We start from the raw sequence: 57310 nt of genomic DNA, 5'->3' as shown, positions 1-57310 counted from the left end.
CGAAGAGCATGAACGGCCCCCGGTCCATCGCCTCCTCGCAGGAGACGTTCGACTCGTAGGCCAAGCCCCGCCGCTCGCGCAGCTCCCAAAACAGCCCGCCGCTCTGGCTCCCGAGCGCCGCCGCCACCGCCGAGAGCGCGAAGCGCCGGCGGGACCCCAGGCTCGCGCCCAGGAAGGCCATCTGGATGTGGGCTTGGGAGGCCCCGTCCACCCGGATGCGCCGCAGGCGTGGCCGCGGAGGCGGCTGGGGCGGCGCGGGAGGCAGGAAGGGCCGCCAGGCCGGCATCCGTCTCCAGCCCTTTTTCAGGCGGCGGGCCAGCGACCGGGCGAGGCCGCCGGGGTCCACATCCCCCGCCGCAGCCAGCACGATGTTCTCCGGCAGCGCCCAGTGGCTCCATTCCCTTCGGAGGCGCGGCCCCAAGGCCCGGGCGAGGGAGAGCCGGCTCCCCAGCGGGTGGCGGCCGAAAGGGTGGGCCCCGTACAGGAGCCCCAAGGCGTGCTGGCGGGACCGCTGGGAGAGGTCGTCAAGGTCGCCGCGCCGGGCCGCGTCGGCCTCGCGCCGCGCGAGGGCCGCGTCCTTCTCCTCGAAGGCGGGCTCGCAGAGGATCTGGCAGAAGAGGTCGGAGATCTCTTCAACGAGGCTCGATAACCCCGAGGCGAAGAGTCCGAAGCTGTTCCGGCCCCCGTTCCCGCCGATGGAGGCCCCCAGGTTATCCGCCCGCCGCGCCATCTCCTCCGACGACAGGCTCCGGGTGGCCATGGGCGCGACGTCGGCCATGAGGGAATGCCACCCCGCCCGCTCCGCCCCTTCGAGCCGCTGCCCCCCCAGGAAGGCCGCGCGCAGCGCGAAGACGCGCGCCTCCCCCCCCGGCAGGACGAGGAGCCGCGCCCCCCGGTGGAGGGTGAACTCGAGCGGGGCGCGGCTTCCGCCCGGGCGGAGGGCGCGGCGCGGAACGGGCGGCGGGACGGGCTGCTCCAGCGGGAGCTTGAGCGGCAGGGCCTTGCGGCCGAGGGAGGGGAGCTCCTTCTCTTCCTTTTGCGAAATGGAGGCCAGCCCCCGGCGGATCGCGGCCTGGAAGGGCCGGGGCTCTCCACTCCCGTTCAGCCGCTCGGGGAAGAAGACCCCGGCGGTGAGGCCCTCGGGCGTGAGCCACCGCCCGGCGGCGGAGAGAATCTCCTCCCGCGACACGCCCAGCAGGCGGCCGAGGTAGCGCTCGGCGAAGCGGGCGTCGCCCGCCATCAGCTGGAAATAGCCCGCGAGGCGGGCGCGCCCGGAGGTGCTCTCGCGGCGGAACTCTAGGTCGGTCCAGAAAAGAGTGCGGACGCGCTCCAGCTCCTCGTCGGTGGGGGGATGGGCGCCGAGCAGATCGGCTGTCGTCCGGAGAATCTCCTCCGCCGCCGGCGCCGCGCCGCGCGGCTCCGCCACCCCGCCCAGGAACAGCAGGCCCGGGCCCGGCGAAAGAAAGATGTCGCTCGAGACGTCGTGCATGATGCGCCCCTCGACGCAGAGGCGCTTGTAGAGGCGGGAGCTGTCCCCCGAGCCCAGGAGCATGGCGAGGATCTCCAGCGCAGGGGCGTCCGGATGGGTGAAGGCGGGGACGCCGAAGGCCAGCTCCAGGTAGGCCAGGCTGGCCATGCCCCGCAGGGAGAAGGCGCGCACCCCCCGCCGCAGGGGAGGCGGGATGGAGCGGAACCCGTTCCCCCGGAAAGACGCCGGAACGGCTCCCCACATCCCGTCCAGCTCGGCCAGGCGGCGCTGGATGAGGCGGAGGGCCGGCTTTTCCGGGATGGGCCCGGCCAGGACGAAGACGGTGCGGGCGGGGTGGTAGCAGAGGCGGTGGTAGCGCCGCAGGGCGGCCCGGTCCAGGCGGCTCACCGAGCGGCGGGTGCCCAGGATGGGGCGGCCGAAGGGATGGTCGCCGCCGTAGGCCTGCCGGTAGAGCTCCTGCTGGAGGCGCTGCTCGGGCTGGTCCTCCGAGCGCCGGATCTCCTCGAGGATCACGCCGCGCTCGCGGACGACCTCGGCCTGATCGAACCGGGGCCACCACAACGACTCGATCAGCGCGTCCAGGCAGTCCTCGGTTCCGGCCGGCCGGCAGGAGAGGTGGTAGTAGGTGGCCTCGTTCAGGGTGTAGGCGTTGATGTCGCCGCCCGCCGCCTCGGTGCGCGCGGCCAGCTCGCCCAGGGCCAGGCGGCGCGAACCCTTGAAGATCATGTGCTCAAGGAAATGAGCGAGGCCCCCCCGCCCCGGCGCCTCGGTCAGGCTCCCCGCGGGGAGCCACGCCTGCACGGCCACGGCGGGGGCCTCCGGGTCGGGCAGCAGGAGGACGAGCGGCCCTCCCCTCAGCCGGATGAGGCGGAGGCGGGAGAAGAGACTCTCGATCTTGTGCCCGGCCAGCGGGGCGGTGTGCGTTCTATGCGTCACAGGAGGGAAAGCTCATGCGGGAACCTGGTTATCCGCGGCTGCGAAGCCCGGGCCGGAAGCCTTGACTTCGCACCCTCCGAGGGTATCATTTCTCTGCGTCCCAGTCACCGGGATTGGCGGCAGGGCCTCTCCTGGACCTGCCTAAAAGCCCTATTTTCAGGAGCTTTGCGTGGATCACATCAAGCGGCACATCTTCGTCTGCATCAACCAGCGGCCCCCGAACCACCCGAAGGGATGCTGCCAGTCCAAGGGGAGCATCGACATCGCCCAGGCCCTCACCGAGGCCATCGAGAGCAACGGCCTGGGGGAACATACGGCCCTGGCGGGGGCGACCTGCCTGGGCCCCTGCACGCTAGGGCCCACCATTGTCGTCTATCCCGAGGGGGTCTGGTACCAGGGCGTAAAGCCAGCCGACGTGCCGGAGATCGTGGAGGAGCACCTCAAGGGCGGCCGGCCCGTCGAGCGGCTTCGCCTTCGCCTGCCGGGGGCCTAACCTCCTCCGCCGGCCCCCTCGGGCCGCGCTCCCAGCCTTCCCGGCAGCAGCCAGATGAGCGGCAGGACGCAGGTGAACAGGATCATCATGAACCAGGCGGCGTCGTTGTAGGCCCCCATGGCGGCCTGGCGGTTCACCATGTTGTCCATGATGGCATAGGCCTTCGCCTGGGCCGTCGCCGGGTCTATCCGCTGGCTCGTCAGGACGTTCACGACCTTCTCGTGGTAGTCCAGGAACGGCGCGTTGAACTCGTTCAGGTACCCCACCAGCCCCGTCCGGTGGACCGCGCTCCGGCGGTCCACCAGGGTGGCGATCAGCGCGAAGCCGATGTTCCCCCCGACACGCCGGAACAGGTTGAAGACCGCGGAGGCGGCCGTCGCCTCCGCGGCCCGCACACAGCCCAGCGTGACGGTGGCCAGCGTCACGAACATGCACGGCATCCCGAGCCCCATGAAGATGAGCGGCATCACCAGGCTCCAGAAGTCGGCGTCCAGGGACAAATGGGAAATCAGGTAAAAGGCGTACAGGATGGAAGCGGTGCCGAAGGTGAGGAGCAGGCGCAGGTCCAGCACGTTGAACAGCCTTCCGACGATAGGCAGAATGATGAACAGGGCGATCCCCCGCGGCAGGAGCACCATTCCCGCGTCGTAGGCGGTGTAATGGAGAAGGTGCTGCAGGAACTGCGGGAGCACGAAGGTCGAGCCGAACAGAGCGACCCCGAAGACCAGGATGATGACCGAGCCCACGGTCAGCGGGACGTTCCGCATGATCCGGATGTCCACGATGGGCTCCGGGACGCGCAGCTCCCAGACGACCAGCACCGCCACCGCCACCACGGTCGCGGCGGACCACCACACGATGAGGTTCGACTCGAACCAGTTCTCTTCCTGGCCGCGCTCCAGCACCACCTGAAGGCCGATCAGCCCGATGGCCAGGAAGGCGATCCCACCCCAGTCCACCCGCTTGATGCCCCGCTTGAGGTAGGGGGGATCGTGCACGAACAGGTGGACGAGCACCATCCCGCCCAGGCTGAAGGGCACGTTGATGTAGAAGACCCACGGCCACCCGTACGTATCCGTGAGCCAGCCGCCAAGCACCGGCCCGATCGCGGGGGCGACGACCACGCCCATGCCGAAGACGGCCATGGCCATGCCCTGGTACCGGGGCGGGTACGTCTCCCGCATGATGGCCTGGGCGATGGGGATGAGAGGCCCGCCGCCCACCCCCTGGATCGCGCGGTAGACGATCATCTCCGTGAAGGAGCTGGAGATGCCCGCCAGGATGGAGCCCAAGGTGAACAGAACGTAGGAGGCGAGGAAGAAGCGCTTCCGGCCGAGCAGGGTGCTCCACCAGCCCGACATCGTGATCATGATGATCTGGGCGATGCTGTAGCTCGTCGCCACCCAGGTGATGGAGGAGAGATCGGCGCCGAAGGCCCCGCGCATGTGGGGGAGGGAGACGTTCACCACGCTCACGTCCATGACCGAGATGAACGCCCCGCTGATGACGGCGAGCGTGATCAAGGCGCGGGCGGCGGCGCTAGTTTCCGGGACCTCGTCCGCCGCCGGCTGGACGGGCCTCTCCTGCGCGCTCACTGCCTGCCGGGGGTGGTCTTCTGGACCCTGCTGGGATAGGCGAGCAGGCGGGTCCCGCTCTGGTCGCGGACGTCCACCGACACCTGGGCCGACATGCCCACGAGGAGCGGGAACTGGGGTGAGGGGGGGTCGGCGAGCACGATCTTGACCGGGATCCGCTTCGTCACCTTCACCCAGTTGCCGGTGGCGTTCTCGGCCGGGAGGAGGGAGAAGTAATCGCCCGAGCCCGAGAAGATGCTCTCCACCCGCCCGCGGTACCGCCGGTTGGGATAGGCGTCGGCCCGGACGACGGCGATCTGGCCGACCCGGATGTTCTCGAGCTGGACTTCTTTGAAGTTGGCCTGGACGTACACCCGGTGCAGGGGGACGATCAGCATCAGGGGGCGCCCGGCCTCGACGTTGGTGCCCACCTCGACGGCCTTCTTGTTGACGTAGCCGGCCTCGGGCGCCCGTATCTCGGTGTAGGAGAGGCGCAGCCTCGCCTCGCGCAGCTTGGCCTCGGCCTGCTTCAGCTGGGCCTCGATGGATTCCGCATCGGCCGTCTTGCCCTGGATCGAGATCTCTTCTTTCTGCACGAGGGTGATGGAGGCCTGAAGCTCGTTCTCCTGCTGCTTCAGGGCGGCCACCTTCTGCTCCTGGACGTGCTGGGCGTCGATCGAGGCGCGGTGCTGGGCGTCGGCCACGCGGAAGGAGGCCAACGCCAGCTCCAGGACGTCGTCCGAAATCACCTTCTCGCGGTGGAGCTTCTGCCTCCGGGCCAGTTCGTCCCGCATCCGGGCGAGGCTCGCGGCGGCGGCGAGGGACTCGTTCACCCGCTGCTTGAGGAAGGACTCCTCCGACCGCAGGGTCTGGACCACCCGCGCGAGCCGCGCCCGGGCCTCGGTGACCAGGGGGGCCAGGCGCCCGGAGGAGTAAGCGGCGCTGAACCGGCTCGATTCGTAGCGGGCCCGCGCCATGGCCACCTCGGCCTCGGCGCTCTCCAGCGCGACTTGATAGAGGGCGGGGTCCAGGCGGACGATCAAGTCCCCCTTGTTGACCGCCTGGTTGTCCTCGACCAGCACCTCCTGGATCATGCCGGAGACGCGGGCGCTCACCGGGACGACGGTGACGTGGACGTAGGCGTTGTCGGTGGCTTCGTAGGTCTGGAGGTGGCGCCACCACAGGTAGCCGCCCGCGGCCGCCCCCAGGACGAGAGCCACCGCCAGCGCCGAGGCCAGCCGGGAGGAGCGGAGGCGGCCCCAGGGCCCCGAATTCCACCTTCCTCCGGCGGGGAGGCTATCCTTGCCCGTCTCCGGGCCAAAAGAAATGTCCGGCCGATCCGACATTCCACCACCCAGGGTGCCGCCGCCCCATGAAAAGGGCGCGGCCGCCCGAAGCCGCCCTCGCGGGCGGGCCTAGAATCCCAGCCCGACGATGAGGCGGTTCCACATGTTGATGACGGCGATCACGCCCAGCAACTCCACCACCGCCGCCTCCGAATAATGCGCCCTGACGGCCTCGAAGGAGGCGTCCGGGATCTTCACGTCCTTCGTGCTCTCCTCGCACAGCCGCAGCGCCGCTTTCTCCTTCTCGTCGAAGGCGGCGCTCGCGGAGCCCTCCTTCGCACCCTCGATCTTGGCGGCGGGCACCTTGTGCATGCGCGCCATGTTCGAGTGCATCTGAGTGCAGAAGTGGCAGCCGTTCAGGACAGATGCCCGCACGTTGAGCACCTCCTTGAAGCCGGGATCGATCTCGCCCGGCCCGTCCGCCACCGCGGTGAGGCTCAGCACGGCGCGCAGGAGCTCCGGCCTGTGCGCCAGGGCCTTCACCGGGTCGATCACCGCCCCGAACTGCTTCTGCAGGCCCTCCATGACCCGCTTGGCCGCCCCCTCCGCCCCGGCCGGCTGGATCAACGAAACCCTCGCCAATGGAATCTCCTTTTCGTTCCGGGACCGCCCGGCCCCGCCGGCGCGGTTCGGATGGCAAGATGTTCGGCGGACAGGATTATAGGGCGCATTCCCTCCACTATGCCAGCCGATCCAGGCTCCATTCCGAGTCGCAAAATGGGACGGCGGAAATTTCTGATAAGATGAACTTTCCTGACGGGGATGTCGCTCCGGCCGCAGGGCGCTGGGGAAGGAGGGAAGAATGGACAAGCGGATGCCGCTCCCGGAGGCGGCCGCCCTGGTGAGGGACGGCCAGACCATCAGCCCCGGCGGGAGCCTCCTCCACCGCACCCCGGCCGCCCTCCTGCGGGAGCTGGCCCGCCAGGGGCGGAAGGGGCTCAAGCTCATCAAGCCCTCCCCGGGCTACGACGCGGATCTTCTCTGCGCGGCGGGGGCCCTGGAGCGGGTGTACAGCGGCATCGTCACCTTCGAGGCCGACTTCGGCCTGGCCCCCAGCTACCGCCGCGCCATCGAGGGGGGGCTCACCGGCCTCACCGAGCACGCCTGACCCAGCATCCTGGCGGGGCTGCGGGCCGCGGCCTACGGGGTTCCCTTCCAGCCCATCCGGGGCTTCCGGGGGAGCGACATCCCCGAGCGCAGCGGTCTCCTCCCCATCGAGGATCCCTACACCGGCGAAACCCTCCTCGCCGTCCCGGCCCTCCGGCCCGACTGGGCGCTCATCCATGTCCAGAAGGCCGACGCCGAGGGCAACGCCTGGATCCTGGGCAACCGCCACTTCGACGTGGAGATGACGCGCGCGGCCTCGCGCGGGGTCATTCTCACCGCCGAGGAGATCGTGCCCGGGGAGGAGATCGCCAAAGACGCCGCGCTCGCGGTGATCCCGGGCTTCCTCGTCCGGGCCGTGGTGGAGTCCCCCGGCGGCGCCGCCCCCTGCAGCTGCCACCCCGCCTATGGGGTGGACGAAGAGGGGATGCGCCGCTACATGGAGCTGTCCGCCTCGCCCGAGGGCCTCCTCCGCTACCTGCGGGAGACCGATCACGGGATGCGGTCGCGGTGAGCCTCCGCCTTTCTTCCCCCCCCGAGGTCCTCCGCCGCGCCGGGGACCAGATGGCCGTCTGCCTCGCCCGCGAGATCCGCGACGGCGAGCGCGTCTTCCACGGCGTGAACTCGCCCTTGCCCATGGTGGCCGTCTTCCTCGCCCGCCGGCTCCACGCCCCGCGCCTGGTCCTGATCGAGGTGGCCGGATCGGTGAACCCCCGGCCCCGCTTCATGCCGCGCAGCACGAACGACCCGGAGCTCTGCCACGGGGCGGCCGCCCTCTTCTCGAACGCCGACGCCTACGACCTCTTCGCCCGGGGGGGGGTGGACCTGGTCTTCCTCGGCGGGGCCCAGATCGACAAGGGGGGCCGCGTGAACATGAGCTACATCGGGAGCCCCGCCTCGCCCAAGGTGCGCCTCCCCGGCGGGGGCGGGGGCGCCGTGATCATGAACCAGGCGGGGCGGACGGTCGTCTGGCGGGCGGCCCACGACGCCCGGCTCTTCGTGCCCCGGGTGGACTTCGCCACCCAGGCCGGGAACCTCGCCAAGGTCGTCACCCCGCTGGCCGTGCTGGCCCCGGGGCCCTCGGGGCTCGAGCTGGAGAGCGTCCACCCGGGCTGTTCGGCGGAAGAGGCGGCGGCGCGGACGGGCTTCCCGCTCGACCTCTCGCGTCCCGTGCCCCTCACCCCGCCGCCCACGGCGGAGGAACGGGCCGCCCTGGAGGAGGTGGACCCGGCGGGGGTGCGCTTCTCGGAGTTCCGGCATTAGCCCCCCGCGCCGGCTCCCCGCGCTTGACCGCCCGGCGCGCCCGCCGCATCTTATGGGCTCGACTCCACCGCCCACCCGAGGAATTCCCCATGACCGACGCGCGCCTGGAGCGGCTGGCCGCCTTCTCCACCTGCCAAGTGGCGGATGCCTTCGACAAGCTGAAGATCCGGGGGCACATGCCCGACATCATCATGCTCTCCCCTGACACCAACGCCCGCATGGTGGGGCCCGCCCACACGGTGCTGATGGTCCCGGCCGGGGTTCCCGTGGACAGGCTAACGGTCCATCACGTGGACGCCGCGCCGCAGGGGGCGGTCGTCGTCATCTCCTGCCCCTCGGGCGTCACGACGGCCAACTGGGGCGGGCTCATGAGCACCCGGGCGCGCGCCATGGGCCTGGCGGGCACCGTGGTGGACGGCCGCGCCCGGGACATCGAGGAGCACCGGGCGATGGGCTATCCGGTCTTCGCGCGCGGGGTTTCGGTCCACGGCAGCGGAGGCTACACCGCGCCCTCCCTCGTGGGCGCCCCCATCAACTGCGGCGGGGTGACCGTCCGGCAGGGCGACATCATCCTCGGGGACATCAACGGCGTCGTGACCGTCCCCCGGGAGCGCCTCGACGAGGTGCTGGCCAAGACCGGGGAACTCGCCGCGCTCGAGGAGAAGATGACGCGGGAGCTCGAGGGCGGCGCCGGCATCGGAGCCACTTTCGCCAAGTACCGGTAGCGAATCTTCCTTCCATCCCCTCGAAAAACCGCCGGGCCGGCCGCGGGGCTTGCATCCGTATTCCCTTCCACCCCGGAAATTTGGTAACTTGCCCCCGTTGGCTTCGCCCGAATCGAGCGTGCGGCCGGGCACCGCCCAGGCGCCTTTCCGCGCGGGGCGGCCCCGAAATCCCCGGAGGAACGTGTGGCGTCCAGCCCTTCTCCAGACGATCAAGCCCGGGATCGGCTCCGGGTCAGCGAGGGAGGGGAAGGCGACCCAGGGAAGAAGCGGGTGCGCCTGCGGCCGGTGGCCCTCCCGAACCTCCCGTGGGGCACCCCCGCCCCCGTCGATCTCTACATGCTGCAGGAGAAGGAGCTCTCCCTCCTCTTCCGGAGCCAGCAGGCCCTCGCGCCCGAGTCCTACGACGACATCTGCAAGCAGGCGGACCGCCTCTACTACGACCGGGACGCCCAGGTGAACTGGCAGTTCCTCGTGGACTCGAATCTCTCCAACATCCTCCAGACCCCCCTGGCCACCGAGGCCAAGGCGGCCGTGGCCTACGGCTCCGCCGCCCGGAAGACGCAGGAGATCTTCCAGGAGTTCAACGAGGCGGGCTACTCCAACGCCCAGGACACGGTCCTCGCCCTCAACAAGCTCATGGACGAGCCCGACGCGCTGGAGAGCTTCTTCCAGCTCACCATCCACGACTACTACACCTACACCCACTCCGTGCACGTCTACATCTACTCGATGCTCCTCACCCGCACCGTCATCGGATCCGACAATATCCCCTTCCTTCAGGATCTCGGCGTGGGCTACCTGCTCCACGACATCGGCAAGAAGGACATCAGCACCGACATCCTCAACAAGAAGGGCAAGCTCGACGACAACGAGTGGACCATCATCAAAAAGCACCCCCTCATCGGCTACGAGCTGCTCGTCAAAATCTCAGGCAAGATATCCGACGAGGTCGCCCAGATCGTCCTCCAGCACCACGAGAAATGCGACGGCACCGGGTATCCCAAGAACCTCACGGACAGCGAGATCGGCCGCTACGGGAAGATCTGCGCCATCGCCGATGTCTACGACGCCCTGACGACGCGGCGCTCCTACAAGGACGCGCTCTCGAAGATGGCGGCCTTCACCATCATGCAGGACAGCAAGGGGCACTTCGACCAGCAGATGCTCGCGCGCTTCATCCGGCTGGCGGTGCCCTTCGCCGAATAGCAGTCCCGAGGAACTCCCTCCGCCCGCAGGGAGCCGGGAACCAATGGACGATCTTCGGCCACGCCCCGCCGGGCGGGAGCGGCGTGCTGTGCTCGCGCTCCTGTCCATCCTCCTCCTCTCCTTTCTCGGCGGCTGCGCCACCCGGCACGAGGTCACGCCCAGCCGCCTGCCCCAGGACGAGCTCGCCGGCCTCGCCTCCTGGTACGGCGACCCCTACCACGGCCGGCGGACGGCCAGCGGCGAGGTCTACGACATGGACGCCATGACCGCCGCCCACCGGACCCTGCCCTTCAACGCCCACGTCCGCGTCCAGCGCACCGACACGGGCCGCCAGGTCCGGGTCCGCATCAACGACCGGGGGCCCTACGTGGACGGGCGCGTCATCGACCTCTCGCGGGGGGCGGCCCGGGCGCTCGGCATGGAGCGGCTGGGGCTCGCCCCCGTCCGGCTGACCGTCCTCGAGGTGCCCGAGGACCCGAGGGCGAACTGGGCCATCGTGGTCGGGGGGCTGACCCCGGAGCAGGCGAACCGCCTCGCGGACCGCCTGAAAGGCGATCCGCGCCGGCCGCCCCGGGTGGTCGCGGGCTGGAACGGGGACGCGCGCTACGCCCAGGTGTGGATGCGGGGCTACCCGAGGGAGGAGGACGCCCGCCTGGTCGCCAACCGGCTGCGCGAGGAGGGCTACCCCGCCTTCATCGTGCGGACGAGGATGTAGCTGCGGAAGGTGCTGGACTGAAAAAGGTCAAGACGACAACGCAGGAATACATCGGATGTCATTCCGAGCGGAGCGAGGAATCTTCGAGAATGGCAAGATGCGAAGATGCTTCGCGGAGCCTATCCTGAGCGCAAGCGCAGGGCTCAGCATGACACCAGGACCATGACTTTTCCCCTCACTCCCGCTTGCCGCCCCCCAGCGCCCGGCGCACCGCCTCGGGATCGGTGAGGGGCTCCCGGCAGGTGAAGTTCTCGCAGAGGTACACGGTGGCGGCGCCGTTCGGGGCCGTCTTGCCCCGCAGGAGGGGGACGGCCGCCTCGGCCTCCGCCCCGTCCCTCGCCGGGAGGAAGGCCAGCACCTTGTTGGGGACGAACTGGGCGTCCACGGCGCGCAGGGCCTCGCGCGTGTCCGGGGCGGCGGGGTCGCCCACGACGGCGATCTCGACGGGCGTGTCGAGCCGGAAGTCCAGCGCCACGAGCATCATGTGGAAGGCGGCCGGGGCCTTCTCCAGGTACTCCCCAAAAGCCCGGATCGCCCCCTCCCCCGCCTCGGCGAAGCGCTCCTCCCCCGTCAGCTTGCCGAGCCGCAGGAGGCCCAGGGCCGCCATCGAGTTCCCGCTCGGGATGGCGCCGTCCTGGGCGGATTTCTTGCGGACGATGAGCGCCTCGTGGTCCTTCGACGTGAAGAAGAAGGCCCCGTCCGCGCCGCGGTAGCGCTCGATCATCTCCCCGGCCAGCTTCACCGCCTCGCGGACCCAGCGCGGCTCGAACGACGCCTCGTAGAGGTCCAGGAGGCCCGCGAGCAGGAAGGCGTAGTCGTCCAGGTAGGCGTTCAGGCGGCTCTCCCCGCCCCGGTGGGTGCGCAGGAGGCCGCTCTCCCCGCGCATCTTTCCCAGCACGAAATCGGCCGCCCGCCGCGCCGCCTCGACGTAGTCCCGCCGCTCCAGGACGCGCCCGGCGAGCGCCATGGCGCCGATCATGAGGCCGTTCCAGCTCGCGAGGATCTTGTCGTCCAGGCCCGGCTTGACGCGCTTCTCCCGCGCCTCGAACAGCGCGCGGCGGGCGCGCTGGAGGATGCCGAGGAGCTTCTCGGACTCGATCTTCTCCTCCTCGGCGAAGGCGGCCACGTGGCGAGGGACGTGGAGGGCGCTCTTGCCGTGCTCGAAGTTGCCCTCCTCCGTCACGCCGTAGAAGCGGCTGACGACCCGACCCTCCTCCGGGCCGAGCACCGCCTCGATCTCCTTGGGCGTCCAGGCGAAGAACTTGCCCTCCTCCCCCTCGCTGTCGGCGTCCTGGGCGGAGTAGAAGCCGCCCCCGGGGGAGGTCATCTCCCGCAGCACGTAGTCGAGCACGTCCGCCGCGATGGAACTGTAGAAGGAGCTCCCCGTGGCCTGGTGGGCCTCGATATAGACCCGGGCGAGCAGCGCGTTGTCGTAGAGCATCTTCTCGAAGTGGGGGATGAGCCAGCGCTCGTCCACGCTGTAGCGGTGGAAGCCCCCGCCGAGCTGATCGTACATCCCGCCGAGCGCCATGCGCTGGAGGGTGAACTCGGTCATGTCGAGGAGGTGCTTGTCCCCCGTCCGGCGCCACTCCCGGAGCAGGAGCATGAGGGCCATCGAGGGCGGGAACTTGGGAGCCCCGCCGAAGCCCCCCCACCGGGGGTCGAAGCGCTGGGAGAGCTCCCGCGCCGCGTTCGAGAGGGCCTCGCGGGAGAGGCCGTCCCTGGAGGCGGCGGCGAGATCCATCTGGCCGATGGCCTCGGTGAGCTTGGAGGCGCTCTCGTCGAGGTCCCCCCGGTGGGACTTGTAGACCTCGGCCAGCCGCAGGAGCAGCCGCTTGAAGCCCGGGCGCCCCCAGCGGTCGTCCGGCGGGAAGTAGGTGCCCCCGAAGAAGGGCCGCAGGTCCGGCAACAGGAAGACGCTCATCGGCCAGCCGCCCTGGCCCGTCATGAGCTGGACCGCCTCCATGTAGATGGCGTCGACGTCGGGCCGCTCCTCGCGGTCCACCTTGATGCTCACGAAGTGGCCGTTGAGGATCTGGGCGATCTCCTCGTTCTCGAAGCTCTCGCGCTCCATCACGTGGCACCAGTGGCAGGCCGAGTAGCCCACCGAGAGGAAGATGGGCTTGTCCTCCTCCCGGGCGCGCTTCAGGGCCTCCTCCCCCCAGGGGTGCCAGTCCACGGGGTTGTGACGGTGCTGGAGGAGGTAGGGGCTCGTCTCCCCCGCGAGGCGGTTGGTGCGGGCCGAGGCCATGGGGAACCTTTTCGAAGAGGCGGGGAAGGGGCGGCGGACGGGGCTTCCGCCCGGGACGAAACCATTGTTCCGGATGCGGGAGGGAGCGTCAAGGAAGGGTCTTCGCCGCAGGTCCGATTTCGGAAGGTGGCCTACGAACCGAACAGCCCCAGCTGGGCCGGGGGCTCCTCGGCCTCGACCCGGCCGTTCCCCCGGATGTGGAGGAGGCCCCCGCCGAAGCGCTCCATCCAGGCCGCGCCCACGAGCCCCAGGCGGTGGCACTTTTTTGGGTCCTCCTCGGCGCAGAGGATGGCGGTGGGCTCCTTCTCGGCCTGGGCCTTCAGGCGCTCCAGCCCCCCGGCGAACTCGGGCGACCCCCGCTGGCGCTCCCAGTCCACCTTGCCCCCCAGGGCCTCCCCCTCCCAGCGGTAGGCGATGCCGCGCCGGGCCAGGGCCGACTGCATGGCCTCCCGGCCGTGCTGGGGGTGGCGCCGGCTGTAGGGGACGCGCCTCACGTCCACCACGCAGGCGACGCCCTGCCCGTCCAGGAGGTCGGCGAGCCGCTCCGCCGGGTGGTTGCTGTGGCCGATGGTCCAGAGGCGGATCATGCCGCGCATCCCCGAATGACGATCTCTTCCGTAGGGGCGGTTCGCGAACCGCCCCTACGGAACCGCATCCACAAAAACCGTAACCGTAGGAGCAGACCCCTGTGCCTGCCCCTGCCACAATGCCCATCATGCAACGGGGACGTAGGGGCGTATTGCAATACGCTCCCTGCGCGCCCTCTCACCTTCACCCCCCCAGCCCCGCCATCACCTGCGCGGCCAGCTCGCAGCCCATGTGGAAGACATCCAGCATTAGGTTCTCGTCCGGGGCGTGGGAGTTGGTGTCGGCGTTGGCGAGGGGGAGCCAGACCGAGGGGATCCCCAAGCCTTTCGTAAAAACAGTGTCGGGCACGCTCCCGCCGAAGTTGGGGTAGACGACGGGCTTCTGGCCCTCCCACTCGATGGAGCGGATGATCTTCTGGATGAGGGGATGATCGGCCGGGGTCTTGCTCGGCTCGAAGGTGGCGAGCTTGCGCACCTCGATGTCCCCGAAGCCCTCCTTTTGGAGGAAGGCGCGCACTTCCTCGTAAAGCCTGTGGGGGTCCTGCTCCACCACCAGGCGGAAATCCACCTTGGCCCGGGCCGCGCCGGGGATGACAGTCTTCATTCCATCCCCGGAGTAGCCCCCCTGGAAGCCGCAGACGTTCAGGTTGGGCTCGGTCAGGGTCTTCCGGTAGAAGGCGCCCGTGTCCCCCAGGCGCGCCGCCCCCTCCCCGAGGGCGGCCCGGAGCTCCGAGGCGGGGTCGGGGATGCCGGCCAGGGCCTCCCCGTCGGCCTTCCCCAAGGGGCGCACGGCGTCGTAGAAGCCCGGCACCCGCACCCGCCCGTCCTCCCCCCGCAGGGCCTGGACGGCCCGCATGAGCCGCCAGAAGGGGCTCTCGACGGCCCCGCCGTAGCTCCCGGAGTGGAGGTCCTTCCCCGCTCCTTGCGAGACCAGTTCGAGGTAGAGCAGCCCCCGGCACCCCAGCGCCAGGGTGGGCCGGCGGGAGGGGTGGAGGCTCCCGTCCGAGGAACAGGCGATGTCGGCCTTCAAGAGATCGCGGTTCCGCACGGCGAACTCGTGGAGGTGGGGGGAGCCCATCTCCTCCTCGCCCTCGATGAGAAACTTGACGGTGACGGGGAGCGGCGCCCCCGTGGCTTTAAAGGCCTCGACGGCCTTGAGCTGGGCGAAATGCTGGCCCTTGTTGTCCCCGGAGCCCCGGGCGTAGAGGCGGCCGTCCCGCACCTCGGGCTCGAAGGGGTGGGACGACCAGCCCTCCGACGGGTCCGCCGGCTGGACGTCGTAATGGCCGTACACGAGGAGGACGGGCGCCCCGGCCGGACCCTTCACCTCCCCATACACGGCGGGATGACCCCCCGTCGGGAGGATCCGGGCCTCGACCCCCGCCTCCCGCATGAGCCCGGCCAGGTGCCCGGCGGCCTCCTGGATTCCCCGGTTCAGGGTGCTGATGGAGGGGATGCGCAGGTACTCTACGAGCTGGCGTAGATTTTCCTGGCGGCGCGCGCGCAAATGATCAAATATATCAGGCATCGTCCTGTCTCCGGTTCAGGTGTTGCCGGAATGGGCAAGTCTCGATTATGCTCTCACTGCGCGCGCCTGAGAAGAGACCCCGGCGCGGCCGCCTGATGGCTCTTAGGAGAACGAACTTGAGTATCCGCACCATCCTGGCCCGGGCCTCCGTCCAGGCCGGCCGGGCGCGCCGCGCCCTCCCGCTGCGGCGGGTCTTTCTTCTCGTCCTGCTGTCCTTCTTCGGCGCAAGCTGCGTCCACCCCGTGCCGACGGGGCTGGAGCCGCTGGGGCCGGGCACCCTCGCCGTCACCGAAACCGACCTGCCCCTCCCGGCGAGCCTCTCGGGAGAGGAGATGGAGGCCGCCCTCATCCGGCCCGAGGCCCCGGAGGGCACCCAGTTCCCCTGCGTGGTCCTCCTGCACGGCAAGGGCGGCTGGTGGCGGGCCTACAGCCGCTACGGGCGGGAACTCGCCTCCCGCGGCTTCGCCGCCCTGAACCTCAATTACTATTCCGTCCACCAAGTCGACCTCGAGGGCTGGCGCACCCCCTTCGCGGACCGCAGGAAGAGCTTCGAGGCCCAGACGGCGGATATCGTCGGGGCGGTGCGGCGGTTCGCCCGCAGCCCCTTCTGCTCGGGCGGCAAGGTGGCGATGGCCGGCTTCTCGCTGGGGGCGGACAAGGCCTTCCGCGCCGCCGCGGCCCTGCCCGAGGTGGCGGCCGTGGTGGCCTACTACGGCCCCTACGACTACGTCGCCTTCATCCACCAGCGGGTGAACGCCGTCGTCCTCGCCTTCGCCTCGGAAGACCTCCTCCAGTGGAAGAAATACGTCGAGGAAGGCAGCCCCATCTTCCTCGCGACGAAGACGCGGGCCGCCGTCCTGCTGCTCCACGGCATGGAGGACAGCGTCATTCCCGTCGAACAGGCCGTGAAGATGCAGAAAGCCCTTCAAAAGCTCGGCAATACCGTCACCCTCAAGCTCTACGAAGGCACCGGGCACAACTTCGTCCTGCGCCGCGGCCCGGCCGAGGTCCGCGACGATTCCATGCGCCTGGCCATCGCCTTCCTGCGGCAGCACCTGCCCGCGCCGCGGCCGGCCGCCGCCCAGGCCTTGGGAAACCCTCCCGCGGCGCCCCTCCCCGGGACAGGCGGCTAGATTCCAGGAAGAGGCGAAGTCCCGCATAATGGAACATAGTTCCGGAAATGTGCCCCGGGAGGTTGGCTTCGCCCCGGCCTTTCGGTAACATCCGGCCCTGCAGGCTGCCGGGGGGGGCCCGGCCCACGGGTGGAAAACCCGCCATGAGGACGCGCGCGATGCTCGACGAAGCCGCCGTTCAGGAGCTGCGCAGCAAGCACTACAACGCGACCCTGGTGGACGTGCGCAAGGCCCACGACACCCTGTGGTGCTTCCGGGTGAAGCCGGATTTCCCCATCCCGCCCTTCCACCCGGGCCAGTACACGACGCTCGGGCTCGGCCTCTGGGAGCCCCGCCATCCGGCCTCGGTGGTCGAGGAGAACCTCGACGAGAAGAAGATCCGCCGCCTGGGGCGCCGCGCCTACTCGATCTCCCATCCCGTGGTGAACGAGGCGAACAACGGCCACTTCTCCCTCGCCCCGCGCGATCTGGACTACCTGGAGTTCTACATCGTCATGGTCGCGGGCTCGAAGGAGGAGCCGCCCCCGGTTCTCACCCCCCGGCTCTTCCTCCTCGGCAAGGGCGACCGCCTCTACATGGGGGAGAAGTTCACCGGCGAATACACCCTCGAGCCGATCGAGAACATCCGCGGCCGCGAGGACGGCCTCGTCGTCTTCGCCGGGACGGGCACCGGCGAGGGTCCCCACAACTTCATGATCTGGGAGCTCCTCGCCTCGGGCTTCAAGGGGCGCATCGCCTCCATCGTGTGCGTCCGCCACAAGAGCGACCTGGCCTACGAGGGCATCTACCGCAAGCTCGAGAAGAAGTATCCCAACTTCTCCTATCACGCCCTCACCACGCGCGAGGCCGACACCATCCACAAGAAGGTCTACATCCAGGACTACGTCGAGTCGGGCCAGTTCGAGGCCGAGATCGGCCGCGAGATGGACCCCGCGAACACCCACCTCTTCCTGTGCGGCAACCCCTCCATGATCGGCGCCCCCAAGATCCGCGGCGGCGAGAAGATCTGGCCCGGGGGGAAGAAGGGAATCATCCAGATCATGGAGGCGCGCGGTTTCCAGATGGACGTCGGCAAGAACCGCGGGAACGTTCACTTCGAAAAGTACTGGTAGCTCGCGCCCGTGCCGGACCTCCTCATCGGGCGCGAGGGCTCGGCCGCCCTCATCCGCTTCAACCGCCCCGCCGTCCGCAACGCCGTGAACCAGGAGATGATGGACGCGCTCGACGCGGAGGTGGACCGCCTCGGGCGCGACCCGGGGCTCCGGTCCGTGATCCTGGCCGGGGAGGGGCGGGAGGCCTTCTGCGCGGGCGGCGACCTCAAGTGGCTCCAGTCCTTCCCCTCCGCCGAGGAGGGAGTGGCCGTGAACGGGCGCATGGAGGGCATCCTCGCCCGGCTGGCGGCGCTTCCCGTCCCCGTCATCGCCGTCCTGAACGGCTACGCCCTGGGCGGCGGCACCGAGATCGCCTTCGCCTGCGACCTCCGCGTCATGGAGGAGCACGCCTACCTGAGCTGCCGTCAGGCCCGCATCGGAATGATGACGGGCTGGGGCGGCGGGGCGCGCCTGTTGCGCCTTGTGGGCCACGGGCGCGCCATGGAGCTGCTGGCGACCTCCCGCCAGGTGGGCGCCCGCGAGGCCCTCGTCATGGGGCTCGCGAACGCCGTCGTCCCGCGGGGGTGCGGGCTGGCCGAGGGCATGCGTCTCGCCGCCGAGATCGCCAAGGGCGGCCCATTGGCCATCCGCGCTATCAAGCAGTTCTTGATCGGCGCGGGGGAGCTCTCCCTGCCGGAGGCCGCCGCGCTGGAGTCTCGCCTCTTCGGCCCCCTCTGGGCCTCGGAGGACCACCGAGAGGCCGTCCGCGCCTTCATCGAGAAGCGGCCGCCCGTCTTCAAGGGGCGCTGACGCCTCGGGCAATCCCGGGCTTGCCCCTCCCCGCCCGATGCGAAATAATGGCGCCGGTGATTCGCAAATGACCCTCCCGCAGGGCCTCTTTCCGGAGGCCTCCGAAGCCGCGTCTCCAGGAGGTGGCAGGCAACATGTGGACCGAATCCAGGAACGGCAAGAAGCTCGCTCCCACGGACTACAAGTACCGGAGCGCCACGGTGGACCTCGCCTCGGGGAAGGTCACCCTCGAGGAGAGGACCTGCCAGGACATGGAAGACTTCCTCGGGGGCATCGGGCGCATCTTCAAGGTGCTCTCGCGCTACGACGTGCCCGACCCCTACGCCCCCCCGGCCCCCCTGGTCATGGAGCTGGGCTGCTTCACGGGCTCGAGCGTGATGACGGGGCTTCGCACCTTCTTCGGGGGCTACAGCCCCCTGAAGAGCACGCGCAAGGGGGCGCCCTCGGCCATGTGGTCGGCGGGCTCGGACAAGTTCGGCGTCAAGACCGCCTGCGCCGGCCTGGACGAGATCATCTTCCTCGGCCGGAGCGCCAAGCCCGTCACCCTGCTCATCCAGAGCGCGGCGCTGGGCGGCCCGCCCAAGCTGTCCCTCGCGGACGCCTCGCATCTCCTCGGCAAGGACAGCCACGAGAAGATCATGGCGCTGCGCGATCAGTACGAGGACGCGCACTTCGCCGTCATCGCCCAGACGGGCGAGAACTGGAAGACCAACCGCATGGCCGCCATCGCCCTGAGCACCGATAACCAGCTCAGGTCGGGCGACTGCAAGCCCCGGTTCTGCGGGCGGGGCGGCTTCGGGGGCGTCATGGGGAGCAAGAACCTCATCGCCATCGTCTCCCAGGCCCCGGACGACAAGTCGGGCGTGTCGGCCGTGGTGAAGGAGGCCAACCAGGTCATCGCCCGGGGCGCGGGCTCCAAGAACTACCGAGACGCCTACAAGGGCGAGGGCGGGGGCGGCACCTGGCGCAACATCGCGGGGCTGCACCCCCTGGGGTGCCTCCCCGAGAAGAACTTCTGGGCGCCGGGGAACACGGACGCCGTCCCGCTCTACCGCTCATCTTTCGAGAAGCCCTACGTCGTCAAGGACGAGTCCTGCTTCAAGTGCGGCATCGCCTGCCACAAGAACATCTACGACCGGCCCGAGGGCGAGACCGCCGAGGGCCGCAAGGCCAAGAAGGGCAAGTTCCGCGTCAAGTTCGACTACGAGCCGCTCGACCTCCTGACGGCCAACTGCGGGGTCTACGGCGCCGAGGAGTCCCTCGAGCTCGTGGAGCTGGGCGACCGGCTGGGCTACGACGCCATCAGCCTGGGCGCCACCTTCAGCTACGCCATGGAGTGGAACGAGCGCCACCCGGAGAAGCCGGTCCTCGGCGGCATCCGCTTCGGCGACGCCCGGAAGATGATGGAGCTCATGAGGGAGTGCGCCCTGGGCCGGTGCCCCGAGCTCGGCCAGGGCACCATGCGCCTCGCCCAGCAGTGCGGGGACCTCTCCTTCGCCATGCAGGGGAAGGGCCTCGAGTACCCCGCCTACCTCCCCGAGACCAACCCGGGCTACCCCTGGGCGCTCGCGGGGGGCCACATGAGCATGCGGACCTTCCTCCTCCTGATCCTTGACGGCCAGAAGACCGACATCGACTACTGGGAGAAGGCCGTCATGAACGGGATCTACTACACCCGCGACGACCTGATCGGCACCTGCAAGTTCGCCGGCGTGCCGGACAAGAACGTAGTGGACTCCATCAACGATTCGTACGGCCTCTCGGCCACCGACGAGGACGTGAAGGGAGCCGTCCGCCGCACCTACCTCCGGGGCCGCCTCCTCGAGAAGAAGGTGGGCTACACCGACGAGGAGTACGACATCCCGGCCCAGGTGTACGAGAAGAAGAACCCGAACGTGAAGATGCCCAGCTTCATCACCCGCGAGTTCATGGCCGAGCTCAAGCGGCGCGTCGAGCGCAACTGGGACGAGCTCACGAAGAAGGAAGGGGTCAAGATCCCGGCGTAGGGCGCTATCTCGTGAAACAACGACGCCCCGCTGGAGAGCTTCCATCGGGGCGTTTTATGCGCCTGGATTCATCGGCACCGTCGTAGGGGCGAACCTCGTGTTCGCCCATTCCCCAAAATTCAAGGGGCGATCACAAGGATCGCCCCTACAGGATCATCCAGGCAAGACGATTATTTACCATCATTCTGAATGACAGCGGCAGGGTTCCTCTCATTCCCACTCGATCCTGCTCACGTCCACCTCGAACGGCCGGGGGGCGTAGGCGGGGGAATCCACACCGCGCACCACGCCCCCGGCGAACGCATGGAGTTCCAAGATGCGGTAGGTGCCGGGGGCGTAGCGGACCTGCCGCCGCCCGGGGGAGATGATGGCCAGCCGCTGAACGGGCCGGGCCCCGCCCGGGCCCGGCTTCGGGTCGTAATGCCACTGCGGAACGGCGAGGAGCTGCGAGTCCTCCGACCACGCCATCGAGGGGTTGCAGTCCTCCAGGGACATCCGGTTCGAGAGCGCCAGCCTGCCTCGCGTCGGGGCGCCCATCCCGATCTCGACGGCATTTTTGATGACCGCCGTCAGCCGCCCGTCCGGGCTGGGAAGGGAGACGGAGCAATCCCAGGGAGAGATGGGCATGGGGGCTCCTATGGGGGCCAAACCCCTTTCTTATCCCCCCACAGCAACACGTGCAGCCTGGGCGTGAACCTGAAACCCCGCGCCAGAGCGGCCCCGCGGGGGCGGAGCCCTCAGCAGCCGAGCCCCTTGGCGATGACGAGGCGCAGGATCTCGCTCGTCCCCTCGCCAATCTCCAGCACCTTGGCGTCCCGGTAGTAGCGGGCCACCGGGAACTCGCCCTCCATGTACCCGTAGCCGCCATGTATCTGGACGGCCTCCCGCGAGGCGTCCACGGCCAGCTCCGATGCGGCGAGCTTGGCCATCGCCGCCTCCTGGCGGAACGGCTCCCCCCGGTCATGGAGCCAGGCCGCCTTCAAGGTGATCAGCCGCGCCATCTCGACGCGGGTCGCCATGTCGGCGAGCTTGGACCGGATGGCCTGGAAGGAGGCGATCGGCGCGCGGAACTGCCTGCGCTCGAGGGCGTAGGCGAGAGAAGCGTCCAGGCAGGCGCGCGCCAGGCCCAGCGAGAGCGCCGCCACGCTGATGCGGCCGACGGCGAGCGTCTCGGTCGCTTGGCGGATGCTCTCGACGTCGTTCTCGCCGAGCAGATGGTCCGCCGGCAGGAGGCAGTCGTCGAAGATGAGCTCCCGGGTGTCCATCGAGCGCCAGCCGAGCTTCTCGGCCTTCGGCCCCATTCCGAAGCCGGGGGTGCCGCGAGGCACCACGAAGAACCCGAAGCGGCTCTCCGCGGTGCGGGCCAGCACGAGGGGGCCCAGGCTCATCTCCGTGCCGGCGTTGGTGATGAAGATTTTCCGCCCCCGAAGCTTCCAGCCCTCCTTGGTCCTCTGGGCGCGCGTCTCGATCCCGCTCAGGTCGCTTCCCGCGCCGGGCTCGGTGAAGGCGCAACTGCCGAGTTTCTCTCCCCGCGCCAGCGGGACGAGCCAGCGGCGCTTCTGCTCTTCCGTGCCGAAGTGGAGGATCGGCAAGCTGCCGATCGTCAAATGGGCGTTCCAGCAGGCCGCCACCGAGTTGTCGGCCGCGGCCATCTCCTCCATCGCGGCGACGTAGGCCACCGCGCCCACATCCATTCCCCCGTAGGCGGGGGGCACCAGGAGGCCCATGAGGGAAAGCTCCCCCATCTCGCCGAACGCCTCGACCGGGAAATGACACTCCCGATCCCACTTCGCGGCGTGGGGGCGTATCGCGCGGCCGGCGAAATCCCGGCAGAGGTCGCGCAACATGCGCGCTTTGTCGGAGAGAGAGAAATCCATTGAAAGGCTCCTCAACCGCTTGGATCGACGAGAAGCTTGATGTGGGACGAAGGGGCCTCCGAGAGCCTGCCGAAACCGGCCGGCACGATGTCGGCCAGGGGAATCGGCCCGCTTACGATGGGCTCCCAGGCGGCCCGCCCCTCCGCGAGCCACGCCACCGCCTCGCCCATTTCGGCGTCGGTGTAGGCGGTCGAGGCGAAAATCGTTTTTTCTTGGGCAAAAAGCCGAAAGAAATCCACAGGGACCGCCTCGGTGAACAAGCCCACCACCACGACGCGCCCCCCCCGCCCGCTGGCGCGCAACGCCGTATCGAGCGCCGCGGGCCGGCCCACGCACTCGAAGGCGAGAGGGATTCCTCCTCTCTCGCGCAGCCGAGCGCGATCCTCGTCCCGCGCGGGATCGAAGACGGCCGCGGCCCCGAGCGCCAACGCCCTCTCCCGGCGGGCGGCCAGCGGCTCGACGACGAGAACCTCCCCCGCCCCCCGGCCGCGCGCGACCTGGAGCAGAAGAAGCCCCACCGTCCCCGCCCCCACGATCAGGACGGCCTCCCCGGCCCGTCCCCCTCCCCGGCCCCAAGCGTGGATGCAGGCGGCGAGGGGCTCCGCGAGGGAGGCCCCCTCAAGCGGCAGCCCCTCCGGCAGCGGATGGCAATTGGCGGCCGGGCAGACCACCCGGCGGGCGAACCCCCCGTCGGCGGCGAAGCCGATGCTCCCCAGCCTGGAACAAAGATACGCCTTCCCCTCCTTGCACTGCGCGCACTGCCCGCAGGAGAGGCAGGGGTTCACGGCCACCCGCGCGCCCTCCCCCGGGGCGGAGACGCCCGGTCCCCGGGCGACGACGGTTCCGGAGAACTCATGCCCCAGGACAACGGGGGGCAGACGGCCCGTCAAGGGGTGCGGGCGGCGGGGAATGAGAAGGGGGCCATGGCGGTACTCGTGGAGGTCGGTCCCGCAGATCCCGCAGTACCCGACCTCAACCAAAACCTCGCCCCGGCCGGGGGATGGCTCGGAGATATCCTCCAGCCGAACGTCCCCCCTTCCGTGCCACCGGGCGGCGAGCATCCGTCACGGCCCCCGGCGCACCGATGCGGCCCTCTCCCGGAGATCTCGCTTGAGCACCTTGCCCGAAGGATTCCTCGGAAGGGCATCGATGAACGTCACTCCCTTGGGCACCTTGAACTTCGCCAAGCTGGCCGCGCAGCGCGCCAGGATCTCCTCGCCGATGTCCCGATGGCCGGGTTTAGGGACGACAAAAGCGTAAGGAACCTCCCCCCACCGTTCATCCGAAACGCCGATGACGGCGCACTCGGCTACGCGGGGGTCTTCATAGATCACCCGCTCCACCTCGGTGGAGGCGATGTTCTCGCCCCCGCTGATGATGATGTCTTTCTTGCGATCCACGATGTACAGGTAGCCCTCCCCGTCCATCCTGCCGATGTCGCCCGTGTGGAACCAGCCGTCCACGAGCACCGCCTCGGAGGCCTCGCGGTTGTTCCAGTAGCCGGGGAACACCTTGGGGCCGCGCAGGAGGACCTCGCCCAGCTCCCCGGCGGGGAGGTCGCGGCGCTCGTCGTCCACGACCCGGACGCGGAGCTGGTAGGTGGGGAGGCCGACCGAGCCGGTCTTGCGCACCGCGTCGGCGGGCGGGAGGAAGGTGTCCCCCGAGACGGTCTCCGTCAGCCCGTAGGCGTCATGAAAACCACAGCTCGGGATGACCCGCCGCAGCTCCTCGATGAGGGGGATCGGCATCTTCTCTCCGCCATCGATGACGATCCGCAGGCTCGTGAGATCGAAGCGGTCGATGTCCGTCCGCGCCAGAACCTGGGCGATCATCGTGGGCGCGAGCCAAACGTTCGTCACGCCCTCCGCGTGGACCGCCGCCAGAACGCGCTCGGCGTCGAAACGGGGGAGGATCACCACGCTCCCGCCCATGTAGAGCACCCCCGTGGCGGGCAGGTCCAGCCCGCCCACATGGTAGAGCGGCCCCACGACGAGGGTGCGATCGGCGGCGGTCAGGTTCAAGTCCATGACATGCGCGACGTTCTTCCAGTAGACGTTGCCGTGGGTGATCATGGCTCCCTTCGGCCGGCTCGTCGTGCCGGAGGTGTACATGATCCGCTGCACGTCGCCGAGGTCCACTTGCGCCGCGGGGGCCCGCCGCCCGCGGGCCCTTTCAAGCCTCTCCTCGTAACTTTCCCAGCCCGGCGGAACGTCTCCGCCCACGCACAGCACATGCGCGAGCCGGGGGAGTTGGCCCTGGATCGGTCCGATGGTGGGATGGAATGAGGCGTCGGTGATGAGGATCTTTACGCCCGCATCCTCAAGGATGTAGGCGAATTCCGGCCCGGCGAGGCGGAAGTTGAGGGGAACGAGGATCGCCCCCAGGTGACAGATGGCGAAGTAGGCTTCCAGGAATTCGGGACAATTATAGAGCAGGACCCCCACCCGGTCGCCGCGGCCCGCGCCGAGGCGCTCGAGGCCCCCCGCGAGGGCTTGGACCCGCTCGCGCAGCGCCGACCAAGTGAGGCGCCCGCCCTCCGAGATAACCGCCTCGCGGTTGGGGCTACGTTCGGCCCAGCGGGCCAAGATATGGCTTGGGTTCACAGGCTTCCCGTCCCGAAGGGTCCGCGCCGGAGGGAGGCGTTAGTGGGCGTGGAAGTGCCCGGCTCCTCCCCTTGTGCAGGGGCAGCAGCCCGAGCTGAGGTCCACGACCCCGCCCCGCCGCTGGACGCTCGTCCGCGCGGCGAAGGCGGAGACCCGCCTGGACACCTCATCCGATCCGCAGCCTGGGCACGGCACGCGCTTGCCAGCCTCCTGCATGATACACTCGAAAGTCTCGCCGCAAGGCTCGCAGTGAAACTCGTAAATGGGCACTGTCCGTTCCTCCCGCCCCTCCCCCGGCGGGCCGGCCGGGGGAGGGACACGCGTCAAGCATCTAGATGTCGATGACCGTCATCTCCTTGATCGGCCACTTGGAGAGGATCTCCACGCCTGTCTTCGTCACGTGGAGCACCTCCTCGATCCGCACGCCCTGGCCCTGGTGGTCGCCCTCCTGGGTCTCGATGGCGAAGCACATGTCCTCCTCGATCACCATCGGGTGATCGAGCGAGCAGCCCCGCCACACGAGGGGCGGTTCATAAAGCGTGAGGCCGATCCCGTGCGCCCAGTTGTTGCCGGCGGTCTGGTCCTCGTGGACGACGCCGATGTCCGCCCACACCTTCGGGCCCGAGGGCCATTTTTCGGCGATCTCCTTCGATGTCACGCCAGGCTTAATGACGCTGATGGAGTCGTAGAGCCAGTCGTAGGCCCGCTGGTAGGCCTCCTTCGTCGCCTTGGAAGGCTCGCCCAGGCTGAAGGTGCGGTAGTAGCAGGTCTTGTAGCCGTTCCAGGAGGTGTTGTAAACGTCCATGTAGATGACGTCGCCGGGGTTGAGGCGGCGGCCTGTCCAGCAGCGCAGGTTCGGCCACGAGTAGGGCCCCGAGGTGACGAACACGCCAGAATAAACCTCGCCGCCGCTCTTGTAGCAGGCCTTGAACACCTCGCCCAGGACCTCGTGCTCGCTCACGCCCGGCCGGGTCGTCTGGCGGAGCGCCTCGAACATCGCGTCTCCCACCGAACAGGTGTTGCGGAGGCACTGGACCTCCTCGGGCATCTTGTGCTTGCGCGCGTCGAGCAGGGCGAGGTAGCCGTCTCCGCTCGTCTTCACCCCCTTGGCCTCGAAGGCGGCCGATATGGCGGGATCGGCGAAGTCGAGGGCGAGCACCTCCTTCTCCACCCCCTGCCGCTTGAGCTCGGTGTAGATCTGGTCCACGAAGCGCTTGACCGCCGCCGCGTGGGCGGGCTCGCCCATGCAGCGCGCGATCCAGCCCATCCCCGTGATGGCCCACTTCACGTTGCCCTTCGGCAGCCAGGTAGCAAAGCGCTCCGTATGATAGCCGATATCCCCCTGCTCGTAGACGATGGGCTGCGCGTCGCCCTTGACAAGGAGCGAATAGCGCAGGCCCGAGGCGGAGGTCGTCCACATGGGGGTGTACGTGCTCGTGATGTAGCGTGTGTTCCATTCGTTGAGCGAGAGAAACGCGCCGAATTTGCGCTTCTCGAATAATTCCGTTTTCGCTCTCTTAAGGCGGCCCTCCCGGAGGTTGTCCATGTTGATGCCGTTGATCCAGTCGGTGGCCTGGAACGGGTAGGACATGCCATGAGCTTCTGTCACCGGAAATTCCTCCTCTGGCGGTGGGTCCGTGCCAAGCACGGACATCTCATGCTCGCTCCTAGGACTAATGGAACATCCCTTTCCGCCGGGGAGGCGAAAAGAGAGTCTGGGCGTGGGACGCCCCGCGTTACACAGATAATATAATTATAAACTCTGTTTATGCGAAACGCCACTGGCCGCGGATTATTCCCATATGGCCGCCCCAGCGCGGGGTGCTTGGGCCGACCCCCCTCCTGGGCTAGCCTATGTATTTCTTTGAAAAAGCTTCCATTTGGCCATCGGATGAGGGGCAGGTTCAGGAAAGACGGGAATTGGGGTTCCTCACACCCCCCGCTTATCCCCCCACAAAATCACGTGCAGACGGGGCGTGAACCGGAAACCGCGGGCCAGGGCCGCCTCGGCCAGGGGGAGAAGGCGCTTCTCCATGTCGGCGTACTTTTTTCCGCCCGGGGAGACGATGACCCTCTCGGGGGGCCAGCCAGCGAGCCCGAGGGCCTGGAGCATCTGGTCCACCTCGGCGATCTCGCGGGGATGGTGGAGGACGAATTTGAGGTAGGGCTCGTTAGCGCGGTCGAGCCAGCCGAGGGAGCGGGGCTTTTTCTCCGGCGAAATGCCGGCCGAGGCGAGCTTGGGGGAGACGTTCCACTGGTCCACGTAGGCCAGGGCGACGAGGGAGGGCTCCAGATAGCCCGAGGTCTCCACCTCGACGCGCAGGCCGGCCTCGTGGAGCAGCAGCAGAAGGGGCTCGAAGAAGGGGCTCTCCAGGGGCTCCCCCCCGGTGATAACCGCCTGGCAGCCGGGGCGCTCGCGGCAGTAGCGGAGAATCTCCTCCCCCGTGAGCTCCGCGGCGGGAGGGCCCGCCCAGCTGTACTTCGTGTCGCACCAGGCGCAGCCCACGGTGCAGCCCATCAGGCGCACGAAGACCGAGGGCCGCCCGAGGGTGGCCCCCTCCCCCTGGAGGGAATAGAAGAGCGGGTCCGCGAGGGGAAAGCGGAGCTGCCGCGCGGCCGGTGCCTGCGTCGTGCCGGTTTCGACCTTTTCCGTCATCATGCCTCTCAAGCGACGGTTTTGTAGGGGCGGTTCGCGAACCGTCCCTACGGCGGAATCAATCCACCGCCCCATCCGTAGGGGCGTTCAGTTGACCCCCCCGCACCACCTGTCCCGCCGTGCCCCTACCCCGGGAAAATCGCCGCGGCGATGATAATCCCGATGGCCAGGAACATGCCCGCCACCACGATGCCGACCGCGCGGTTCTGATCCTTCGAAAGGGCATCCTCGACCGAGAAGGGTGTGATCCACTCGAAGACCTTATAGCCCGCCATGAGGAGCAGGATCCCGATCAGCCCGTACACGATGGAGAGGAGGAGCCCTGTCCCCACCCCGATCCGGGGCGCCCCCGCCGCCTGGGCCCACGCCGCGCCGGGCGCCATCGCCAGGGCCGCGGCCGTCCAGCCGCCGAGCCGCCTGCCATGCTTCGTCATCGCAACGTCCCTCCAAATGTGGGGCGGTGAACCAGCGCCGGGCGTTTTCGGGCGCGGGATAAGCGGGGCGGGGCGGCGCTCCGGGGCGGCTCCGGGCTGCCAGGGGCCACCCTACCAAGGGCGGGGGGCGGGCTCAAGGGGCGCGGAATGGGACTGCTCGGCGATGGCCCCAGAGGTTCGCGGCCCCCTGTAGGGGCGTATTGCAATACGCCCCTACGAAGGCCGCGAGAAGGTTTCTCCCCCTCCCTCCCCCCTCGGGCCCGCATGGGCCCGAGGGGGGAGGGAGGGCCGATGACCGCTCCCCCACCCTGCCCTCCCCCGGAGGGGGAGGGGACTGCAAATTCCTTTGGCCTCGTCATCCGAATGGCAACCCAAATCAACCGCTTCCCGGCCTTGCCCCTACGCCCCGCCCCCCTCCCTCTCAATCCCACTTCCGGCCCGGCATGTGGTTGAAGATGCTGGGGACGAGACCTCCGTCGATGGCCAGCCAGGTGGCGGTCACGTAGTCCGCCTGGTCCGAGAGCAGGTAGAGGATGCCGTGGGCGATGTCCTCGGGCTGGCCCACCCGGCCCCAGGGGGTGACCTCGCTCCGGCCGCGCTTGATCTCGGGGTCGCGGAGGTAGGCCGTGAGCGGGGTTTCGGTGTGGCCGGGGCAGACGGCGTTCACCCGGATGCGCTTGCGGGCCCACTCGAGGCCCAGCTGCTGGGAGAGCATGATGATGCCCGCCTTGGCCGTGCTGTAGGCGCCCACGAGGGTGTAGGGGGCGAGGCCGGCGCTCGAGGAGAGGTTCACCACCGCGCCGGGGCGGCCCTGGGTGATCATCCATCGGCCGAAAGCCTGGCACATGAAAAACGTGCCGTGCAGGCCCACCTCGATGACGAGCTTCCAGCTCTCGGGCGGGAGATCCACGAGCGGCCCGGGGGCCATGCGGATGGCGCAGTTGACCAGGTGGTCCGCCCCCCCGAACTCCCGGGCGGCGCGCTCCACCGCGGCGCGGCAGGAGGCGGGGTCGGTCACGTCCAGCCTCTGAAAGACGGCCTTGCCCGGACCGAGGGCCGCTGCCAGCGCCTCCCCCTCCTTTTCCAGGAGGTCCCCGATGAGGACCCGGCCCCCCTCCGCCGCGTAGAATTCGGCCGTCTTCCCCCCGATGCCGCGGGCGCCGCCCGCGATGACGCAGACCTTCCCCTCGAAGCGTCCCATGGCCTCCCTCCCGTGGATGGTTCGTCCGCCCTTTCCCCCCCAACCCTCCCCCACGCCCCAAGCGGCGGGGCCGCTTGGGGACCCCTAAATATGGGGGGGAGGGAAGTTCACAACCGCCCTGCCGTGCGCTCGCGCCGTGCGTCCAGCCAACATATATCGGCCCGGCGCAGGCGTGAAGACCCCTTGCATCCCCCCCGGCCGGAGGCTAACTTTGGGGCGTCCCATGGTTTTCCACCCCCACGAGGATGCCTCCGCTGAGCCGCCTGGCCCCGAAGCTCCTCCTGTCCTTCGCCAGCCTCGCCCTCGTCCTGGGGGCGGCGGAGGGGGTGCTGCGCCACCGCAACCCCCGCTACATCCGGACGGAATGGGCCCGGAAGCCCGTCCCCTACCGCCAGAGCCACCCCGTGTACGGACACGGCCTGGTGCCGGGCGCGGCCGGCTTCAACGAGGAGAAAGGGGAGTACCGCGTCGGCTACCGGATCAGCCCCATCGGGCTCCGGGACCGGGAGTTCCCGCTCCAGCCCCCGGCCGGGACGGCGCGCCTCCTCGTGCTGGGAGACTCCTTCACCGAGGGCTACGCGGTCGAGGCCGAGCAGGCCTTCGTGAAGGTGCTCGAGCGGCGGCTGAACGCCGCGCCCCCCCGGCCGGGCGCGCGGTACGAGACGGTGAACATGGGGGTCGCGAGCTTCTCTCCGATCCTGGAGTACCTCTTCCTCAAGACCCGCCTCCCCCGCCTGCGGGGGGACTTCGTCCTCCTGATCCTCGACCCCACCGATTTCTCGGACGACTACCACTATCAGCGGGGCGCCGCATGGGGCCCGGGCGGGGAGCCGCTCCGCGTCAGCCACGACGGCCTCCTGCCCAACTATTTCTCCCACACCCGGCAGTTCATCGAGGCCCTGCCCGCCCCGCCGCTGCGGGACGTCTACGTGCTGCGCTACCTCATCTATCACGCGGTGCGCCTGAACCATGGCCGCTGGGCGGAGGCCCGCTTCGGCCGCATCGAGTATGACCGCCTGGGCTGGACCCGGCCCGCGAATCCCCACGCCGCGGCCTGGGAGAGGCAGCTCGAGCGGACCTTCGGCCATATCCTCCGGATACGGAACCTCGCCCGGAGCGAGGGGATGGGTTTCGCCCTGGCCACCTATCCCCACGCCCACATGATCCACCCGCAGGCCTGGTGCAAGGGGCGCCGCCGCCTCTACTACGAGTGCGGCAAAACCTACGCGGCGCCGCTCGTCCCTCCCCTCCTCCGCATGTGCCGGGAGAAGGACGTGACCTGCTGGGACCTGGCCGGGGACTTCCGCCGGCCGGACATCCCCTCCCTCTTCTTCGAGTTCGACGGCCACTTCACCCCGAAGGGGAACGAGGTGATGGCCGGGGCGCTGGAGCGCCGCCTGGGGCCCCTCCTGGCTCCCATGCCGGTCCGCCCATGAAAGTGCTCTTCTGCACCAACGCCCAGAGCTTCACCCCCGCGACCGAGCCCTACGACTTCTACGAGGGCATCCGCTCCCTGGGCCATGAGGTGGAGGTCTTCTTCTACCGCCGCAAGAGCTTCCTCTACAGCAACTTCCGCCCGGCGTGGGTGAGGTGGATGAACCGGGCGCTCACCGGTAAGGCGCGCGGCTTCGATCTCCTCTTCGTCCACCGCGGGGGCTTCATCGAGGCGGGAACGATCGAGCGCATCCGCCGCGGGAGCCAATGCCGGTGCGTGTGCTTCTTCCCGGACAACCCCTTCGGCTCCACGAGTCCGGGCCTCTCCTTCGCGCAGATCGGCGCCTACGATCTCTTCTGCGTGAAGGACACCTATTTCGCGGAGGAGCTCCGGCTGGCCGGCTTCGCGAACGTGGAGTTCCTCCCGCACGCCTACGACCCGCCCACCTACGAGCGCGTATTTCGTGAAGATGAGCTGGCCCCTTACCGCGCCGATCTCGGCTTCATCGGGAGCCACTACGGCTTCCGCGAGACGTTCTTCGCCGGCCTGGCGGACGAGGGGGTGGATTTCAAGATATGGGGACCCGGCTGGGGGCGGGCCTCGGACCCCTGGGTGCGGGCGCGGGTGATGGGCCGGGGGGTGTGGGGGGAGGAGAAGCTCAAGGTGATCCAGGCGAGCAAGATACTCCTCGACCTCCAGAACCCGGGCAATTCAGTGTACTGCTGCGACTGCAAGACGATGTCGTTCATCGGGGCGGGGGCGTTCTTCGTCACCAACCACAAGCGGGATATCCGCCTCCTGTTCGAGCCGGGAGAGGAGATCGTCACGTTCCGGACGCGGGAGGAGCTCCAGGCCATCATCCGGCGCTACCTCGCGGACGGCGCCGCCCGCGCCGAGATCGCCCGGCGGGGGCAGGCGCGCGCCCGGCGGGACCACGCGGCCTCCGTGCGCTTCCGGCGGATCCTGGAGATCCTCGGGGAGCGGGGGCGCCCGGCGGGATGAAGGCGGTTTCCCGCTCCCCGCGGGGCCGTTTTTGCTATAATCCCGCCGCCCGCGCCGCCGCAGGGCGGGGGGATGCGCGCTTCCGCCCTTTGGGTTCCCGATGCCGCCTGTCTCGGTGATGTTCAAGGCGAACCGCCTGCTCGGCAAGGCCGTCGCGTCCGCCGTGGAGGGCCTCATCCGGCTCACCGGGACGGGCAACGCCCGCTACATCATCCGCAGGCTCAACAAGAAAATCCTCGGCCGGCCCTTCACCGTGGCGGGGGTGGAGTACCGCGTGGACCCGGCCAGCGTGGGCCATACCCCCCAGGGGGAAATCACGGGCGCGGCCGCGGCCGAGCGCATCCGCCGGGAGAACCTCACCGGCCTCCACGTCCTCGACATCTGCTGCGGGGTGGGAATCGTCGGGCTCACCCTGTGCGCGAAGCTCAAGGGGGAGGGCCGGGTGCGGAAGCTCTCCCTCCTGGACATCAACATCTTCAACCTGAACTCAGCCAAGCGCACCCTCCGCCGCAACGACTTCGGGGACATCGAGTTCCAGACGTTCCTCTCGGACTCGCTCAAGTCGGTCCCCGAGGGCGAAAAATTCGACCTCATCGTCTCGAACCCACCGCACCTCTTCACCGACGATTTCACGAAAAAGAACCTGAACCCCACCACCCTGGGCACCTTCGACGAGAACTGGCGGTTCCACACGGATTTCTACTCCGTGGCGGACCGCTACCTGAGCGAGCGCGGGCAGATCTGGCTGCTGGAGAACTTCCAGGGCGATCCGGGAATGGAAAGCCACTTCCGCTCCTTCGTGGACGCCAACCCGCGCCTGCGCTACGCCGGGAGCGCCGCGGAGCCGGCCGATCCGGAAGGCAACATGTGGTGGGTCGTCTCCTGCCGGGCCTAGCTCGAAGCGCGGACTCCGCTCCATCGCGGCCCGGCCCGCCTTTCGGCGGGCCGGGCGCTTTCCCCGTCCATTTTTCGGCGGATGCTTCGCGTCACGCAGGGCGAGAGGCGGGACCCGGCCCCTCCTGCTCGCGCAGGAGGGGCGGGTCTGCTCCGGGTCGGCTCTCGACTGACGCTGGAATTTAGAGGCTGTAGGGAAATTCTTCTTCGGGCTCGTCGTCCGGGTCGGTTTCGCGGCTCGCGGGCAAGGGTCCGCCCGAGAGGCCGATGAGCACCCGCGCCGGGTTCTTTCCCACCGAGGCGTAGGCGTGGACGGCGTTCTCGCGGATGACGGCGATCTGACCTTCTTCCACCACCGACAGATTCTCTTCCACGTTGAGGCGCAGGGCGCCCTCTAAAACGACGACGGTCTCTTCCTGGGAGTGGCTATGATAGGGGATGATGGATCCAGGAAGCTCTTCGACTTCGAACACGTGATGGCAGTATCTGGAAAGGGCGTCGGCGATTTCGCTTGGCTCGGAAGCGCACTGGAGGAAGTTGGCAACCTCTTGGATTTGAAGATCAGGTTTCGCCATTTCTCGGGTGATTCCTCTCATTCGGTGGCGGCGCGGTCATTTGAATCGGACCCGGCATTTGCATGGTTCATGCCTAAGCCAACACTCAAGGATTACCCTCAGAATGCGCCTCCGGATTATCCCTGATTCCCGAACTCTAACTGATTTCTGACGCGAATGGCTTCAAAATTTTGACGCACATCCTGATGCATCTTGCCCCAGGCCCGGACGAATTGCCACAAGGGGATGCGGTGGGCGAACATGATGGAAAAAAAATTTACATTCGGTTCATGTGGGATTCGCCGTTATTTTTATGCGAACCTTACTTTTGCCCGTAGAAGTATGGCTGGCTGATTTCGTTCTGGGCAGGAGGGAGTTTGCCGAAGCGGCGGCGGAACTTGAAGGCCAGTCGCCTGAAGCTGCCCGCCAGGCCGTAGGTGCGCAGGTAGCGGGCGGGCTCGCCGAGGAACTTGAGCCGCCGCCGCAAGGTGAGCGTGACGGGGAAGGTCTCGTACATCCACCACAGGAAATCCGCCCAGAGGCCCTCGCGGCCGCAGAGGATCTCGAGGATCTTCTGGTACTTGATGATATCCCCGCGGGGCATGGTGGGCATGTTCAGCACCGAGTTGGCGTAATAGTTCTCGGGCATCTCGTTGTCCGGGTCGAGGAAGCCCTCCCGGATGCAGAGCTCGCGCAGCTGCGTGCCCACCAGCGGATAGAAGATGCTGAACTGGGCCGTGTCGGGCTTGACGCGCTTCATCAGCTCGCGCGAGGCGAGGATGCGGCCTCGGTCCTCGTAAGGCAGCCCCACCATGTTGAAGGCGTGGGTCCTGACGCCGTGCTTCCGCGCCAGGGCGAAGGCCTCGACGATCACGTCCTCCTCCATCTTGCGGTTGAGGACGCGCTTGCGGAACTCCTCGTCCCCGCTCTCCACCCCGATGGACATGCTGTAGGCGCCCGCCCGGGCCGCCGCCTTGATCTTGTCCTCCTTCACCATCTCGGGCCGCTCCATGAAGAGGAAGGGCTTCCTCACGTGCCTGGAGAAGACGTCCGCCATCTCCTCCAGGCGCGGGAGCTGGGTGAGGAAGATCTCGTCCACGAAGTAGATCATGTCGAGGCCGTTCCTGGCCTCGAAGTCCTTGATCTCCTCCATCATCCGGCGCGGGCTCTTCTCCCGCCGCCAGGTGCCCTTGCCCTTGTACATACTCATCACGTGGGGGCTCGAGCAGTAGGTGCAGTGATAGGGGCAGCCCCGGCTCCCCTCGAACTGGCCCACGATGCGCGTGCCGGGCTTCACGTCGATGAGGAAGTTCCGGGTGTAGTGCTCCTTGGCGTAGATGTTCCAGTCGGGGATGGGGTAGTCGTCCAGGTCGCCGATGAGGTCGCGCATCTCGTTGCGCGTCTCCATGCCGAGAAGGTTCCGCGACCACACGTTGGGGATGCGGGAGGCGTCCTTGCCGCTCCCCAGGGCGTCCAGGAGCTCGGCCAGGGCGTCCTCCCCCTCCCCCCGCACCACGTAGTCGCAGTGCTTGAGGCAGCCCTCGGCGTCCACCGTGGGGTGGTGGCCGCCCACGATCTTGGGCAGGGACTTGATGGCCGGGAGCCTGAGGAGGTCGCGCGTGAGCGCCCACTCGTTCGAGAGGACGCTGAAGCCCACCGCGTCGGGCCGGAACTCCTCCACCTTGCGGAGGAAGCGCGGGGCGATTTCGGGCCCCCGCACCATGGTGGAGTCGTAGAGGGCCGTCTCGTGGCCCTTCCGCTTCAGCACCGCCGAGAGGACCGAGATGCCGAGCCGCGGGGCCCAGACGCGCTGCACGTTCGGGTAGACGAACAAAAAGCGCACGAAGCGCCTCCCTCCAAGAGAAAACGCCCTCTTATACACCAGGGTCCGGAATTTGACTATATCGGGCAAATCGGAGCCGAGGGTCCTGTGAGCGAGCATCAATACGAGGGGAGCGATTTACGTAGGTGCGACCGGCCGGTCGCTCCTACAGAGATGGCATATGTATGACAGTTCCTATGGTTACGGCCTCAAATCTTGTGATACGGCTTCCGCGACACCATGACCTCGACCAGGGCGGGGCGGGTCTTCGTGGCGGCCTTGGCCTGGCGGAGGGCGCCGTCCAGGTCCTTGGGGTCCGAGACGCGGATCCCCTCGCAGCCGCAGGCCTTGGCGATCCCGGCGAAGTCGGGGCTCTGGAAGGTGGTGCCGTAGGTGTGGCCATAGAGGCCGGACTCCTGCATGTAGGTCTGGCCGAAGGCCCCGTCGTTCAGGACGACGGCGAGAATGTTCGCACCGTACTCGGCGGCGGTGGGGAGGTCGCCGATGGTCATGAGGAAGGCGCCGTCCCCGGCCAGGGCCACCACGTCGCGCTCCGGGAACTCCATCTTGGCCACGATGGCCGAGGGGAGGCCGTAGCTCATGGCGTTCCACACCCCCGACTGCATGAAGGACTCGGGCGTGGCGATCTTGCGGAAGGTCCTCGCCCACATCTGGCAGTTGCCCACGTCGCTCGAGACCACGGCCCGGCCGTCCAGCACCCGGTTCAGGGCGTCCATGAGGACCCCGGGGTGGATGGGGTTGTCGTTCAAATGAGGCGCGTTCTGCTCGGCGAGGGAGCGCCGCACCGAGGCCTTGACCTCGGCCATGCGCTGGATGAGGGCCTCGTCGCGGGGCCGCTGGTGGCCCGCGAGCTTCTCCAGCAGGGCGTCGAGGAAGAGCTTGGGGTCGGCCACGCGCTGGTCCTCCCCCTGGTAGCGCGGGTTGGGGCCGTCGTCGAAGCCGATGAGGATCAAATTCTCCGGCGCGCGCTCCTTGAGCTCGTGCAGCTCGGCCGTCCCCGCCCTGAGCCCCACCGCGAGCACGAGGTCGGACCGCTTCATCGCGTCGGCGCACAGGGGATGGGAGCGGTAGTGGGAAAAGTGCCCGGCGAAGAAGGGGTGGTCCTCCGGGATGACCCCGATGGCGTCCTGGGCGAAGACGACGGGCGCCTGGAGCCTCAGCGAGAGCTCCGAGAGCTCGGCCATCGCCCCCTTGCGGATGACGCCCTTTCCCGCCGCGAGGACGGGGGACTTGGCCGCCATGAGGCGCCTGGCGAAGCGCTCGACGTCCTTGGGGTCGGGCCTGGGCACCTGGGCCGGGATGGGCTTGTAGGGCTCGATGACGGCGGGCTTCTCCTGGAGGATGTACTCGCCGTAATCCGAGATGCGCGGGAACTCGACGTGCACGGGCCCCGGACGGCCGCTCCGGGCGATGTGGAAGGCCTTGGCCATCACCCCCGGGATGTCCTCGATGCGCTCGACGCGGGCGCTCCACTTCGTGATCTTCTTGAACATCTCGTTCACGAAGGCCGGGTCGTCCACCCCGTGGAAGGCCTCCATATCGGCCTTCAGGGGCACGGCGCCGCCCAGGTGCACCATGGGCGAGGCCGCGCCGTAGGCCTGCGCCACCCCGGCCATGGAGTTGACCCCCCCGGGGCCGGCGGTCAGGAGGCACACGCCCGGCTTTCCGGTGAGGCGGCCGTAGGCGTCCGCCATGAGCGAGGCGTTCGGCTCCATCTTGCAGGTCACCGTCCGGATCGACTTCACCCGGCTCAGGCCGTCGTAGATGGGATGGATGTGGGAGCCGGGGACGCTGTACACGCGCTCCACGCCCTCCTCGCAAAGGGCCTCGGCCACCGCCTCGCCCGCGTGCATGGGCGCGCGCTGGGAACTCATGTGGACCTCCTCACTTATTCGCCTCGACGACAACCAAGATGCGTACTGCAGGACAGCGCTTAGATGATTGGTTTCCCCCGCCCTACCCTCCCCCGGAGGGGGAGAGAAAAAAATAGAACCTTTCGGCGAAACAGGGGCGGGTTTCAAACCCGCCCCTACAGATAAAAACCTTCTCCGAACGTCCTGCGAGCATGACACCCCGCGCATTGCCTTTCCGTCAGAACGGGTTGTCCCTGCCCCCGGCGATGACCACGTCCTCCCCGGTGATGTAGCCCGCCCGGTCCGAGCAGAGGAAGGCGATGGCCGCGGCCACATCCTCGGGGACCCCGATGCGGCGCATCGGGGTGGCCGTCACCACCTGCCGCCGCTGCTCCTCCGTGCGGCGGGTCTTGAACTCCTCCGTCTCCACCACCCCGGGCGAGACGGAGTTGACGCGGATGCCGTGGGGGCCCAGGTCGTTCGAGAGGGTCAGGGTCAGGCTCCGCAGGGCGGACTTGGCCGCCGCGTAGGCATGGAGCTCGCCCTCGCCCCGCCGGAACGAGGCGCTCAGCACGTTCAGGATGGCGCCGCCGCCCCGCTTGATCATGTGGGGCACCACGGCCTGGCAGCAGTGGAAGGGCGCCGCCAGGTGCACCTGGAGCATGGGCCACATGTCGCGCTCCCAGTCCATCTCCAGGAAGTCCGCGCGGGGGTGGAGGATGCGGGCGTTATTCACCATGATGTCCACCCCGCCGAACGCCTCGACCGTCCGGTCCACGAGGGCGCGGATGTCGGAGCGCTCGCGCACGTCGGTCCGCGTCACCAGGGCCCGGCCCCCCGCCTCCTCGATCTGGCGGCCCAGGGCCTCGGCCCGGTCCTTGTTGGTCAGGTAGGTCATCGCCACGGAGGCGCCCCGGCGCCCGAACTCCAGCGCCGTGGCGGCGCCGATGCGCCGGCTCGCGCCGGTCACGATGGCGACCTTGCCCTCGAAATCCCGCATCTGAAATCTCCTCGCGCCCTATAGGGCCGGGCGCACCCCCTTGCCGACCGTAGGGGCGATGCTTGTCATCGCCCTCTCCCGCAGCTGGGGCGAACACAAGGTTCGCCCCTACAAACGCCCCCGCCCCCGCCTAGTGGACCGGGAAGCCGGTGATGTTCCCGCTGATCTTGATGCGGAAGATATGGTTGTTACCCGCCCCGTGCAGGAAGGAGATGGCGTCCCGCAGGTACTTCTCGATGGGGCACTCCCGCATGTAGCCGAGGCCGCCGTGAACCTCGAGGGCCAAGCGGCACACCTCGTAGGCGGACTCGGAGCAGAACACCTTGGTCGCCCAGGAGAGCTTGGGGTCGAAGGTCTCTGCGTGGTCGACCGCCCAGGAGGTGCGCCAGAGGATCATCCGCGCCGTCTCCAGGCGGGTGTACATCTCCCCGATCATCTGGGCCACGGCCTGGTGCTCGCCGATGAACTTGCCGCCCTGGACGCGCTGCTTGGAGTACTCGACCGCCTCCTCGAAGGCGGCACGTCCCGTGCCCAGGACGGTGGCCCCGTAGCCGCCCCGGCCCCGCGCGATTCGGCTCGTGCGCAGCTCCTCGGCCCCGTTCTCCTTGCCGAGGAGGTTCTTGACCGGCACCTCGCAGTTGTCGAAGACCAGGGTGCCGTTGCTGAGGAGGCGGCGGCCCATCTTGTCGTGCCGGCGGGTCACCTTGAAGCCGGGGGCGTCGGCGGGCACGAGGAAAGCGGTCATCCCGTGGTAGCCGCCCTTGGACTTGTCCGTTCGGGTGTAGGCGATGTAGAGGCTGGCGGTGCCCCCGTTGCTGATGAACTGCTTGGTGCCGTTGATGCGGTAGACGTCCCCCACCCGCTCGGCCCGCGTCTGCAAGCCCTTCCCGGGGACGGCGTAGGGGAGGACGTGGTCGGTGCCCGAGTCGGGCTCGGTCATGGCGGTGGCCAGGTGGTAGCGGTGGTCCTTCACGAAGCCGGGGAGGAAGCGGGCCTTCTGCTCGTCGTTCGTCCAGTGCTCGATGATGGGGGAGAACTTCCAGGTCTGGTCGAAGGTGGCGGCCACGCCCAGGTCGCCCGCCCCCAGCTCCTCGCCCACGATGGAGAGGGTGAGCATGTCGCAGCCCCCGCCGCCGTGCTTCTCGCCCAGGGCCAGGGTGCGCAGGCCGAGCTTGGAGCCCTTCTCGAGCACGTCCCAGGGGACGCAGTCCGCCGGGTCGGGCTTGCGGTCATACTCCGCCGCGACGGGGCGGACCACCTTGGTGGCGAAATCGCGGGCCATGGCCTGGAGGGCCCGCTGCTCGTCCGTCAAAGCGAAATCCATTTCTGCTCTCTCCCGCTATGATTGCGAAGCCCCGGCCCAGCCGGGGCGGGCCCCGGGGAGAGCATCGAGCGTCTCCCCGCGATGAATTCGGACAGCGCCCGTCCCAACGGGCCAGCCCCCCGTCCGTAGGGGCGTACTGCAATACGCCCCTACGCATCGCCCTCGCCGCCAACCGGATCCGGCGAGATTTCGTAGGGGCGGTTCGCGAACCGCCCCTGCAGACCGGCCCGGATTTTCCCCCTACGCGGCCCGCTCGGCGAGCTTCTGGACGGTCTTGCAGAGGTAGTCCCCCACCGCCTGGGTCCCCAGCTTGCCCCCCAGGTCGGCGGTCACCTGACCCTCCTTCACCGCGAGCTTGACCGCCTCCCAGATGAGATTGGCCGCCTTCCGCTGGCCCAGGTGATCCAGCATGATCCGGCCCGCCAGCGTGGCGGCGAAGGGGTTGGCGATACCCTTGAGGGCGATGTCGGGCGCGGTGCCGTGGACGGGCTCGAACATCGAGGTGTTGCCGGGGTTGATGCAGCCCGAGCCCGCGATGCCGACGCCTCCCACGAGGCCGGCGCACAGGTCGCTCAGGATGTCGCCGTACATGTTGTTCGTGACGATGACCCCGAACTTGTCCGGGTGCTGGACGAGCTCCATGCACAGGGTGTCGATGAACTTGTGCTCGGCCTCGACGCCGGGGTGCTTCTCCGCCGTGGCCCAGAAGACGCGCTGCCAGAGGCCGTGGGCGTGGATGAGGGAGCCGTGCTTGTCCGCCATGGTGACCTTGGGGTAGCCGTGGTCGCGGGCGTACTCGAAGGCGTAGCGGCAGATGCGCTCCACGCCCTTGTAGGTGTTGATGTCCTCCTGGATGGCCACCTCGTCCGGGGTGCCCTTCTTGAAGTTCCCGCCCAGGCGCGTCATCACCCCCTCGGTGTTTTCCCGGACGACCACGAGGTCGATGGGCACCTTCTTCTCCAGGGGGCAGAAGCTCGGGTGCAGCAGGGGGGCCGGGCGCAGGTTGACGTAGCCGTCGAGCACCCAGCGCAGGCCCACCAGGAGATCGCGGCAGTTCACGTCCTTGGGCTGGCGGGGGTCGAGGCCCGCGCTCCCGAACATGATGGCGTCGTGCTTGGAGGCCAGCTCGCGAACGAGGCCCGGCACGTCCTCGGGCAGGGACTTTCCCGTCTCGAGGTAGCGGACCGCGCCGTAGTCGTAGGGGGTGACGTCCACCTGCACCCCGCAGGCGCCCGCCGCCGCGCGGACCACCTCCGCCGCCACGGGGACCACGTCGTGGCCCACCCCGTCGCCCGGGATGGCCGCGATGGAAAGCTTCTTCTCCGGCATGGCGTTCTCCTATCGATCGAGACCCGGCCCCGTTAAGTTGGTCCGACGCACCGCTTATGTGGCGGTCTGAGATGAAAAGAAGGGCCGGTAGGGGCGATGCTTGTCATCGCCCCCTCCGGACCGGCGACCGGCACGGGGCGAACACGAGGTTCGCCCCTACGGACGGCCCCCCCTCACCTTCACACCTTGCCCAGATCCCCGCTAGGGCAGCTTCTCCACCGTCCGGAGAATCTGCACCGAGTCGGCCGCGAGGTGGGGGAAAACGCTCACGTCGCGCCAGAGCTTCTCGACCGGGTTCTCCTTCATGATCCCGGCGCCGCCGTAGATCTCGAGCGCCTTCTGGGTGACGCTGATGGCCGTCTCGGTGGCGAATACCTTCGCGAGCTGCCTGGAGGCGGAGTCGTAGTCGTGGCCCTGCTCCATGCTGCCCTCCACCACGCGGAAGAGGTAGGCGCGGGCCGCCTCGAGCCGCATGTACATGTCGGCCAGCATGAGGCCCACCGCCTGGTGGTTGATGATGGGCTTTCCGCCCTGCACGCGGTTCCGCGCGTACTCGATCGCGTACTCGTAAGCGGCCTGGGCCATGCCCAGGACGTTGGCGACGAGCTCGACGTCGTTGAAGCCCGCCACGTCGTCCCGGCGCTGGGTCTTGCCCTTGTTCACCTCCCCCAGCCGGAAGGCGTCGGGGATGACGCAGTTCTCCATGATGAGCTCGGCGTTCTGGTAGAAGCGCCAGCCCACCTTGTCGTGCCTGCGGCCGAAGCGGAAGCCGGGCGTGTCGGAGGGGACGAAGAACATGGTCGTCCCCTTGCTGATCGGCACGGTGGGGTCGGTCCGCGCCATGATGACGAAGAGCTTGGCCACCCCGCCGTTGGCGATGAAGTGCTTCATCCCGTTCAGCACCCACTCGTCCCCGCGCCGGACGGCCGAGGTCTTCCAGCCGGCCCGGGGATCGTTCGGGGGCCAGCGGTTATCCGAGCCGGCGTCGGGCTCGGTGCCCCCCAGGCCGAGGAGATAGGTGTCGTCCTCCATGAACTTGGGCAGGAAGAGCTCGCGCTGCTCCTTGGTCGCCAGCTCGGTGAGCATGGGCGTCCACTTCCAGCACTGGCTGAAGGTCTTGGCCACGCCCCCGTCCCCGCGGGCGAGCTCGAGGATGACGAGGGCCTGGCCCATGAGGTCCACCCCCGGCCCCCCGAACTTCTCGGGCACCGCCAGGGTGCGCAGGCCCAGGGCCGAGCCCTTGCGGATGAGGTCCCAGTCGAAGACCTTGGCCGGGTCCTTGATGCGGTCCCGCGCGGCGGCCACGGGGCGGATCTCCTGCTCGCAGAACTCGCGCGCCATCTGCTGGAGGGCGCGGTACTCCCCGACGAGTTGAACGGTCATGACCGGCATCCCTCCGCGCCTACAGGCGCTTGGCGACCTTGATCAGGTTGATCTGGTTGGTGGCGTCCATGTGCAGGAGCACGGCCGCGTCGCGCAGGTACTTCTCGGCCGGGCCGTCCTTCATGACGCCCATGCCGCCGAAGATCTCGACCGCGCGGCGGGTGACCCGGAGCGCCATCTCCGTGCAGAAGACCTTCGAGAACACGGTCAGGCGGTTGTCCGGGGGGGTCATATGCTCGGACGCCCAGGCGCAGCGCCACACCATGGCCCGGGCCACTTCGACCTCCATCGCCATCTCGGCCAGCTTCATGGCGATGGCCTGGTGCTCGATGATGGGCTTGAGGCCCTGCACCCGGTTGCGCGCGTGATCGAGGGCGTGCTCGTAGGCGCCGCGCGCGCACCCCAGGGCGTGGGCCATGAGCTCGATGTTGCCGCCCTTCGCCACCGCCGCCCGCTGCTGCATGGCCTGGCCCAGCTCGCCGACCAAGTTCTCCGCCGGCACGTGACAGTTCTCGAAGATGAGCTCGGCGTTGTTGTAGAGCCGCATGCCCATCTTGTCGTGGAACTGGCCGTTCGAGAGGCCGGGCGTGTCGCGGGGCACGATGAAGGTGCTCAGCCCCTTGGTGATGCCCACGGAGCGGTCGGTGCGGGCCCAAAGGATGATGAGCTTGGAGACGCCGGCCAGGGCGATGAAGTTCTTCATGCCGTTGATGACGAAGCCCTTGCCGTTGCGCTCGGCGAAACAGCGGGGGCCGGCCTCGGGCACGTCGTAGGGGAGGTGGCTGTCCGAGCCCGCGTCGGGCTCGGTCACGGCGTTCGAGAGGAGGTAGCGGTGGTCCGCGACAAAGGGGGGCAGGAAGCGCTTCTTCTGCTCCTCGCTACAGAGGGCCGCGATGCGGGAGGAGACCTTCCAGTTGTGGCTGAAGGTCTTGGAGGCGCCGATGTCCACCCGGGCCATCTCCTCGATGACCAGGGCCTGGGTGAGGAGGTCCGCCCCGCCTCCGCCCCACTCCTCGGGTGTGCCCAGCGTCCTCAGGCCCAGCTTGGAGCCCTTCTCGATGATATCCCAGGGGACGCAGTCGCGCGGGTCCTCCCGCTGGTCGTACTCGGCGGCGACGGGCCGGACCTCCGATTCGAAGAAGTCCCGGGCGAGCTGCTGCAGCGCCCTCTGTTCATCGGTGAACGTGAAATCCATCCCTTCTCCTCCCATGAGTGCGGCGGGCCGTTCCAGACCTGAATCAAACCGACAGCTTTTCCAGCCCCCACAAGCGGCGGAACAGGTACGTGGCGCCCAGCAAGAGCACAATCTGCACCAAAGCGAAGGCCGAGACCACCCCGAGGCCGTCGTTTTCCCCCACGATGTACAGGGCCAGCGCCATGGGGGTGCTGGCCTCCGTGGCGAGGAGGGCCGAGACCGGGAGCTCCCGGATGAAGACGATGAAGAGCAGCAGGTAGGCCGCGAAGATGCCCGACTGGAGCAGGGGCACCGTCACCCGCCGGAGCGTCCGGAGGAAGGTGGCGCCGCATACCCGGGAGCTCTCCTCCAGCTCGGGGCTCACCGAGAGGAGCACCGAGGAGATGGTCCGGATGCCGTAGGGCATGTAGCGCGTCATGTAGCCCAGGATGAGCAGGAACATGGGGAAGGCGTAGAGCGGGGTCCGGATCCAGGTGATGAGGAAGGCCATCCCCATCACGATGCCCGGCACTCCGATGGGCAGCGTGGTGATGTAGTCCAGGACGGACTTGAAGCGGCGGTTGCGCCCCCGGTGGATCAGGATGGAGAGGAAGGTGCAGAGCACGACGGCCAGGAAGCCGCCCGCGATGCCCAGGAACATGCTGTTCTTGATGGCGCGCAGGGTGTAGTCGTACTCGAACAGGATGAATTGCCAGTGCCGCAGCGTGAACTGCTCCCACCGGAACATCCCGAACCAGTTCCGGTTGAGCGACGCCATCAGCAGCGCCCCCACGGGCAGCACCACGGCCGCCAGCACGTAGAGCAGGTTCAGCGCCAGGGCGAGGTAGCGCCAGGGCCCGAGCGACATGCGCGCGGGCCGGTAGCCCTTGCCGGTCACGGTGACGAAGCTGCGGGGCGCGATGATCTTCCGCTGGATCCACAGCCCGAACGCCGTGATGATCATGAGGATGCACCCGGCCGCGGCGGAGACGCCCGCCTCGGGCGGGAAGGTCCCCATCTTGGTGTACATCTGGGTCGAGAGGGTGTGGACGCGGCCGGGGCCTCCCAGCACGATGGGGACCCCGAACACCCCGGCGCTCGTCACGAAGATGATGACCACGCCCGAGAGGATGGCAGGCAGCGAGAGGGGCAGCGTCACCCGCAGGGCGGTCTTGAACACGCCCGTCCCGCACACGCGGGCCGACTCCTCGAGCGAGGGGTCCATCCGGTTGAACGAGCCGATGGTGAACAGGTACATGTAGGGCGTGTCGAAGAGCACGAGGACCCAGACGATCCCCCACAGCGTGTAGATGTTGAAGGGCGCCTCGGAGAGGCCCAGGGCGCCGACGAGGAAGGTGTTCAGCATCCCCACCTTGGGCGAGGCCAGCGCCCACCAGGCGATCGCCCCCACCAGCGAGGGCAGGAAGAAGGGCATCAGCGTCAGGGGCTCGAGCCAGCGGCGCAGCGGCATGTCCGTCCGGGCGTGGAACCAGGCGAGCGAGGTCCCCAGGGCGCCCGAGAATACCGCCGAGAAGAGAGCGATGAGGACGGTGTTCCAGATGGCCTCGCGCGCGAGGGGCTCGGAGAAGATCAAGTAGTAGTTCTGAAGGGTGAACCCCTCGGGCCCCGCCTCGGTGTAGATGCGGAAGCTCGTCTGGAAGAAGACGAGCATGGGGATGACGGCCAGGGCCGCGACCAGGGCCAGGGCCCCGGCCATCACCCCGGACTCGAGGTTCAGCCGCTGGGAGAGCCATGAGGCGGAGGCCCTCCGGGGGAGAGCCTCCGCCGCTTGGGTCGAGGACATGCGCTCAGTCCCCTCCCGGCGCGGGGCTCATTTGGTCCCCTTGCCGAAGATCGAGACGAACTCGGCCTGCCACTTCTTCACGTCGGCCGGCGTCACCTTCTCCCAGTCGATCGGGATGACGTTCAGCTTGTCGATCGGCGGAGCGATCTCATACGCCTTCTTGAGCTGCGCCTGCACCTTCGGGTCCGGATGCGGAGGCAGCTCGGGCCGGCCCAGGTTGCCGGGCTCGCGGCTCATCTGGATGTACTTGCCGTGCACGCCCCGGTAGAAGTCGATGAAGAGCCTGGCCGTGTTGGGATGGGGCGCCTTCGTCAGGATGGCCGACATCATGGGCAGGGCCGTCACCCCCTCCTTGGGATAGAAGGGGACCATCTTCACCCCTTCCTTCTGGGCCACCATGTTGTGGCGGGCCATGATGGTGGTGCCGATGGCGTACTCGCCCGACATGACGGCGCGGCGCTGCTCGGGCCCCCGGAGGATGAGGCCCGTCTTCTGGGCGGCCAGCTTCTGGAAGAACTCCTTGGGGAGCACCTGCCGCCAGCCCATGTAGACGAGGGTGTAGGTCTCGGTCCGGCTGGCGTCGCCCACCAGGATCTTGCCCTGGAACTTCGGGTTCAGCAGGTCGTGCCAGCTGCTGACGGTCACGCCGGGCAGGATGCTCTGATTGACCGAGATGGTGTTGAGCTGCGCGTCGGCCACCCAGTGGCCGTCACCGTTCATCTTGGCCTTCTCGGCGGGGGCGTAGTGCTTGTCCTCGGGGGAAACGTACTTCATCAGCTCCCCCCGCCGCTTCAGGGAATGGAGCCAGGAGACGGACGAGACGAGCAGGACGTCCGCCGTCACCTTGTTCGCCCGGATTTCCTCCTCCACCCGCCGGATGATGATCGAGGTGGTCCGGTCCGAGAAGTTGAACTTGTGGCCCGCAAGGCCGTAGAGCCTCTTGAACTCGGCCTCCATCACGCGGGCCGTGCCGACCTGCACGAAGTGGGACATGTAGTCGAGGTTGCCCTCCTTCTTCGCCCCCTCGATGAGCTTGGCCACCCGCTCCCGCTCGGCCCCGCTCAGCTCCTTCAGGATCGGCGCATCCGCCGCACCGGCCGGGACGGACAGCGCGAGCGCCGCCACGGCCGCTCCCAGCCAAATCATCATTCGCGCTTTCATGATCCCTCCTCCCCCTTTGTCCAGCTTCTCCGCCGGCCCGGCGGGCCGGCGCATTATCCCCGAAGGAGCACGCATCGCCGGGGGAGCACCCCCAGCGCCACCTGCTGGCCCGGGCGCACCGACACCTCGCCCTGCGCCTGCACCCGGATGCTGACATCCCTCACCTGAACCCGGCAGTCCCAGGACTGGCCCAGGTAGATGGCCTCGGTCACCTTGCCCTCGAGCCGGTTCGTCCCCTCGGCGCCCCCGTTCAAGGAGACGTGCTCGGGGCGGACGCTGATCGTGACGCGGGAGCCGGCCTCGGCGCCCTCGGCGCCGCGGCCGCACAGGAGCCGTGCGCCCGCCTCCGGCACCTCGACCCAGACGCCGCCGTCGCCCTCGCGGCCCGCCACCGTCCCGTCGAGCAGGTTCGTCACCCCGATGAAATCCGCCACGAAGCGGTTGACCGGCTCGTCGTAGATGGCCTGGGGCGGGCCCTCCTGCTGGATTCGCCCCATGTGCATGACGATGATGCGGTCGCTCATCACCATGGCCTCGGCCTGGTCGTGGGTGACGTAGACGGACGTGATGCCAAGCTCGCGCACGAGGCGGGTGAGCTCGAGCCGCATCTGCTCGCGGAGCTTGGCGTCGAGGTTGCTCAGCGGCTCGTCGAACAGGAGGACGCGGGGGTTGTAGACCAGCGCGCGGGCGACGGCCACGCGCTGCTGCTGGCCGCCGGAGAGCTTGGTTGCGTTGCGATCCTCCAGGCCCGTCAGGCCCACGAGATCGAGCGCCTTCTTCACCCGCTGGCCGACCTCGGCCTTCGGCGTCGACTTCGCGCGCAGGCCGTAAGCCACGTTCTCGAACACGGTCATGTGGGGCCATACGGCGTACGACTGGAACACCATGCCCAGGCGCCGCTCCTCGGGCGGGAGGCAGATGCCCCGCGCGGAGGACGTCAGCAGCTCGTCCCCGATGAGGATATCCCCCTCCTCGGGCACCTCCAGCCCGGCGATGCAGCGGAGGGTGGTCGTCTTCCCGCAGCCGCTCGGCCCCAAGAGGGTGATGAACTCCCCCTCGCGGACGGTGAAGCTCACGCCGTTCACCGCCGCCGCATCGGCGCCGAACCGCTTGATGAGGCTTCGCACCGCCACGCTGGCCACCGGCTCACCTCCCCCATGCCCCCGCGGCGGGACATCCCGCCGGAGTGAAGGACGCCGCGTCCGCCGGCGCCTCCGCCGCGCCATGCGCGCAAAAACCTCCGGCCCGCCGCCTTCGAAACATTTCCGAATTGCAGGTCTTCTTTATATCATCCCGGCCGGCAAATCCCAACGCGCGGAGGCCTCCGGCGCGCAGAAGAGGCGTCTCAAGGGAGAGACAGTGGCTGCCCGGAGGAGGGGGAAATTCAAATCGGAGATTTTCCAGGCGCCCATCGAGAGGCCGCGGCTTGGGCGCCGGCGGAAAAATCGCGGATTTCAGGAACAAAGGCGGGGCGGCCCCGGCAGCCGGAATGGCGCTTATCCGGGAGTCCCGGCGGGCTACGCCCCCAGCCAGAGAAGGAAACCGGCCGCGGCCACGGCGGCCCCCGCGCCGCGCGCCACCCGCGCGCCCAGCCGGTGCGAGCGTGCCCACCGCCCGAGCGCGATCCCCGCGCCGTGCAGCAGGGCGGTCGCCGCGAGGAAGCCCGAGGCGAAGAGCGCGGGAGCGGCCGCCTGGGGAAGCTCCGTCCCGTGGGCGTGCCCGTGTTGGAGCGCGAAGAAGCCGGCGAGCGCGAGCCCCGCGATCACCGGCCAGCGGGGGGCGAAGGCCGCCGCCGCTCCGAAAATGATCACCGAGGCCGCGACCCCCGCCTCCACCCAGGGCATGGGCACGCCCGCGCCTCCGAGCCAGCCGCCCGCGGCCATCATCGCGAGAAACGCGAGGGGCAGCGCCCATACCGCGCGGCCGCCCATCCGGGCCGCCCACAGTCCCAACGCCGTCATCGCGAGCAGGTGATCCAGGCCGCCGATCGGATGGAGGAATCCCTCGCCGAGGCCGGCGCCCCACGACCCGGCCACATGGGCCTCGGCGCTCCCCGCGGAGCCGCCCAGGATCACCATGCCGGCTGCGAGTGCGATGCGCTTCATCGATCTCTCCTTATATTACAGGGCCGAACGCCGCCCGGGAGTTTTTTGGAATGCCGGCGCAGGCGCCGGGCGGGCGGAAGGTCAGGATAGCAGAAAATACGGCCGGATCGGCGGCGGAACGATCTTCGGTAGTGGGTCAGTTTCGCGATTCCGCTGTCATTCCGAGCGCAGCGAGGAATCTGCTTTTGTAAGAACCAGAAGCAGATTCCTCGGTCGCCCTCTTTTTGGGTGGCGGTGCCCGCCACCGCCAGGCGGCAAGCCGCCTGGGCGGGCTCCCTCGGAATGACATCTGTGGCACAGACTGACCCACTGCCCGATCTTCGCCGGCGCTCATGCGAAGAAGCCCGGGTCCTTCGCCCGGAGCTGGCGCTCGTAGTAGTTCCAGTAGAACTCGTGGAGGAGCTCGTAGGGGGCGTTCCTGCCGAGGCCGATGGCGAGCTCCCTCGGGAGCGGGCGCGCGCTCCCGCCCTGGTAGGCGAGGAGCTGGGTCTGCGCCGCCTTCTCGAGGAAGACCGCGCGCATCGCGGCCTCCCGCATGCTCCGCCCCACCGTCAGGATGCCGTGGTAGGAGATGATGACGGCGGGCGATTGGCCCATCTTCCTCAGGATGGCCTCGGCCAACTCGAAGGTGTAGACGCGGTCGGGGGACTCCTCGAAGAGGGGCACGCCGTGGGCGTAGAAGTGGGTGCCGAACTGGTCGAAGGGCTCGATGGTGCGCCCCTGGGCCGCCACCGCGAGGCAGTGGGGCGCGTGGGTGTGGACGGCGGCCGTGTGCTCGGGGTGGTCCTTGAAGAGGGAGGCGAAGAACACCCACTCGTTGTGGGGCTTGCCCTCCCCCTCCACGATCTTGCCGTCGTAGCCGATGCGCAGGAGGTCGCCCGGCCGGACCTCGTCCAGCCCCAGGGTCATGGGCTTCATCCAGAAGGACCGGCCGTCCGAGGCGCGGGCCCCGGCGAAGCCCATGATGGCGTCGGCTTGGCCCACAAACGCCAGGATGCGCCCCGCGAGGGCGAGCTGGAAACGAAGATCCGGGTCGGACGTGCTGCTAGGCATGTTTTTCCCTCTGGATAGATGGCCGATTCTTCTGTAGGGGCAGGCCCCTGCGCCTGCCCCGTGGTGAGGGCGGCCACGGGGGGCCGCCCCACCCCGACTCTCCCCCGGAGGGGGAGGGAGGCTCGCCGCCCACCCGGCTTTGGCCTTTCCCCCTCCCGCCGGGAGGGGGCAGGGGGAGGGAAACACGCGGGCCGGGCATCCCCTCACCCCGGCCCTCTCCCGCCTGCGCGGGCCGAAGCCCTTCCACCTTCTCGAAGTTCGCTCCCGCCTTCGCGAAGCCCGCTTCGGCGGGCGGAGGAAGGTCGGCGGGCGAAGGCCCGGAGAGAGAAAGGGAGAATACGCCCCCGCCTACCGCCCCGCCCCCGCCGTGGCGGCGATCAGCTTCTCCCGCAGCTCGTCCAGGGTGAGCACCCAGCCGAGCCGCCGCTGGATGTTCTGGAGGGCGAAGGCGTGGAGGTCCTCGCCGTAGGCCGAGGCCACGCAGTCGGAGAGGACGACCATCCGGAAGCCCCGGTTGTAGCCGCCAAAGGCCGATGCCAGGACGCAGGTGTTCGTGTTGCAGCCCGCGACAAGAAGGGTGTCCCGCTTCATGAAGCGCAGGAGGAGCTCCAGCGGGGTGCCGTGGAACATGTCGAAGGTGCGCTTGCTCTCCACCCGGTGGTCCTCGGGGCGGGCGTCGAGCCCGGGGACGAGCTGGCCCTCGACCGAGCCGGGGCGCTTGTGGCGCGCGAAATCGCTCGGGCGGTGGGGGGTGAAGGACTCCTTCGCCTCGAGCATGGCCCGCTCGAAGGGATGGGAGGCGAGGAGCGGCTCCTCGTACACCGTGCTCACGTGGAGGATGGGCACGCCCGCCTCCCGCGCCAGCGCCAGGAGGCGGTTCGTCCCCTCGATCACCCGCCGGCACTCCTCCTCGGGCACGGGCAGGGAGGCGACGGCGGGGTCGAGGTTCCCCCGCTGGCAATCGATGGTGACGACGGCGGAGGATGCGGCCTCCAGCGTGAGGGCGTCCTTCATGCGGGCGATCATCCGCGAGCGGTCCACGGGCTGGGCCATGGCGGTTCCTCCTCAGGCGCCCCCGGCCGGGGCGGGCGCGGGCAGCGGGCGCTTATAGCGGCGGTACTGGGCGTAGTAGACCAGGGCGAACAGCGCGATCCCGGCCATGTCGGTGAAGACGCCCGGGATGAAGCACAGGACGGTGGAGGCGCCCAGGGCCAGCCACTCCGGATGGCTCGTGGGGCCGTAGCAGAACCGCATCGTCCAGAAGGAGAAGGCGACGGTGCCCACGAGGGCGGAGAAGACGGCCCAGAGGCTCTGCTCCAGCGTCCCGGTGAAGAGGATGGAGGTGTAGGCGAACAGGAGCGCCATCACGTAGAGCATCTTGCCGAACTTGAGGCTGGCCCATCCCGTCTTCCAGGGGTCGGCCCCGGCGATGGAGGCGGCGACGTAGGCCCCCAGGCAGACGGGCGGGGTGAAGTTCGAGTCCTGGCTCAGCCAGAACACGATCATGTGCGCGGCGAGGACCGGCACGCCGAACTCGGCCAGGGCGGGCACGGCCAGGACCGCCAGCACCAGGTAGGAGGCGGTGATGGGCAGCCCCATCCCGAGCACGAGGGAGGCCAAGGCCACCAGGAAGACGGCGGCGAGGAGGCTCGAGCCCGCCAGCGAGACGATGATGTTCGAGAGCTTGAGCCCCAGCCCGGTCAGGGACACCACGCCCACGATGATGCCGATGGCCCCCGCCGTCGCCCCCACGATGAGGGAGCTGGCCGAGCCGTCGATCAGGGCGTCCCACACCCCGCGCGGCCCCATCCGCAGGCCGGGGTCGCGGTTCAGCCAGCTCACCAGGACGGTCGCGCCCACGGCGACCCCGGCGCAGTAGGGCGGCGAGTAGCCGGCGTAGAGGAAGAGCATCAAGAGGGAGAGGGGGATGGCGTGGAACCAGCCCTCGCGCAGCACCGCTCCCGCCGGCCGCACCTCGCCCTCCGGGAGCCCCCTCAGGCCCAGCCGCTTGGCCTCGCAATGGACCATGATGCCGATCGAGAGGTAGTAGAGGAGCGCCGGGATGGCCGCGACGAGGGCGATGTGGCCGTAGGAGATGCCCGTCAGCTCGGCCATGATGAAGGCGCCCACCCCCATGACCGGGGGCAGGAGCTGCCCTCCCGTCGAGGCCGTGTTCTCGATGGCCGCGGCCACGTGGGGCTTGAAGCCCGTCCGCTTCATCAGGGGGATCGTGAAGGTGCCGGTGGCGACGATGTTGGCCACCGAGGCGCCCGAGATCGAGCCGAAGATGGCCGAGGAGAAAACCGCGACCTTGGCCGGTCCGCCCACCGCCCTCCCCATGAGGGCGAGGGGGAAGTCGATGAAGAACTTCCCCGCTCCGGAGCGCGCCATGAACGAGCCCAGGTACATGAAGATGAGGACGTAGGTCGCCATGACGTTCGTCATCACGCCGAAGACGCCGTCGTCGGTGAGGAAGAGGTACTCCGCCAGGCGCCGCACAGGCACTCCCCGGTGGGCCAGCATCTCGGGGAAGTAGGGCCCGAAGTAGGCGAACAGGAGCGCCCCCACGGCCACCACCGACATCGCCATCCCCGTCACCCGGCGGCAGGCCTCGAGGGAGAGCAGCACCCCCGCGATCGAGACGTAGTAGTCCAGGCCGGTGTAGTCCCCCGCGCGGTAGGCCAGGCCCTCGTACTGCCAGATCCAGTAGCCCACCGCCCCCAGCGAGAGAGCGGCGAACGCCATGTCGAAGGCGGAGGGCCGCCCCGCCGGAGAGGCCCCACGGAGGGGAAAGAGGAGGAAGGCCATCCCGAAGGTGAGGCCCAGGTACAAGCCCCGGTGCCACTGGGGCGCCGCCACCCCGAAGACCGCGCTGTAGATGTAGAAGGCGCCCATGGCGGCCGCCAGGAGGCGGACCTGCCCGTCGAAGAAGGGAGGCAACCGGCGCTGCGCGCGGGACTCGGCGCCGGGGCCGGGGTCCGGGGGCGCGGGCGGCCCGGACGCGGGATGGAATGACGTATTCAAATGCCGCCCTCCCCGGGGCGGGAGCCCCCGTGGGGCCCCCGCCCGAGGATGGAACCGGGAATGGAGAGCGCCATCAGCGGGCGGCTATCTCCTTCGGGATCGCGACGCCTTTCTCCTTCCAGAAGCGCTCCGCCCCCGGGTGGAGCGGGATGGTCACGCCGCTGAAAGCGGTGTCGGGGGCCATCTCGCCGAAGACGCGGCCGACGGCGTTCGAGAGGAAGGCCTTGGCCTCGGGCGAGTACATGCGCTTGACCATCCGGTAGACGATGTCCGCCGGCAGGTCCTTGTTCGCCGTCCAGACGGTGGTCTGCTGGAAGGTGGCCACGGGCTTGTCGATGCCCTTGTAGGTGCCGGCGGGGATGGTGCGGGGGCTGTAGTAGGGATATTTCTGGTAGAAGCCCGACTTCTCGGCGGCGGAGTGCAGCTCGATGAGCCGCGAGGGGTTCGTCACCGCGATCTGGGTGATGAGGCGGTCCCCCATGCCCGGCGTCCAGTTGAAGGCGGCCACCTGGCCGTCCCCGATGGCCGAGGCGGCCTTGCCGCCCCCCAGGAAGACCGGCTTGAACTTGCCCCACAGGCCGGCCTGCCGCGCGAGCCGCTCGAAGGTGAGGGCCGAACCCGAGTTGGGGCCGCCCACCGCGATGGTCTTGCCCGCGATGTCCTCGAGCTTCTGGATGTCGCTGTTGGCGAGCACGATGAGGTGCGTCACCACGCCGAAGAGCTTGGAGACCGCCCGGAGGTTGGTGTGGGGCGCCTTGAAGATGCCCCCTCCCCGCCATGCCTCGTGGATGTCGCTCGAGAAGCCGAAGCCGGTCTCCACCTCTCCGCGGTGCACCCGCCGCACGTTCTCGGGAGAGCCCGTCCCCGCCTCGGAGGAGACGTTCAGGCCCGGGATGTTCTTGGAAAAATCCACCGACATGGCGCTCGCCCAGGGGTTCCAGGCGCCGCCCACCTGGCCGCCGAGGAGGGTGATGCGCTTCACCGCCCCCTCCGCGGCCGGCTGAGGAAGCGCCCAGCCGAGCAGCGCGGCCGCCAGAATCGCCGTCCACAACCCTTTGTCCCACCAAGTGCGTCTCATGGATGTGCCCCTCCGATGAATTGCCTTCCGCACTCCCGCCTTCAGCGCGCGGGAAAGAATTTCTTCCGGGCGTGGCCCGGCTCGAACCTGCCCTCCAGGGCGTCACGCAGCCAGTCCGCCACCGCCAGATAGAAATCCGGCAGGCGCCCGCCCAGGGTATGTGTCTCGTTCTCGTAGACCCAGAGCTCCTTGGGCCCCGCGAGCATCTCGTAGAGCCGCTCGGCGTCCTCGAGGGGGCAGAGCTCGTCGAACTCCCCCATCGCCAGGAGCATGGGGCAGCGGAGCTTCCCCGCCAGGGGCTCGAGCGTCATCCGGGCGGCCATCTCGTCGAAGGCGTCCTCGTCCCGGATGTTGGACATGTACTTGTAGTTCGCCCGGTAGGCCGGCTTGCCGTGCTTGAAGATGGTGTCCTTCTGGAGATAGACGCCCATCGCGCCCACGCAGGCCTTGAGGCGCGGGTCGTGGGCCGCGACGCGCGGGCCCCAGTAGCTCCCCATGCTCCAGCCGTAGAGGCCGATCTTCGAGGCGTCGATCTCGGGCCGCTTCTCGAGGAAGTCGATGGCCGCCGAGCCTGCGCGCTCGAAGTTGTCGAGCGTCACCCAGGTCTCGCGCACGTTGCTCTCCCCCTGCCCGGGCCCGTCGATGCTCAGGGTGGCGAGCCCCCGCCGGCGGAAGTGGTTGTGATAGGGATTCGGCATGTACTCCTTGATGGTGTCCATGCCGGGCACCACGAGGACGCAGGGGGCCTTCGCCCCGGGGACGGTTTGAAGGATGCCGGGGATGGACTTTCCGCCCTCGAATGGGATCTCCACCCGCTCGACCGGGGCTTCCCCGAAGAGCCCGGTGAACTTCTCGTAGCAGCGGATCATCTTCGCGTAGAGCTCGCGCTTCTTGGGGGTGTTGGCGTGGATCATGCCACAGGCGGGGCCGTAGTAGAGCGCCGCCCGGTGGTAGAACTCCGCCGCGCTCTCGCGGTGGCCGGCCGCCTCCGCCTCGCGGGCCAGCTCCTCCTCCTGGGCGGCGGTGCGGGCCCACTCCTTGACGGCGGCCTCGGGGACCTTGATCCGCTCGGTCGTGCGCTTCACGTCGGCGGGGCGGAAGCCCCACTCGACGAACATCGCCGCGCGGAAGCCGTACACGTCGTGGACCTTGTAGAACTCCTCCGTGATCCATTTGTGGCTGCGGCGGCTGCGGTCGGACATGCCCCTCCCCCATGCGCGGAACAGGCGCTGAAGATGCCCTCGACGGATTGGACAATGACGAGGCATTATATTTCTTCTCGCGCTTCCATCAAAGCGGCAATAAAGGACTCATGGGCGGGGGCGGGAGCCTCCCGCCGGGACAAACCGGAGGAAGCGGCATGGCCCGCATGAACGGCGGTCAGATCATCGTGGACTACCTGATCCAGGAGAAGGTGCCCTACATCTTCGGGCTCTGCGGGCACGGCAACATCAGCTTCATGGACGCCCTCTACGAGCGCGCGGACGAGATCCGGACCCTCTCCGTCCGGCACGAGTCGGTGGCAGGCTTCATGGCGGACGGCTACTACCGCGTGGCGGGGCGGCCCGCCGCCACCTTCACCTCCTGCGGGCCGGGCTCGGCCAACCTGCCCATCTGCCTCGCGAACGCCTACCTCGACTCGGTGCCCTTCCTCGCCGTGACGGGGAACATCCCCACCAGCCAGTTCAACCGGGGCGCCTTCCAGGAGCTCTACCGGCACCACCAGGCGGACTTCCCCTCCACCGTGCGCGCGGTCTGCAAGCGGGTGTACCAGCCCACCCGGGCCGACATGGTGCCGGTGGCGGTGCGCCAGTCCTGGAAGACCATGATGACCGGGCGCCCGGGCCCCGTGGTGCTCGACGTGCCCTTCGACATCTTCAAGGAGGAGGCGGACGTCGACATGCCGGACGCCCGGGCCTGGAACGGCAACATCAACTGCCGCTGCGCGGCCGAGCCCGAGGCGCTCCGGCGGGCGGTGGACATGCTCCTCTCGGCCGAGCGCCCCGTCGTCCTCGTGGGCCAGGGGGTGAAGTACGGGGGCGCGGCCGGGGAGCTCCTCAAGCTCCTGGAGCGCCTGCAGCTCCCCCTCGCCTGCTCCTCGAGCGGGATGGGGGCCGTCTCGGCCGACCATCCCCTCAACCTGGGCCTCATCGCCCGGAACGGCACCTACCCCGCCAACCACGCCGCCCGCCAGGCGGACGTGCTCCTGGCCCTCGGGGTGCGCTTCGACGACCGCACCTCCAGCAGCTGGATCCCGGGCTACTCCTTCAACATCCCCCCGACGAAGCTCATCCACGTGGACATCGACCCCGAGGAGATCGCGCGCAACTACCCCGTGGCGCTCGGCCTCATGGCGGACGTGCGGACCTTTCTCCGCCAGGTGCTGGCCGAGCTCGACGCCCGGAAGGTTCAGGCGGCGCCCCCCTCGCGCGCGGGCTGGCTCCGGGACATCGGCCGCTGGCGGAACGAGTGGGAGGAGTTCATCGCCCCGGGCTTCTCGGCCGACACCACCCCCATCCACCCCCAGCGCGCGGCGCACGAGATCGACAAGGCCCTGCCCGGGGACGCCATCATCGTGAGCGACGTGGGCATCCACCACAACTGGCTCATCCAGTTCACCCGGCCCAAGGGCCCGCAGTCGCTCCTCGGCTCGATGGGCTTCGGCGCCATGGGCTTCGGCGTGGCCGGGGCGCTCGGCGCCAAGCTCGCCGCCCCGGACCGCCCCGTCGTCTCGGTCTGCGGGGACGGCGCCTTCTTGATGCACGCGAGCGTGCTCGGCACCGCGGCGGAGTACGGCATCCCCGTGGTCTGGGTGGTGTGGAACAACTACGCCTTCGCCTCCATCCGGGGGCTCCAGAGGGGCTACCTGGGCAAGCGCGAGCTCGCCACCGACTTCAAGCATCCCCGGACGGGCGCCCCCCTCAACCCCGACTTCGCCGCCATGGCGCGCGCGGCGGGCATCGGGGGGGTGCGGGTGGACAAGGCCAAGGACCTGGGCGAGGCCGTCGCCGAGGCGGTCAGGAGCGGCCAGCCCTATGTCATCGACGCCAACATCCAGGGGGAGAACAACCCCCAGGGCGCGGGGGTGTGGGAGCTCCCCGGCCTGGGCCACTCCCAGCCCTCGATTGGGGGGAGGACCCTCCCTCGGGCATAAGGAGCGGATTCACGTGGATCCGGAAACCGAGCGCGAAAGGAAGTTCTGGGGCACGGGCAGGGACTGGGCTCTGGCGACGCTCCTGGTGGGAGGCTACGCCCTGGTCGCCGCCTGGAACCTGGAGTCGGAGGAGGGTTCGCTCCTCCGGGGCGTGGGCGCCGTGCTCCTCGCCGGCGGGGCGCTGTGGTTCCCGCGGCGTCGGCTGAGGGGCGGCTGACCGGCCGCGCGCAACCGGTTAATCCCTCCGCGTCCCCTGGCTAGGAGTCTCCTTCCGCCGCAGGAAGCCGAGGACGCTGCGGAGGACGACGAAGACCCCGGCGCCGGCCATGAGGATCCAGGACAGCATGATCAGGTGCTCGATGTTGGGGCCGTTGATGTCGGTTTCGAGCATGGCGGCGTTCCCTCCGAGGGTCTCCTACGGCTTCTTCAGCCGCGTCTCCGCGATGGCGGCTTCCTTGCCGTCCGGTTCATTTGTCGACGCGGATGAACTTGATCGCCAGCGGCTCTTCGCTGGAGCTGTCGATGGCGCATGTCCTTGTATTGAAGTTCACCTTCCCTCTCGTCGTTTTCGCCGTGATGACCCTTCCGTCCGCGCTGAGGGTGGCGCTCATCGGCTTCTCGTCACGGTCTCCGAAGCAGCGCCGGGCCTCCGGCGTGGTCCACCGGTCGATTTCTCTCCCTTCCAGGGAGGATCCCTTCAGGCTTCCCGACAGGCGCTCCTCTCCGGGGCGGAAGCCGTACTCCGCCATCTTCGGGGTCGGCTTGGCCCAAACCATGGTCAGACTTTTTCCCGAGAGCTTGATCTCATAGGTGCTCCCGTCGAGGGTCCGCCATTTCCCGAGCCACTTGGCGAAGGCCTTCACCTCGGGCAGGCGCGTGCGGGCGAGGAGGGCCTCCTTGCTCTCCGGGGCGAGGGCGAGCGTCCGCTCGTAATGCCGAACGGCATCGCCGGCCCGATCCTGGCGGACGAGGGTCTCGGCCAAATAGAAATGGCCGATCCCGTCCGCCGGGTCGATCTCGAGGCCCTGGGTGAAACCGAGCGCCGCCGCCTCGAACTCCCCCTCCTGGAAGAGCGCGAACGCCTGCCTGAAGAGGGCCTCCGCCCGGGCCTT

At 68.8% G+C, this 57310-nt stretch carries 50 protein-coding genes and 1 pseudogene (1 of these 51 cut by a window edge); 16 read left to right on the top strand and 35 right to left on the bottom strand.

Annotation, left to right across the window (positions count from 1 at the left end; all coding sequences use genetic code 11):
• On the bottom strand, nt 1-2425 hold the 5' portion of the coding sequence (locus tag HYZ11_14020; protein ID MBI3128716.1) for an insulinase family protein. Its footprint begins 320 nt before the window's first position; the window shows 2425 of its 2745 coding nt (coding positions 1-2425); it begins with the start codon at nt 2423-2425; the stop codon falls past the left edge of the window.
• A 178-nt stretch (nt 2426-2603) separates the two neighbouring features.
• Here HYZ11_14020 and HYZ11_14015 point away from each other — a divergent pair, with 178 nt between their 5' ends.
• The gene (locus HYZ11_14015; protein MBI3128715.1) at nt 2604-2918 is read left to right on the top strand and encodes a (2Fe-2S) ferredoxin domain-containing protein; all 315 of its coding nucleotides are present in this window, start codon (nt 2604-2606) and stop codon (nt 2916-2918) included.
• Here HYZ11_14015 and HYZ11_14010 read toward each other — a convergent pair.
• The 3 genes from HYZ11_14010 to HYZ11_14000 all read right to left on the bottom strand — a co-directional run bounded on the left by HYZ11_14010 (nt 2915) and on the right by HYZ11_14000 (nt 6420).
• Complete coding sequence (locus HYZ11_14010; GenBank protein ID MBI3128714.1) at nt 2915-4513, bottom strand: DHA2 family efflux MFS transporter permease subunit; 1599 nt, start codon at nt 4511-4513, stop codon at nt 2915-2917. The genes HYZ11_14015 and HYZ11_14010 overlap by 4 nt on opposite strands.
• Nucleotides 4510-5838 carry an HlyD family secretion protein gene (locus tag HYZ11_14005; GenBank protein ID MBI3128713.1) on the bottom strand — a complete coding sequence of 443 codons (1329 nt, stop codon included), beginning with the start codon at nt 5836-5838 and terminating at the stop codon, nt 4510-4512. The genes HYZ11_14010 and HYZ11_14005 overlap by 4 nt, the downstream gene beginning before the upstream one ends.
• Before the next feature lie 69 nt (nt 5839-5907).
• Nucleotides 5908-6420: a carboxymuconolactone decarboxylase family protein gene (locus HYZ11_14000; GenBank protein MBI3128712.1), complete on the bottom strand. Its 513-nt coding sequence runs from the start codon at nt 6418-6420 to the stop codon at nt 5908-5910.
• A gap of 220 nt (nt 6421-6640) precedes the next feature.
• On the opposite strand from HYZ11_14000, the gene HYZ11_13995 reads away from it, so the two are divergent.
• The 6 genes and pseudogenes from HYZ11_13995 (at nt 6641) to HYZ11_13970 (ending at nt 10599) form a co-directional block, all read left to right on the top strand.
• The gene (locus tag HYZ11_13995) at nt 6641-6946 is read left to right on the top strand and encodes a hypothetical protein (protein MBI3128711.1); all 306 of its coding nucleotides are present in this window, start codon (nt 6641-6643) and stop codon (nt 6944-6946) included.
• Between the two features lie 6 nt (nt 6947-6952).
• Nucleotides 6953-7456, top strand: coding sequence for a hypothetical protein (locus HYZ11_13990; GenBank protein MBI3128710.1), 504 nt, complete (start codon nt 6953-6955; stop codon nt 7454-7456).
• 50 nt (nt 7457-7506) lie between these two features.
• A complete protein-coding gene (locus HYZ11_13985; protein ID MBI3128709.1) occupies nt 7507-8205 on the top strand; it encodes a 3-oxoadipate--succinyl-CoA transferase in 699 nt (232 codons plus the stop codon).
• A gap of 89 nt (nt 8206-8294) precedes the next feature.
• Nucleotides 8295-8930: an RraA family protein gene (locus tag HYZ11_13980; GenBank protein MBI3128708.1), complete on the top strand. Its 636-nt coding sequence runs from the start codon at nt 8295-8297 to the stop codon at nt 8928-8930.
• 270 nt (nt 8931-9200) lie between these two features.
• Entirely contained in the window at nt 9201-10136 is a 936-nt protein-coding gene (locus HYZ11_13975; GenBank protein MBI3128707.1) for an HD domain-containing protein, read from the top strand.
• 43 nt (nt 10137-10179) lie between these two features.
• Nucleotides 10180-10599, top strand: a pseudogene (locus HYZ11_13970) (septal ring lytic transglycosylase RlpA family protein).
• 427 nt (nt 10600-11026) lie between these two features.
• Here the strand turns inward: HYZ11_13970 and HYZ11_13965 are convergent.
• From HYZ11_13965 to HYZ11_13955, 3 genes are all read right to left on the bottom strand, one after another.
• Nucleotides 11027-13102 carry a thioredoxin domain-containing protein gene (locus HYZ11_13965; protein MBI3128706.1) on the bottom strand — a complete coding sequence of 692 codons (2076 nt, stop codon included), beginning with the start codon at nt 13100-13102 and terminating at the stop codon, nt 11027-11029.
• Nucleotides 13103-13233: 131 nt separating this feature from the next.
• Nucleotides 13234-13689 carry a DUF488 domain-containing protein gene (locus HYZ11_13960; GenBank protein MBI3128705.1) on the bottom strand — a complete coding sequence of 152 codons (456 nt, stop codon included), beginning with the start codon at nt 13687-13689 and terminating at the stop codon, nt 13234-13236.
• A 184-nt stretch (nt 13690-13873) separates the two neighbouring features.
• Complete coding sequence (locus tag HYZ11_13955) at nt 13874-15217, bottom strand: M20/M25/M40 family metallo-hydrolase (GenBank protein ID MBI3128704.1); 1344 nt, start codon at nt 15215-15217, stop codon at nt 13874-13876.
• 116 nt (nt 15218-15333) lie between these two features.
• Here HYZ11_13955 and HYZ11_13950 point away from each other — a divergent pair, with 116 nt between their 5' ends.
• From HYZ11_13950 to HYZ11_13935, 4 genes are all read left to right on the top strand, one after another.
• Complete coding sequence (locus tag HYZ11_13950) at nt 15334-16350, top strand: dienelactone hydrolase family protein (GenBank protein ID MBI3128703.1); 1017 nt, start codon at nt 15334-15336, stop codon at nt 16348-16350.
• Between the two features lie 158 nt (nt 16351-16508).
• The gene (locus HYZ11_13945; GenBank protein ID MBI3128702.1) at nt 16509-17462 is read left to right on the top strand and encodes a ferredoxin--NADP reductase; all 954 of its coding nucleotides are present in this window, start codon (nt 16509-16511) and stop codon (nt 17460-17462) included.
• A 9-nt stretch (nt 17463-17471) separates the two neighbouring features.
• Nucleotides 17472-18251, top strand: coding sequence for an enoyl-CoA hydratase/isomerase family protein (locus tag HYZ11_13940; protein MBI3128701.1), 780 nt, complete (start codon nt 17472-17474; stop codon nt 18249-18251).
• Between the two features lie 134 nt (nt 18252-18385).
• Nucleotides 18386-20257: an aldehyde:ferredoxin oxidoreductase gene (locus tag HYZ11_13935; protein ID MBI3128700.1), complete on the top strand. Its 1872-nt coding sequence runs from the start codon at nt 18386-18388 to the stop codon at nt 20255-20257.
• 210 nt (nt 20258-20467) lie between these two features.
• Here the strand turns inward: HYZ11_13935 and HYZ11_13930 are convergent, their stop codons facing one another.
• The 9 genes from HYZ11_13930 to HYZ11_13890 all read right to left on the bottom strand — a co-directional run bounded on the left by HYZ11_13930 (nt 20468) and on the right by HYZ11_13890 (nt 29028).
• The gene (locus tag HYZ11_13930; protein ID MBI3128699.1) at nt 20468-20884 is read right to left on the bottom strand and encodes a hypothetical protein; all 417 of its coding nucleotides are present in this window, start codon (nt 20882-20884) and stop codon (nt 20468-20470) included.
• 110 nt (nt 20885-20994) lie between these two features.
• Nucleotides 20995-22134 carry an acyl-CoA dehydrogenase family protein gene (locus HYZ11_13925; protein ID MBI3128698.1) on the bottom strand — a complete coding sequence of 380 codons (1140 nt, stop codon included), beginning with the start codon at nt 22132-22134 and terminating at the stop codon, nt 20995-20997.
• An 11-nt stretch (nt 22135-22145) separates the two neighbouring features.
• Entirely contained in the window at nt 22146-23195 is a 1050-nt protein-coding gene (locus tag HYZ11_13920) for an alcohol dehydrogenase catalytic domain-containing protein (GenBank protein MBI3128697.1), read from the bottom strand.
• Between the two features lie 3 nt (nt 23196-23198).
• Nucleotides 23199-24737: a long-chain fatty acid--CoA ligase gene (locus tag HYZ11_13915; protein ID MBI3128696.1), complete on the bottom strand. Its 1539-nt coding sequence runs from the start codon at nt 24735-24737 to the stop codon at nt 23199-23201.
• A 39-nt stretch (nt 24738-24776) separates the two neighbouring features.
• Nucleotides 24777-25007: a zinc ribbon domain-containing protein gene (locus tag HYZ11_13910; GenBank protein MBI3128695.1), complete on the bottom strand. Its 231-nt coding sequence runs from the start codon at nt 25005-25007 to the stop codon at nt 24777-24779.
• Between the two features lie 61 nt (nt 25008-25068).
• Nucleotides 25069-26346 (bottom strand): aminopeptidase P family protein, encoded by a 1278-nt coding sequence (locus HYZ11_13905; GenBank protein ID MBI3128694.1) that lies wholly within the window; start codon nt 26344-26346, stop codon nt 25069-25071.
• A gap of 321 nt (nt 26347-26667) precedes the next feature.
• Entirely contained in the window at nt 26668-27393 is a 726-nt protein-coding gene (locus HYZ11_13900) for a 7-carboxy-7-deazaguanine synthase QueE (protein MBI3128693.1), read from the bottom strand.
• A 125-nt stretch (nt 27394-27518) separates the two neighbouring features.
• Nucleotides 27519-27827 carry a DUF350 domain-containing protein gene (locus tag HYZ11_13895; GenBank protein ID MBI3128692.1) on the bottom strand — a complete coding sequence of 103 codons (309 nt, stop codon included), beginning with the start codon at nt 27825-27827 and terminating at the stop codon, nt 27519-27521.
• A gap of 421 nt (nt 27828-28248) precedes the next feature.
• Complete coding sequence (locus tag HYZ11_13890) at nt 28249-29028, bottom strand: SDR family oxidoreductase (GenBank protein ID MBI3128691.1); 780 nt, start codon at nt 29026-29028, stop codon at nt 28249-28251.
• A 245-nt stretch (nt 29029-29273) separates the two neighbouring features.
• Here HYZ11_13890 and HYZ11_13885 point away from each other — a divergent pair, with 245 nt between their 5' ends.
• The 3 genes from HYZ11_13885 to HYZ11_13875 all read left to right on the top strand — a co-directional run bounded on the left by HYZ11_13885 (nt 29274) and on the right by HYZ11_13875 (nt 32360).
• Nucleotides 29274-30464, top strand: a complete 1191-nt coding sequence (locus HYZ11_13885; protein ID MBI3128690.1) for a hypothetical protein — start codon at nt 29274-29276, stop codon at nt 30462-30464.
• Nucleotides 30461-31465, top strand: a complete 1005-nt coding sequence (locus HYZ11_13880) for a glycosyltransferase (GenBank protein MBI3128689.1) — start codon at nt 30461-30463, stop codon at nt 31463-31465. Before HYZ11_13885 ends, HYZ11_13880 begins: the two co-directional genes overlap by 4 nt.
• 100 nt (nt 31466-31565) lie before the next feature.
• Nucleotides 31566-32360: a methyltransferase gene (locus HYZ11_13875; GenBank protein MBI3128688.1), complete on the top strand. Its 795-nt coding sequence runs from the start codon at nt 31566-31568 to the stop codon at nt 32358-32360.
• A gap of 181 nt (nt 32361-32541) precedes the next feature.
• Here HYZ11_13875 and HYZ11_13870 read toward each other — a convergent pair whose 3' ends face one another.
• The 17 genes from HYZ11_13870 to HYZ11_13790 form a co-directional block, all read right to left on the bottom strand.
• Nucleotides 32542-32832: a cupin domain-containing protein gene (locus HYZ11_13870; protein ID MBI3128687.1), complete on the bottom strand. Its 291-nt coding sequence runs from the start codon at nt 32830-32832 to the stop codon at nt 32542-32544.
• 403 nt (nt 32833-33235) lie between these two features.
• Nucleotides 33236-34756, bottom strand: a complete 1521-nt coding sequence (locus HYZ11_13865) for a B12-binding domain-containing radical SAM protein (protein ID MBI3128686.1) — start codon at nt 34754-34756, stop codon at nt 33236-33238.
• A gap of 188 nt (nt 34757-34944) precedes the next feature.
• Nucleotides 34945-36630, bottom strand: coding sequence for a thiamine pyrophosphate-binding protein (locus HYZ11_13860; protein ID MBI3128685.1), 1686 nt, complete (start codon nt 36628-36630; stop codon nt 34945-34947).
• 217 nt (nt 36631-36847) lie between these two features.
• Nucleotides 36848-37609: an SDR family oxidoreductase gene (locus HYZ11_13855; GenBank protein MBI3128684.1), complete on the bottom strand. Its 762-nt coding sequence runs from the start codon at nt 37607-37609 to the stop codon at nt 36848-36850.
• Between the two features lie 130 nt (nt 37610-37739).
• On the bottom strand, nt 37740-38933 hold the full coding sequence (locus HYZ11_13850; protein MBI3128683.1) for an acyl-CoA/acyl-ACP dehydrogenase: 1194 nt from the start codon (nt 38931-38933) through the stop codon (nt 37740-37742).
• Between the two features lie 240 nt (nt 38934-39173).
• Nucleotides 39174-40262, bottom strand: coding sequence for an isocitrate/isopropylmalate dehydrogenase family protein (locus HYZ11_13845; GenBank protein MBI3128682.1), 1089 nt, complete (start codon nt 40260-40262; stop codon nt 39174-39176).
• 201 nt (nt 40263-40463) lie between these two features.
• Nucleotides 40464-41645 carry an acyl-CoA dehydrogenase family protein gene (locus tag HYZ11_13840; protein ID MBI3128681.1) on the bottom strand — a complete coding sequence of 394 codons (1182 nt, stop codon included), beginning with the start codon at nt 41643-41645 and terminating at the stop codon, nt 40464-40466.
• Between the two features lie 19 nt (nt 41646-41664).
• The gene (locus tag HYZ11_13835; GenBank protein ID MBI3128680.1) at nt 41665-42840 is read right to left on the bottom strand and encodes an acyl-CoA dehydrogenase family protein; all 1176 of its coding nucleotides are present in this window, start codon (nt 42838-42840) and stop codon (nt 41665-41667) included.
• Between the two features lie 43 nt (nt 42841-42883).
• Entirely contained in the window at nt 42884-44623 is a 1740-nt protein-coding gene (locus tag HYZ11_13830; protein ID MBI3128679.1) for an iron ABC transporter permease, read from the bottom strand.
• Nucleotides 44624-44650: 27 nt separating this feature from the next.
• A complete protein-coding gene (locus HYZ11_13825) occupies nt 44651-45784 on the bottom strand; it encodes an ABC transporter substrate-binding protein (GenBank protein ID MBI3128678.1) in 1134 nt (377 codons plus the stop codon).
• Between the two features lie 53 nt (nt 45785-45837).
• Complete coding sequence (locus HYZ11_13820) at nt 45838-47010, bottom strand: ABC transporter ATP-binding protein (protein ID MBI3128677.1); 1173 nt, start codon at nt 47008-47010, stop codon at nt 45838-45840.
• 291 nt (nt 47011-47301) lie between these two features.
• Entirely contained in the window at nt 47302-47889 is a 588-nt protein-coding gene (locus HYZ11_13815; protein ID MBI3128676.1) for a HupE/UreJ family protein, read from the bottom strand.
• Between the two features lie 330 nt (nt 47890-48219).
• The gene (locus HYZ11_13810) at nt 48220-48942 is read right to left on the bottom strand and encodes a class II aldolase/adducin family protein (GenBank protein ID MBI3128675.1); all 723 of its coding nucleotides are present in this window, start codon (nt 48940-48942) and stop codon (nt 48220-48222) included.
• A 348-nt stretch (nt 48943-49290) separates the two neighbouring features.
• Entirely contained in the window at nt 49291-49995 is a 705-nt protein-coding gene (locus HYZ11_13805; protein ID MBI3128674.1) for a cysteine hydrolase, read from the bottom strand.
• A 12-nt stretch (nt 49996-50007) separates the two neighbouring features.
• Nucleotides 50008-51966 carry a TRAP transporter permease gene (locus tag HYZ11_13800; protein MBI3128673.1) on the bottom strand — a complete coding sequence of 653 codons (1959 nt, stop codon included), beginning with the start codon at nt 51964-51966 and terminating at the stop codon, nt 50008-50010.
• 73 nt (nt 51967-52039) lie between these two features.
• Nucleotides 52040-53044, bottom strand: a complete 1005-nt coding sequence (locus tag HYZ11_13795) for a TAXI family TRAP transporter solute-binding subunit (GenBank protein ID MBI3128672.1) — start codon at nt 53042-53044, stop codon at nt 52040-52042.
• 41 nt (nt 53045-53085) lie between these two features.
• On the bottom strand, nt 53086-54246 hold the full coding sequence (locus tag HYZ11_13790; GenBank protein MBI3128671.1) for an alpha/beta hydrolase: 1161 nt from the start codon (nt 54244-54246) through the stop codon (nt 53086-53088).
• 158 nt (nt 54247-54404) lie between these two features.
• Between HYZ11_13790 and HYZ11_13785 the strand changes: the two genes are divergently transcribed.
• Both HYZ11_13785 and HYZ11_13780 read left to right on the top strand, forming a co-directional pair.
• Entirely contained in the window at nt 54405-56198 is a 1794-nt protein-coding gene (locus HYZ11_13785) for a thiamine pyrophosphate-binding protein (protein MBI3128670.1), read from the top strand.
• Nucleotides 56199-56211: 13 nt separating this feature from the next.
• Nucleotides 56212-56415 carry a hypothetical protein gene (locus tag HYZ11_13780; GenBank protein ID MBI3128669.1) on the top strand — a complete coding sequence of 68 codons (204 nt, stop codon included), beginning with the start codon at nt 56212-56214 and terminating at the stop codon, nt 56413-56415.
• Between the two features lie 18 nt (nt 56416-56433).
• On the opposite strand, the gene HYZ11_13775 is transcribed toward HYZ11_13780, so the two are convergent.
• The gene (locus HYZ11_13775; GenBank protein ID MBI3128668.1) at nt 56434-56589 is read right to left on the bottom strand and encodes a hypothetical protein; all 156 of its coding nucleotides are present in this window, start codon (nt 56587-56589) and stop codon (nt 56434-56436) included.
• 76 nt (nt 56590-56665) lie between these two features.
• A partial coding sequence (locus HYZ11_13770; protein MBI3128667.1) for a hypothetical protein occupies nt 56666-57310 on the bottom strand: 645 nt, incomplete at its 5' end.

The sequence above is a fragment of the Candidatus Tectomicrobia bacterium genome (genome assembly GCA_016192135.1).
GTDB lineage: Bacteria > UBA8248 > UBA8248 > UBA8248 > UBA8248 > 2-12-FULL-69-37.
Note: the sequence above shows the minus strand (reverse complement) of the source record. Positions and strands in the feature narration are given on the sequence as shown.

What these genes read in the sequence shown, in the direction of transcription:
- HYZ11_13930 (MBI3128699.1), bottom strand. Translation starts at nt 20,884, where the DNA reads ATGCCCATCTCTCCCTGGGATTGCTCCGTCTCCCTTCCCAGCCCGGAC.
- HYZ11_13965 (MBI3128706.1), bottom strand. Translation starts at nt 13,102, where the DNA reads ATGGCCTCGGCCCGCACCAACCGCCTCGCGGGGGAGACGAGCCCCTAC.
- HYZ11_13960 (MBI3128705.1), bottom strand. Translation starts at nt 13,689, where the DNA reads ATGATCCGCCTCTGGACCATCGGCCACAGCAACCACCCGGCGGAGCGG.
- HYZ11_13890 (MBI3128691.1), bottom strand. Translation starts at nt 29,028, where the DNA reads ATGGGACGCTTCGAGGGGAAGGTCTGCGTCATCGCGGGCGGCGCCCGC.
- HYZ11_13775 (MBI3128668.1), bottom strand. Translation starts at nt 56,589, where the DNA reads ATGCTCGAAACCGACATCAACGGCCCCAACATCGAGCACCTGATCATG.
- HYZ11_13790 (MBI3128671.1), bottom strand. Translation starts at nt 54,246, where the DNA reads ATGTCCGACCGCAGCCGCCGCAGCCACAAATGGATCACGGAGGAGTTC.
- HYZ11_13875 (MBI3128688.1), top strand. Translation starts at nt 31,566, where the DNA reads ATGCCGCCTGTCTCGGTGATGTTCAAGGCGAACCGCCTGCTCGGCAAG.
- HYZ11_13785 (MBI3128670.1), top strand. Translation starts at nt 54,405, where the DNA reads ATGGCCCGCATGAACGGCGGTCAGATCATCGTGGACTACCTGATCCAG.
- HYZ11_13995 (MBI3128711.1), top strand. Translation starts at nt 6,641, where the DNA reads ATGGACAAGCGGATGCCGCTCCCGGAGGCGGCCGCCCTGGTGAGGGAC.
- HYZ11_13815 (MBI3128676.1), bottom strand. Translation starts at nt 47,889, where the DNA reads ATGAAGCGCATCGCACTCGCAGCCGGCATGGTGATCCTGGGCGGCTCC.
- HYZ11_13885 (MBI3128690.1), top strand. Translation starts at nt 29,274, where the DNA reads ATGCCTCCGCTGAGCCGCCTGGCCCCGAAGCTCCTCCTGTCCTTCGCC.
- HYZ11_13945 (MBI3128702.1), top strand. Translation starts at nt 16,509, where the DNA reads ATGCTCGACGAAGCCGCCGTTCAGGAGCTGCGCAGCAAGCACTACAAC.
- HYZ11_13835 (MBI3128680.1), bottom strand. Translation starts at nt 42,840, where the DNA reads ATGGATTTCACGTTCACCGATGAACAGAGGGCGCTGCAGCAGCTCGCC.
- HYZ11_13925 (MBI3128698.1), bottom strand. Translation starts at nt 22,134, where the DNA reads ATGGATTTCTCTCTCTCCGACAAAGCGCGCATGTTGCGCGACCTCTGC.
- HYZ11_13880 (MBI3128689.1), top strand. Translation starts at nt 30,461, where the DNA reads ATGAAAGTGCTCTTCTGCACCAACGCCCAGAGCTTCACCCCCGCGACC.
- HYZ11_13935 (MBI3128700.1), top strand. Translation starts at nt 18,386, where the DNA reads ATGTGGACCGAATCCAGGAACGGCAAGAAGCTCGCTCCCACGGACTAC.
- HYZ11_13920 (MBI3128697.1), bottom strand. Translation starts at nt 23,195, where the DNA reads ATGCTCGCCGCCCGGTGGCACGGAAGGGGGGACGTTCGGCTGGAGGAT.
- HYZ11_13850 (MBI3128683.1), bottom strand. Translation starts at nt 38,933, where the DNA reads ATGGATTTCGCTTTGACGGACGAGCAGCGGGCCCTCCAGGCCATGGCC.
- HYZ11_13985 (MBI3128709.1), top strand. Translation starts at nt 7,507, where the DNA reads ATGGCCGTCTGCCTCGCCCGCGAGATCCGCGACGGCGAGCGCGTCTTC.
- HYZ11_13860 (MBI3128685.1), bottom strand. Translation starts at nt 36,630, where the DNA reads ATGAGTTCCCAGCGCGCGCCCATGCACGCGGGCGAGGCGGTGGCCGAG.
- HYZ11_13825 (MBI3128678.1), bottom strand. Translation starts at nt 45,784, where the DNA reads ATGAAAGCGCGAATGATGATTTGGCTGGGAGCGGCCGTGGCGGCGCTC.
- HYZ11_13900 (MBI3128693.1), bottom strand. Translation starts at nt 27,393, where the DNA reads ATGACGGAAAAGGTCGAAACCGGCACGACGCAGGCACCGGCCGCGCGG.
- HYZ11_13895 (MBI3128692.1), bottom strand. Translation starts at nt 27,827, where the DNA reads ATGACGAAGCATGGCAGGCGGCTCGGCGGCTGGACGGCCGCGGCCCTG.
- HYZ11_13840 (MBI3128681.1), bottom strand. Translation starts at nt 41,645, where the DNA reads ATGACCGTTCAACTCGTCGGGGAGTACCGCGCCCTCCAGCAGATGGCG.
- HYZ11_13855 (MBI3128684.1), bottom strand. Translation starts at nt 37,609, where the DNA reads ATGCGGGATTTCGAGGGCAAGGTCGCCATCGTGACCGGCGCGAGCCGG.
- HYZ11_13805 (MBI3128674.1), bottom strand. Translation starts at nt 49,995, where the DNA reads ATGGCCCAGCCCGTGGACCGCTCGCGGATGATCGCCCGCATGAAGGAC.
- HYZ11_14005 (MBI3128713.1), bottom strand. Translation starts at nt 5,838, where the DNA reads ATGTCGGATCGGCCGGACATTTCTTTTGGCCCGGAGACGGGCAAGGAT.
- HYZ11_13845 (MBI3128682.1), bottom strand. Translation starts at nt 40,262, where the DNA reads ATGCCGGAGAAGAAGCTTTCCATCGCGGCCATCCCGGGCGACGGGGTG.
- HYZ11_13820 (MBI3128677.1), bottom strand. Translation starts at nt 47,010, where the DNA reads ATGGCGCGGCGGAGGCGCCGGCGGACGCGGCGTCCTTCACTCCGGCGG.
- HYZ11_13810 (MBI3128675.1), bottom strand. Translation starts at nt 48,942, where the DNA reads ATGCCTAGCAGCACGTCCGACCCGGATCTTCGTTTCCAGCTCGCCCTC.
- HYZ11_13980 (MBI3128708.1), top strand. Translation starts at nt 8,295, where the DNA reads ATGACCGACGCGCGCCTGGAGCGGCTGGCCGCCTTCTCCACCTGCCAA.
- HYZ11_13830 (MBI3128679.1), bottom strand. Translation starts at nt 44,623, where the DNA reads ATGTCCTCGACCCAAGCGGCGGAGGCTCTCCCCCGGAGGGCCTCCGCC.
- HYZ11_13955 (MBI3128704.1), bottom strand. Translation starts at nt 15,217, where the DNA reads ATGCCTGATATATTTGATCATTTGCGCGCGCGCCGCCAGGAAAATCTA.
- HYZ11_13795 (MBI3128672.1), bottom strand. Translation starts at nt 53,044, where the DNA reads ATGAGACGCACTTGGTGGGACAAAGGGTTGTGGACGGCGATTCTGGCG.